Here is a 55678-nt window from a genome sequence, read left to right on the forward strand (position 1 = left end):
CCACGGCCGTACTTGGTACCGCTGCACTGCTGGGACCTACGCGGCCCGGCCCCGCTCAAGCGCCGCCATCGCACGCTCGGTCACTTCGGTGACCTTGCCGAGCGCGGAGATCGTGACCACCAGACCCTGGGCCCGGTAGTGGTCGATGATCGGCTCGGTCTGCGTGTGGTAGACCTCGAGCCGGGTCCGCACGGTCTCCTCGGAGTCGTCGTCCCGCTGGTACAGCTCGCCGCCGCAGATGTCACAGACACCCTCGGTCTTCGGCGGGCTGTACGTGACATGGAAGACATGCGCGCTGTCGTTGCGGCAGACCCGGCGGCCCGCGATGCGTGTGACGACCTCGTCCTCCGGGACCTCCAGGTCCAGCACCGCGTCCAGCTTCACGCCGTCCTGCGCGAGGGCCTCGTCCAGCGCCTTCGCCTGCGAGACATTGCGCGGGAAGCCGTCCAGCAGAAAGCCGTTGACGGCGTCCGGCTGGGCCATCCGCTCCTGTGCCATCGCGATGGTCACCTCGTCGGGCACCAGGTTCCCGGCGTCCATGTACGACTTCGCGAGCTTGCCGAGGGTGGTGCCCTGGCTGATGTTGGCTCGGAAGAGGTCGCCCGTGGAGATGTGCGGGACCTTCAGGTTCTTGGCGAGGTACGCGGCCTGCGTTCCCTTGCCGGCACCGGGCGGCCCGACGAGGACGATTCGCATCAGCGGAGGAACCCTTCGTAATTACGCTGCTGAAGCTGGCTCTCGATCTGCTTCACGGTTTCCAGACCCACACCCACGATGATGAGGATGCTCGTCCCGCCGAACGGGAAGTTCTGGTTCGCACCGCCGAAGCCTGCCAACGCCATCGTCGGGACGAGAGCAATCAGACCCAGGTACAGCGAGCCCGGCCAAGTGATCCTGTTGAGCACGTAGCTCAGATACTCGGCAGTAGGTCGACCTGCCCGGATACCCGGGATGAAGCCACCATACTTCTTCATGTTGTCGGCAACTTCTTCGGGGTTGAAGGAGATGGCCACGTAGAAGAAGGCGAAGAACACGATCAGCAGGAAGTACGTCGCGATGTAATACGGGTGGTCGCCCTTGACGAAGTGCGCCTCGATCCAGGTCTTCCACGCGGAGTTCCCACTGGAGAACTGCGCGACCAGCGCCGGGATGTAGAGCAGCGACGAGGCGAAGATGACAGGGATCACACCCGCCTGATTCACCTTCAGCGGGATGTACGTGGACGTACCGCCGTAGGACCTGCGGCCGATCATGCGCTTCGCGTACTGGACGGGGATCCGGCGCTGCGCCTGCTCGACGAAGACGACCAGGCCCACCATCACGAAGCCGATCAGAATGACCGTGCCGAACTCGATCCAGCCCTTGGCGAGCGTGCCGCTCTCCTTGATGGCCCACAGCGCGCCGGGGAAGCCGGCGGCGATCGAGATGAACATCAGGATGGACATGCCGTTGCCGATCCCGCGGTCGGTGATGAGCTCACCGAGCCACATGACGGCGGCGGTGCCCGCGGTCATGGTGATCACCATGGTGACGGTGACGAAGATCGACTGATCGGGCACGATCTCCGAGGCGACCGGACAGCCGCTGAAGAGCGCGCCGCTCCGGGCGGTGGCGACCAGGCCGGTGCCCTGCAGCACGGCGAGGGCGACCGTCAGATAGCGGGTGTACTGCGTGATCTTCGCCTGACCGGACTGGCCCTCCTTCTTGAGGGCCTCCAGCCTGGGGATGACCACGGTCAGCAGCTGCAGGATGATGCTCGCGGTGATGTACGGCATGATGCCGAGCGCGAAGATCGTGATCTGCAGCAGCGCCCCGCCGCTGAACATGTTCACCAGACCGAACAGGCTGTTGTTGCCCTTCTGGGCCGCGTCGACACAGGTCTGGACATTCTCGTAACTGACGCCCGGTACCGGGACATGCGCCCCGAGCCGGTACAGCACGATGATGCCGAGTGTGAAGAGCAGCTTCTTGCGCAGGTCGGGCGTCTTGAACGCCCGGGCGAACGCGGTGAGCACGGTGCCTCCTGCGACCCCCGCGCTACTGCGTCAGAGGTGACGGTATTGAGGATCGACGGATACGGAACAAGCGATACAGCAACAATGCACGCCACCTTACCGGCGACAGTGCCCCCCTTGGAACGACCAACCGGGGATGCCCCTTTTGAGAGGCATCCCCGGTCGGATGTTCAGGCCATCGAGTTGTCTCAGACGAGCTCGGTGACGGTGCCGCCGGCGGCGGCAATCTTCTCCTTGGCGGAGCCGGAGACGGCGTCCACCGACACCTGCAGCGCCACGGAGATCTCGCCCTGGCCCAGGACCTTGACGAGGCTGTTCTTGCGCACCGCGCCCTTGGTGACCAGATCGGCCACCGTGACCTCGCCGCCCTCGGGGTAGAGCGCGGCGAGCCTGTCCAGGTTCACGACCTGGTACTCGGTGCGGAACGGGTTCTTGAAGCCCTTGAGCTTCGGGAGACGCATGTGGAGGGGCATCTGCCCACCCTCGAAGCGCTCCGGAACCTGGTAACGGGCCTTGGTGCCCTTGGTACCACGACCTGCGGTCTTACCCTTGGACGCCTCACCACGACCCACACGGGTCTTGGCGGTCTTGGCGCCCGGGGCAGGACGGAGGTTGTGGACCTTCAGCGGGTTGCTCTCCGCCATGTCAGTCGACCTCCTCAACCGTCACGAGGTGGCGGACGGTGTGCACCATGCCGCGGAACTCGGGACGATCCTCCTTGACAACCGTGTCGCTGACCCGCTTGAGGCCGAGCGAACGCAGGGTGTCGCGGTGGTTCTGCTTGCTGCCGATGTACGACTTCGTCTGCGTGATCTTGAGACGGGCCATTACGCACCCGCTCCCGCACGCGCACGGAGCAGAGCCGCGGGGGCGACGTCCTCAAGGGGCAGACCGCGGCGGGCCGCGATCTCCTCGGGACGCTGCAGGCCCTGGAGGGCCGCCACGGTCGCGTGCACGATGTTGATCGCGTTGTCCGAGCCGAGCGACTTCGACAGGATGTCGTGCACGCCCGCGCACTCCAGCACGGCACGCACCGGGCCACCGGCGATCACGCCGGTACCGGGGGAAGCCGGCTTGAGCAGGACGACGCCCGCGGCCTTCTCGCCCTGGATCGGGTGCGGGATGGTGCCCTGGATACGGGGGACCTTGAAGAAGTGCTTCTTGGCCTCCTCAACACCCTTGGCGATGGCGGCCGGCACCTCCTTGGCCTTGCCGTAGCCGACACCCACGGTGCCGTCACCGTCGCCCACCACGACCAGCGCGGTGAAGCTGAAGCGACGACCACCCTTCACAACCTTGGCAACGCGGTTGATCGCGACAACGCGCTCAACGTAAGCGGTCTTCTCGGCGGCAGCGCCACCGTCGCGACCCTTCCGGTCCCGCCGCTCGCCGCCACCGGCACCGCTTCCGCGGCGCTGGGGTCCAGCCATTGGATTTACCTCTCTCTGTTACGTCCGTTGGTCCCGGAACCGGGAGCTAGAACTTCAGCCCGGCTTCGCGGGCGGCGTCAGCCAGAGCGGCAATGCGCCCGGCGTACCTGTTGCCACCACGGTCGAACACGACGGCCTCGACGCCTGCGGCCTTGGCACGCTCGGCCACCAGGGCACCGACCTTCTGTGCCTGGGCGCTCTTGTCGCCCTCGCCACCTCGGATCGAGGTGTCCAGGGTCGACGCCGAAGCGAGCGTGTGGCCCGCGATGTCGTCGATGACCTGCGCGACGATGTTGCGGTTGGAGCGCGTCACGACCAGGCGAGGACGCTCCGGCGTACCGGAGACATGCTTGCGGACGCGGATGTGGCGACGCTTGATGGCGGCGCGCTTGTACGCGTCACCCTTAGCAATCTTGACACCGTATGCCATGGCTTACTTACCCGCCTTTCCGACCTTGCGGCGGATGACCTCGCCCGCGTACTTGACGCCCTTGGCCTTGTACGGGTCGGGCTTCCGCAGCTTGCGGATGTTAGCGGCGACCTCGCCGACCTTCTGCTTGTCGATGCCCTCGACGGTGAACTTCGTGGGCGTCTCGACCTTGAAGGTGATGCCCTCGGGGGCCTCGATGAGGATCGGGTGGCTGTAGCCCAGGGCGAACTCCAGGTTGGAGCCCTTCGCCTGGACGCGGTAGCCGACTCCGCTGATTTCGAGCGCCTTGACGTATCCCTGGGTCACGCCGGTGATCATGTTCGCCACCAGCGTGCGGGACAGGCCGTGCAGGGCCTTGTTCTGACGCTCGTCGTTCGGGCGCAGCACCTGAAGGGTGCCGTCCTCGCCCTTGGTGACCTCGATCGGCGCGGCGACGGTGTGCGAGAGGGTGCCCTTGGGGCCCTTCACCGCGACCGTACGGCCATCGATGGTGACGTCCACACCGGCGGGAACCTGGATGGGGAGCTTGCCGATTCGCGACATGAGCTATTCCTCCGTTCCCGACTACCAGACGTAGGCGAGGACTTCCCCACCTACGCCCTTCTTGCTGGCCTGCTGGCCGGTCAGGAGACCGTGGGACGTGGAGATGATGGCCACGCCCAGGCCGCCGAGAACCTTCGGCAGATTGGTGGACTTCGCGTACACACGCAGACCCGGCTTGGAGATGCGCTTGATGCCGGCGATCGAACGCTCGCGGTTCGGGCCGAACTTCAGCTCCAGGACGAGGTTCTTGCCGACCTCGGCGTCCTCGACCTTCCAGCCGGTGATGAAGCCCTCCTGCTGGAGGATCTCCGCGATGTGCGACTTGATCTTGCTGTGCGGCATCACGACTTCGTCGTGGTACGCCGAGTTCGCGTTGCGCAGACGCGTGAGCATGTCTGCGATGGGATCAGTCATGGTCATGAATTGGCCTTCGGCCTCTCTCGCCGGGGTTTCCTGTATGCGCCATCCCTCTCCCCGATCAGAGTCGGGACGGGTGCGGTGCGGGGACCTACGGCGTAGTAAGTCTGATTTGGACGACGGGCGCCCAACCCCACAAGCCTACGGCATGTGAGGGAGGGCTCCCGCCAACCAATTGCTTACCGAGAGCTTCGGGTGGTCCTGGAAAACCAGGACTACCAGGAGCTCTTGGTGACGCCCGGCAGCTCGCCGCGGTGGGCCATCTCGCGAAGGCACACACGGCACAGGCCGAACTTGCGGTAGACGGAGTGGGGACGGCCGCAGCGCTGGCAGCGGGTGTAACCGCGCACACCGAACTTCGGCTTGCGGGCGGCCTTAGCGATCAGAGCCTTCTTCGCCACGGTCAGTTCTCCTTGAACGGGAAGCCGAGGTGACGAAGGAGGGCACGACCCTCGTCGTCGTTGGTCGCCGTGGTGACCACGGTGATGTCCATGCCCCGGACCCGGTCGATCTTGTCCTGGTCGATCTCGTGGAACATGACCTGCTCCGTGAGACCGAAGGTGTAGTTGCCACGGCCGTCGAACTGCTTCGGGGACAGACCGCGGAAGTCACGGATACGCGGCAGCGCGAGCGACAGCGTACGGTCCAGGAACTCCCACATGCGGTCACCGCGAAGGGTGACGTGGCAACCGATCGGCTGGCCCTCGCGCAGCTTGAACTGCGCGATGGACTTCCGGGCCTTGGTGACGGACGGCTTCTGGCCGGTGATCGTGGTGAGGTCCTTGATGGCGCCCTCGATCAGCTTGGAGTCGCGGGCGGCGTCGCCCACACCCATGTTGACCACGATCTTGACGAGACCGGGGATCTGCATGACGTTCTCGTACGAGAACTCCTCACGCAGCTTTCCGGCGATCTCCTCGCGGTAGCGCAGCTTCAGACGCGGCGCGGTAGTGGTGGCAGTCATCAGATGTCCTCACCGGTCCGCTTGGCAACGCGGATCTTGTTGCCCTCGTCGTCAAAGCGGTAGCCGACGCGGGTGACGACCTTCTTGCCGTCCTTCTCCACAACCAGCTGAACGTTGCTGACGTGGATGGGGGCTTCGGTGGTCACGATGCCGCCGGTCTGCGAACCGCGAGCCGTCTGGCCGGCCTTGGTGTGCTTCTTGACCCGGTTGACACCCTCGACGAGAACACGGTCCTGCGTGGGGTAGGCCACGATGACCTTGCCCTGCTTGCCCTTGTCCTTGCCGGTGATGACCTGAACCAGGTCGCCCTTCTTGATCTTCATGCTTACAGCACCTCCGGCGCGAGCGAGATGATCTTCATGAACTTCTTCTCGCGCAGCTCACGGCCCACCGGGCCGAAGATACGGGTGCCACGAGGGTCGCCGTCGTTCTTCAGAATGACGGCGGCGTTCTCGTCGAAGCGGATGTACGAGCCGTCCGGACGGCGGCGCTCCTTGACGGTGCGAACGATGACCGCCTTGACGACGTCACCCTTCTTCACGTTGCCACCGGGGATCGCGTCCTTGACGGTGGCGACGATGACGTCACCGATGCCCGCGTAGCGGCGACCCGAACCACCGAGAACACGGATGGTGAGAATTTCCTTCGCACCCGTGTTGTCGGCGACACGCAGTCGCGACTCCTGCTGGATCACGTCTATCTCCTGATCGTCTGCCGGTTCCCGGCGGGGCCGTCAAGCGTAGAACGTCTTACGCTTGACGGCCGCACCGAGCCTGGCGGAACTGTTCCGAGGGGAAACCCCCTCGGAGGGGGTTGTTACTTGGCCTTCTCGAGGATCTCGACGATGCGCCACCGCTTCGTGGCGGACAGCGGCCGGGTCTCCATCAGGAGGACGCGGTCGCCGATGCCGGCGGCGTTCTGCTCGTCGTGCGCCTTGAGCTTGTTCGTACGGCGGATGACCTTGCCGTACAGGGCGTGCTTGACACGGTCCTCGACAGCGACGACGACGGTCTTGTCCATCTTGTCGCTGACGACCAGACCCTCACGGGTCTTGCGGAAGCCGCGGTCGGTCGTGGCGTTGGTCTCGGTCACGTTGCTCTCAGTCATCAGGCGCTCTCCACCGTCTCGATGCCCAGCTCGCGCTCACGCATCAGGGTGTAGATCCGCGCGATGTCCTTGCGCACGAGCTTCAGCCGCCCGTGGTTTTCGAGCTGACCCGTCGCCGCCTGGAAGCGGAGATTGAACAGCTCTTCCTTGGCCTCGCGAAGCTTCGCGAGAAGCTCCTCGTCGCCCAGTTCGCGCAGTTCGGACGCCTTGGTCACGGCCGCCATCACGCCTCACCTGCCTCGCGCCGAACGATCCGGCACTTCATCGGAAGCTTGTGAGCAGCGCGGGTAAGCGCCTCACGCGCAATCTTCTCGTTCGGGTAGGACAGCTCGAACATCACCCGACCGGGCTTGACGTTCGCGATCCACCACTCGGGGGAACCCTTACCGGAACCCATGCGGGTCTCGGCAGGCTTCTTGGTGAGCGGACGGTCCGGGTAGATGTTGATCCAGACCTTGCCGCCACGCTTGATGTGACGGGTCATCGCGATACGAGCGGCCTCGATCTGACGGTTCGTCACGTACGCGGGGGTCAGCGCCTGGATGCCGTACTCGCCGAACGCAACCTGCGTCCCACCCTTGGACATTCCGCTGCGCTTCGGGTGGTGCTGCTTGCGGTGCTTGACCCTACGGGGGATCAGCATTTCGGTCAGGCCTCCGTTCCGCCGGTAGAAGAGGACGTCGCCTCAGCGGCCGGAGCAGCGGCGGCGTCGGCCTTGGGGGCCTCGGCTGCCGGGTTCTGCTGCGGCTTGCGGCCACGGCCGCCACGCTCGCCACCGCGGCCACCACGGCCGGCGGGACGGTCGTTGCCACCACCACGGGCCGGACGGTTGCCGGCGCGGGCCGCGGCGTTCTCGGCGCGCACCTCGGCGATGTTCTTGACGTCGCCCTTGTAGATCCAGACCTTCACACCGATACGGCCGAAGGTCGTCTTGGCCTCGAAGAAGCCGTAGTCGACGTTCGCACGGAGCGTGTGCAGGGGCACGCGGCCCTCGCGGTAGAACTCCGAGCGGGACATCTCGGCGCCGCCGAGACGGCCACCGCACTGGATCTTGATGCCCTTGGCGCCGGCCTTCATCGTCGACTGCATGCTCTTGCGCATGGCGCGACGGAAGGAGACACGCGAGGACAGCTGCTCGGCGACGGCCTGGGCCACCAGCTGAGCGTCCACCTCGGGGTTCTTGACCTCAAGGATGTTCAGCTGGACCTGCTTGCCGGTCAGCTTCTCCAGCTCGCCGCGGATACGGTCGGCCTCGGCGCCGCGGCGGCCGATGACGATGCCCGGACGTGCGGTGTGGATGTCAACGCGGACGCGGTCGCGGGTGCGCTCGATCTCCACCTTGGAGATGCCGGCCCGCTCCATGCCCTTCGTCATCATGCGACGAATGGCGACGTCTTCCTTGACGTAGTCCTTGTACAGCTTGTCGGCGTACCAACGGGACTTGAAGTCCGTGGTGATACCGAGTCGGAACCCATGCGGGTTAACCTTCTGGCCCATTACCGGGTTCCTTCCTTGCTGCTGACGACCACGGTGATGTGGCTGGTCCGCTTACGGATCCGGTAGGCACGGCCCTGGGCACGCGGACGGAACCGCTTCAGGGTCGGGCCCTCGTCCACGTACGCCTCGCTGATGACCAGCGAAGAGGCGTCGGTGTGGTCGTAGTTGTGCGCGGCGTTGGCAATGGCGCTGTCAAGCACCTTGCCGACCGGCACGCTCGCGGCCTGCGGGGCGAAGCGCAGGACCGCCTGAGCCTCCGTGGCATCCATGCCACGGATGAGGTCCACCACGCGGCGGGCCTTCATGGGCGTGACGCGGATGTACCGCGCCTGGGCCCTGGCTTCCATGGTTGTCCCTTCGGTGTAAGTCATAGTCAGTCACCCCGCGTTAGCGGCGCTTCGACTTCCGGTCGTCCTTGACGTGGCCGCGGAAGGTGCGAGTCGGCGAGAACTCGCCGAGCTTGTGGCCGACCATGGACTCGGTGACGAACACCGGGACATGGATCTTGCCGTTGTGCACCGCGATCGTGTGGCCCAGCATGGCCGGGACGATCATCGAGCGACGGGACCAGGTCTTGATGACGTTCTTGGTGCCTGCTTCGTTCTGGACGTCCACCTTCTTGATCAGGTGGTCGTCGACGAAGGGCCCCTTCTTGAGACTGCGCGGCATCTGAACCCGCTCCTAGCGCTTCTTGTTCGTCTTGCGGCGGCGGACGATGTACTTGCTGCTTGCCTTCTTCGGCGAGCGAGTACGACCCTCCTTCTGACCCCACGGGCTGACCGGGTGGCGTCCACCGGAGGTCTTGCCCTCACCACCACCGTGCGGGTGGTCAACCGGGTTCATCGCGACACCGCGGACGGTCGGGCGTACGCCCTTCCAGCGCATACGGCCGGCCTTGCCCCAGTTGATGTTCGACTGCTCGGCGTTGCCGACCTCGCCGATGGTGGCGCGGCAGCGGACGTCGACCAGCCGGATCTCACCGGACGGCATACGAAGGTGGGCCATGGAGCCCTCCTTCGCCAGCAGCTGCACGGAGGCACCCGCGGAGCGGGCGAACTTCGCGCCGCCGCCGGGCCGCAGCTCGATGGCGTGGATGGTCGTACCGACCGGGATGTTGCGCAGCGCCAGGTTGTTGCCGGGCTTGATGTCGGCGGCCGGACCGTTCTCGACACGCGCGCCCTGCGCGAGGCCACGCGGCGCGATGATGTAGCGCTTCTCGCCGTCCGCGTAGTGCAGCAGCGCGATGCGCGCGGTGCGGTTCGGGTCGTACTCGATGTGCGCGACCTTGGCCGGCACGCCGTCCTTGTCGTGACGACGGAAGTCGATCACTCGGTAGGCGCGCTTGTGTCCACCACCCTGGTGGCGAACGGTCACACGACCGGCGTTGTTACGGCCGCCCTTGCTGTGCAGCGGGCGGACCAGCGACTTCTCCGGCGTGGACCGCGTGATCTCGACAAAGTCGGCGACGCTGGAGCCACGACGGCCCGGGGTCGTCGGCTTGTACTTGCGGATACCCATTGTCTCTCAGTCCTCGGAAGAATTCCGGATCCTGGACGTCTCGACCTCCGTCAGGAGGTCGGGCCGCCGAAGATGTCGATACGGTCGCCCTCAGCGAGGGTCACGATGGCGCGCTTGGTGTTCGCGCGCTTGCCGAAACCGGTGCGGGTGCGCTTGCGCTTGCCCTGGCGGTTGATCGTGTTGACCCCGGCGACCTTGACCGAGAAGACCGCTTCCACGGCCTGCTTGATCTGGGTCTTGTTGGCCGTGGGCGCCACGATGAACGTGTACTTGTTCTCGTCGAGCAGCGCGTAGCTCTTCTCGGACACCACGGGCTTCACAAGAATGTCGCGGTGGTCGTGGAAGGTCTTGCTGGTGATCTCGGCCATCAGGCTTCACTCCCCTCGTTGTCGTCGGCCTTGGAAGGGCCAGACACGAAGGACTCGAAGGCGGCCTTGGTGAAGACCACGTCGTCGGAGACGATCACGTCGTACGTGTTCAGCTGGCCCGGCGCCAGGATGTGCACCTGGGGCAGGTTGCGGGCGGACAGCCACGCGGCCTCGTCGGACCTCTCGACGACCAGCAGCACGTTCTTGCGCTCGCTGATCTTGCCGATCAGGGTCCGGGCGGCCTTGGTGGACACCGCGTCCTCGACCAGGCCGGAGACGACGTGGATACGAGAGTGACGGGCCCGGTCGGTGAGGGCACCGCGCAGGGCGGCGGCCTTCATCTTCTTGGGGGTCCGCTGCGAGTAGTCACGCGGCACGGGGCCGTGGACGACGCCACCACCGGCGAACTGCGGAGCGCGGGTCGAACCCTGACGGGCGCGGCCGGTGCCCTTCTGGCGGTACGGCTTCTTGCCACCGCCACGGACTTCGCCGCGGGTCTTGGTCTTGTGCGTGCCCTGTCGGGCAGCGGCCAGCTGGGCGACAACGACCTGGTGGATCAGCGGAATGCTGACCTTCGCGTCGAAGATCTCCGAGGGGAGCTCGACGGTCCCGGCCTTGTCGCCTGCCGGCGAAAGGATGTCAACGGTGCTCATCAGTTACCTCAGGCCCCCTTGGCCGCGGTACGGACCAGGACGAGGCCGCCGTTCGGACCAGGAACCGCGCCCTTGATCAGGAGCAGGCCCTTCTCCGCGTCAACGGCGTGAACGGTCAGGTTCTGGGTGGTGACCCGCTCGTTGCCCATACGGCCCGCCATGCGGAGGCCCTTGAACACACGGCCCGGGGTGGCGCAGCCACCGATGGAACCGGGAGAGCGGTGCTTGCGCTGGGTGCCGTGACCGGCGCCGAGGCCCTTGAAGTTGTGACGCTTCATGACACCGGCGAAGCCCTTGCCCTTGCTCTTGCCCGTGACGTCGACCTTGACGCCGGACTCGAACGTGGCGGCGGTGATCTCCTGGCCGAGCGTGTACTCGCCGGCGTCGGAGGTGCGGAGCTCCACCAGGTGGCGGCGGGGGGTCACGTCGGCCTTGGCGAAGTGGCCCTTGAGGGGCTTGTTCACCTTGCGCGGGTCGATCTCGCCGAAGGCGATCTGGACCGACTCGTAGCCGTCGGAGTCATTCGTACGGACCTGGGTAACAACGCAGGGCCCGGCCTTGACGACGGTCACCGGGACGACACGGTTGTTCTCGTCCCAGACCTGGGTCATGCCGAGCTTCTCGCCCAGGACACCCTTGATCTGCTTTGCCATCTCTTCCGCGCCTCTCAGAGCTTGATCTCGATGTCAACGCCGGCCGGAAGGTCCAGGCGCATCAGCGAGTCAACGGTCTTGGGCGTCGGGTCGAGGATGTCGATCAGGCGCTTGTGCGTGCGCATCTCGAAGTGCTCGCGCGAGTCCTTGTACTTGTGCGGCGACTTGATGACGCAGTACACGTTCTTCTCAGTGGGCAGCGGCACCGGGCCCGCGACCGACGCACCAGTACGTGTCACCGTCTCGACGATCTTCTTCGCCGAGGAGTCGATGACCTCGTGGTCGTAGGCCTTGAGCCGGATGCGGATCTTCTGTCCCGCCATGGCTGCTTCGTAGTCCTGTCTCTCGTAACGCTCTGGAACCCGGTAGCTCCGCGCCCCGCTCCGACCCACGCGGTCGGGCGTGTCGCATCCTCGCCAATGAAAATTTCCCGAAGGATTTTCCCTGCCAAGGGGTACGGTCCTGACGACCGCGAGCCGGGGCCGGGCCGCGATATCGCGATTGGCCACCGGGCGCCTGGCCGGAGCCCCGCTGACGCTTCCCGGAAGATTCCCGTACGTCCGCCCCAGCGCTGCCCGGAAGGGCAGTTGGGACGACGAGTACTGTGGGACTCGCTTCCGGTCCTCCCGGCGGGAGGCGCGCAGCATCGGCACTCAACCGAGCAACCTGAACAGTGTGCCATAGGGGCCCCAGCCCTGGCCAATCGCGGCCGGAAAGGGTACCCCACGCTCGGATCGGTCAAGCATGCCGCGCCCGGGTCATGTGCCGGCACGACGGTCCGCGACGATCACGGCGCTCAGCGTGACACCGCCCCTGGGTTTCCCGGCCGCGGTCGGTACGCTCACGGGGGTCAAGTCGGCCTCGGCGCACGGGGAGTGGGGACTTCGGTGAAAGCTCTGGCGGTCGGCGACCCGCGACACGTGGGTCCGTACCGGATCACGGGCCGGCTGGGCGCGGGCGGGATGGGCGTGGTCTACCTCGGGTCCTCGCCCGGCGGGCGAGAGGTGGCCGTGAAGGTCATCCGGCCCGAGTTGGCGGACGAACCGGGATTCCGGGAACGGTTCGCACGCGAGGCCTCGGCGGCCCAGGCCGTCAGCGGGGCGTTCACCGCCGCCGTGGTCGGCGCGGACCCGCACGGAGAGGCGCCCTGGCTGGCCACGCTCTATGTGCGCGGGCTCTCGCTCGCCGAGGCGATCGCGCGGCACGGCACGCTGCCCGAGTGGTCGGTGTGCGGACTGGGTGCCGGACTGGCCGAGGCGCTCCAGGCCATCCACGCCGCGGGGCTGATCCACCGCGACCTGAAACCCTCGAACGTACTGCTGGCCGCCGACGGACCGCGCGTGATCGACTTCGGGATCGCCATGGAGGCGGGCGCCGAAGCGCTCACGAGCACCGGTCTCATCGTCGGCACGCCGGGGTTCATGGCACCCGAGCAGTTCATCCGCCGGCCGGTCGGAACGGCCGCCGATGTGTTCTGCCTGGGCGCGGTGCTGGCCTTCGCGGCCACCGGGGAGGGACCGTTCGGCACCGGCTCGTCGCACGCGATGGGCTATCGCGTCGTCCACGAGGAGCCGGATCTGACGGCGCTGCCCGCTCGCGTACGGGACGTGGTGGCGCGGTGCCTGGCGAAGGACCCCGCGGCCCGGCCCACGGTTCCCGAACTGCTGGATGAGCTGGCCGGGCTCGTGGCGTCGGGGCCGGGGCCGGATCCGGCCCCGCAGGAGCGGGATGCGACGAGCGGGCAGCCGCGTGGCGTGACTCTCCCCCTGCGGGGGGCTCTCTGGCTGCCCGTGCCGCTCGCGGACGCGGTGGACCGGGCGGACACGGAGACCGTCGAGCCGCCGCCCACCGCGGACCCGGTGCCCGACGCGGAGCCGGTGCCCGCCGAGCCTCCGTCCCCGATCGCCGACACGGCTGGCGCCGGTTCACCGGAGTCGCGGAATCACACCATCTCTCCGCGCCCGCCGGGCTCGGACCCGAGCTGGGTGCGCAGACACCGGACAAAGCTGCTGATCAGCTGTCTGCTTCTCGGCGCCATCGGCTTTCTCTCGCCCCGCGTCGGCGCGTGGATCACCGATGGCTCCGAATCGAAGGACATCTCCGGCTCGGGGGCGGGAGCCGGCGCCGGGTCGTCGCCCGGGCCCTCCGCCTCCGCGTCGAGGGCCTTCGAGTGCGCCGACAGGAGCGGGCCGCTCCTGGGCTCCGGTTCGTCCGCCCAGAAAAGCGCCGTGGACGCGTGGATCAAGGCGTACACGGCGACCTGTCCCGAGGCCCAGGTCAACTACAACCCCATCGGCTCGGGCGCCGGCATCACCGAATTCCTGGCAGGCACCACCGCCTTCACGGGCTCCGACGCCGCGCTCAAGCCCGCCGAGTCCGCCAGGTCCAAGACCGTCTGCGAGGGCGGCTCGGCGATCAATCTGCCGATGCTCGGCAGCCCGATCGCCATCGCCTACCACGTCCCCGGTGTGGATGACCTCGTCCTGGACGCCCCGGCCATCGCGAAGATCTTCGACTCGAAGATCACGAAGTGGAACGACGCCGCGATCAGGGAGCTGAACCCCGGCGTCAACCTGCCCGCCACGACGATCCAGGCGTTCCACCGCAGTGACCAGTCCGTCGTCAACCGGACGCTGAGCGACTACCTGAACGCCTCGGCCCCGGCCGAGTGGCCGTACGAGTCCGGAACGGGATGGCCCGGCTCCGGCGGTCTGTCCGCCAATGGCTCCTCCGGTGTCGCCGCCCAGGTGAAGCAGGTCGCCGGCTCGATCGGCTACTTCGATCTGTCCTACGCGAGCGCGAGCGGCGAGAACCTTCCTACCGTCAAGATCAGTACGGGCGCCGCGGGGCCCGTCGAGGCGACCACGGAGAACGCGTCCGAGGGCCTGGGCACCGCCGCGATCGTCGGTACGGGCAAGGACCTGGCCCTCGCGCTCGACTACACGACCAAGGCCGAGGGCGCCTACCCGCTTCTCTATGTGACCTACGAGATCGTCTGCGACAAGGGCACCTATCCCGGCGCGCTCGGTACGTTGAAGTCCTTCCTGAGCTACACCAGCAGCGAGGAGGGGCAGCGGACCATCAGCGGCATGGGGTACGCGCCACTGCCCTCCGCACTCACCGCCAAGGTCCGCGAGTCCGTCCGTACGATCACCTGAGCCCGAACCGTGTCCGTGCTCCCCGGACGGAAGGGCCCGGCGCTGTGGCCGGAAAGGTTCTGGGAAAGCGCTCTCCATCCGAGCAGTCTTGGCCCCGACCGAGCCGCCCACCGCTCGAAGGGTTGATCGCATGTCCCGCTCCACAGGCACTACCACGGACAGCCCCCGCACCCGTCCAGGCACCCGCACCACCGCCCTGCTGGCCGGGGCCTCGTCCATGCTCGCTCTCGGCGTCCTCGGCGCCACAGCGCCCCCGGCAACGGCCTCGCCGAGCGACGCGCAGGTCAACGGCCAGGCCACCTGGTACAACACCGGCCTCGGCGCCTGCGGTTGGTTCAACGACGACAGCCAGCTGGTCGTGGCCGTCTCGGCGGCCCTGTACGGGAACTACCCCAACCCCAACAACTCCCCCGTGTGCGGAAAGCAGTTACGGGTCAACGGCCCGCTCGGCTCCGTGACCGTGACGGTCGTGGACAGATGCTCCGGCTGCGCGACGAACGACGTGGACCTCAGCCCCGCCGCGTTCCGCCAGGTGGGCAACCCCGACGTGGGGCGGATCAACGTCAGCTGGGACTGGATCTGACCCGACCGGCACCCCGCACGCGAAAGGGCCCGTACGACCGAAGTCGTACGGGCCCTGCCGTTGGATGCTCCGAGGAGCTATCCGGTCAGATCAGACCTGATCAGCAATTACTTGTTGATCTTGGTGACCTGGCCGGCGCCGACGGTCCGGCCACCCTCACGGATGGCGAACTTGAGGCCCTCCTCCATGGCGACGGGCTGGATCAGCTCGACCGTCATGACGGTGTTGTCGCCCGGCATGACCATCTCGGTGCCCTCGGGGAGGGTCACCACGCCGGTCACGTCCGTGGTACGGAAGTAGAACTGCGGGCGGTAGTTGTTGAAGAACGGGGTGTGACGGCCACCCTCGTCCTTCGACAGGATGTAGGCCTGGGCCTCGAAGCTGGTGTGCGGCGTGACCGAACCCGGCTTGATGATGACCTGGCCGCGCTCGACGTCCTCGCGCTTGATGCCACGGAGGAGCAGACCGACGTTCTCACCGGCCTGGCCCTCGTCGAGCAGCTTGCGGAACATCTCGATGCCGGTGACCGTGGTGGTGGTCTTCTCGGTCTTGATACCGACGATGTCGACGGTCTCGTTGACCTTCAGGACACCACGCTCGATACGACCGGTGACGACGGTGCCACGACCGGTGATCGTGAAGACGTCCTCGATCGGCATCAGGAACGGCTTGTCGACGTCGCGCTCGGGCTGCGGGATGGACTCGTCAACGGCCTTCATCAGGTCGAGAACGGTCTTGCCCCACTCGGCGTCGCCCTCAAGAGCCTTGAGCGCCGAGACCTTGACGACCGGCAGGTCGTCGCCCGGGAACTCGTACTCGGAGAGCAGCTCGCGGACCTCGAGCTCGACGAGCTCAAGGATCTCCTCGTCGTCCACCATGTCGGCCTTGTTCAGGGCGACAACGATGTACGGAACGCCGACCTGGCGGGCCAGGAGCACGTGCTCCTTGGTCTGCGGCATCGGGCCGTCGGTGGCGGCGACCACGAGGATGGCGCCGTCCATCTGCGCCGCACCCGTGATCATGTTCTTGATGTAGTCCGCGTGACCCGGGCAGTCGACGTGCGCGTAGTGACGCGACTCCGTCTGGTACTCGACGTGCGCGATGGAGATGGTGATACCGCGCTGGCGCTCCTCGGGAGCCTTGTCGATCTGGTCGAAGGCCGAGGCCTCGTTCAGGTCCGGGTACGCGTCATGCAGCACCTTGGTAATGGCGGCCGTGAGGGTCGTCTTACCGTGGTCGATGTGACCGATGGTGCCGATGTTGACGTGCGGCTTAGTCCGCTCGAACTTCGCCTTCGCCACTGGGGTCCTCCTGGAGTGGTTCTGTACGCCTTACTCATCGGCGCCAGGTGATCTTTGCTGGGATGCCGGCCCCCGAGGCGGCCCCGCCATGATCCGGTGGATCCGGCGGAACCGCCCCAGGACTTGCCGGTGACAAGCCTAAAGCGTGGACTCGGAAGAGTTACTCGCCCTTGGCCTTCGCGATGATCTCCTCGGCGACGTTCCGGGGAACCTCGGCGTAGGAGTCGAACTGCATCGAGTAGCTTGCGCGACCCGAGGTCTTGCTGCGGAGGTCTCCGACGTAGCCGAACATCTCCGACAGCGGCACCAGGCCCTTGACGACCTTGGCGTTGGCCCGGTCCTCCATGGCCTGGATCTGGCCACGCCGGGAGTTGATGTCACCGATGACATCGCCCATGTAGTCCTCGGGCGTGGTCACCTCGACCGACATCATCGGCTCAAGGAGCACGGGAGACGCCTTGCGGGCGGCCTCCTTGAACGCCTGCGAACCGGCGATCTTGAAGGCCAGCTCCGAGGAGTCGACCTCGTGGTAGCCACCGTCGAGAAGCGTGATGCGCACACCGGTCATCTCGTAACCCGCGAGGATGCCGAACTGCATGGCCTCCTGCGCGCCGGCGTCCACCGAAGGGATGTACTCCTTCGGGATACGGCCACCGGTGACCTTGTTCACGAACTCGTACGAGGCGTCGCCGCCCTCGATGGGCTCGATCATGATCTGCACCTTGGCGAACTGCCCGGTGCCACCGGTCTGCTTCTTGTGGGTGTAGTCCACGCGCTCGACGGTCTTGCGGATCGTCTCACGGTAGGCGACCTGCGGCTTGCCGACGTTCGCCTCGACGCGGAACTCGCGCCGCATACGGTCGACCAGCACCTCAAGGTGAAGCTCGCCCATACCGCCGATGACGGTCTGGCCGGTCTCCTCGTTGGTGTGCACCTGGAAGGAGGGGTCCTCCTCCGCGAGACGCTGGATGGCGACACCCAGCTTCTCCTGGTCACCCTTGGACTTGGGCTCGATCGCGACCTCGATGACCGGCGCCGGGAAGTCCATGGACTCCAGGATCACCGGGTTCTTCTCGTCGCACAGCGTCTCACCGGTGGTGGTCTGCTTCAGGCCCATGACGGCGACGATGTCACCGGCGCCCACCGACTCGATCTCCTCACGCTTGTTCGCGTGCATACGGTAGATCTTGCCGATGCGCTCCTTGCGGCCCTTCACCGAGTTCAGCACCGCGGTGCCGGACTCCAGCCTGCCGGAGTACACACGGACGAAGGTGAGCTTGCCGAGGTGCGGGTCGCTCATGATCTTGAACGCCAGCGCGGACAGCGGCTCGTCGACGGAGGGCTTGCGGACGACCTCCAGCTCCGGGTCCTTGACGTCGTGGCCCACGATGCCCTCGACGTCCAGCGGAGTGGGCAGGTAGCGCACGACCGCGTCGAGCAGGGGCTGAACGCCCTTGTTCTTGAACGCGGTACCGCAGAACACCGGGGTGACGGTGATGCCGTCGGACTTGCCGGAGGCGATGGTGATACGGCGGATCGCCGCGTACAGCTGCTCCACGGTGGGCTCGGTGCCCTCCAGGTACAGCTCCATCAGCTCGTCGTCGTTCTCGGAGACGGTTTCGAGCAGCTTGCCGCGCCACTCCTCGGCCGCCTCGGTGTGCGTGGCCGGGATGTCGACGACGTCGTACATCTCGCCCTTCGCCGCCTCGGCGGACCAGACGAAGGCCTTCATCGTCACGAGGTCGACGACGCCCTTGAAGTCGGCCTCCGCACCGATCGGCAGCTGCATGACGATCGGAACCGCGCCGAGGCGGTCCGAGATCATGTCGACACAGCGGTGGAACTCCGCGCCGGTCCGGTCGAGCTTGTTGACGAAGCAGATACGGGGCACGCCGTAACGGTCGGCCTGCCGCCATACCGTCTCGGACTGCGGTTCCACACCGGCGACACCGTCGAACACGGTGACGGCACCGTCGAGGACACGGAGCGAACGCTCCACCTCGACCGTGAAGTCCACGTGACCCGGGGTGTCGATGATGTTGATGGTGTGGTCGACGTCGTCGAGCGGCCAGTGACAGGTCGTCGCGGCGGACGTGATCGTGATGCCGCGCTCCTGCTCCTGCTCCATCCAGTCCATCGTGGCAGCGCCGTCGTGGACCTCACCGATCTTGTAGCTCACACCGGTGTAGAACAGGATGCGCTCGGTGGTCGTCGTCTTGCCCGCGTCGATGTGGGCCATGATCCCGATGTTGCGGACCTTGGCCAGGTCAAGCGAAGTGGTGGCCATAAGGCTCAATCTTCTCTCGGTCTCGATGTGGGTAGCGACTACCAGCGGTAGTGCGCGAAGGCCTTGTTGGACTCGGCCATCTTGTGCGTGTCCTCACGCTTCTTGACCGAGGCGCCGAGACCGTTGGAGGCGTCGAGCAGCTCGTTCATGAGGCGTTCGGTCATGGTCTTCTCGCGACGGGCGCGGGAGTAACCCACGACCCAGCGCAGAGCGAGGGTGGCGGCGCGACCGGGCTTGACCTCGATCGGCACCTGGTAGGTGGCGCCACCGACACGGCGGGACTTGACCTCAAGCGTGGGCTTGACGTTCTCAAGCGCGCGCTTCAGCGTGATGACCGGGTCGTTGCCGGTCTTCTCGCGGAGGCCTTCCATGGCGCCGTACACGATCCGCTCGGCAGTGGAACGCTTGCCGTTGAGCAGAAGCTTGTTGATCAGCGACGTGACAAGAGGAGAACCGTAGACCGGGTCGATGATGACCGGGCGCTTCGGGGCGGGGCCCTTACGAGGCATTCTTACTTCTCCTTCTTGGCGCCGTAGCGGCTGCGGGCCTGCTTGCGGTTCTTGACGCCCTGGGTGTCAAGGGAGCCGCGGATGATCTTGTAGCGAACACCCGGCAGGTCCTTCACACGGCCACCACGCACGAGCACGATGGAGTGCTCCTGCAGGTTGTGTCCCTCGCCCGGAATGTAGGCCGTGACCTCGATACCGGAGGTCAGACGCACACGCGCGACCTTGCGGAGGGCCGAGTTCGGCTTCTTCGGGGTGGTCGTGAAGACACGCGTGCAGACGCCGCGGCGCTGAGGGGAACCCTCGAGTGCGGGCGTCTTGTTCTTCTCGACCTTGTCCTGCCGGCCCTTCCGGACCAGCTGCTGGATCGTAGGCACTACTTCTCCGGTTTCTGTGTGCCGTCAGTGAAACTAACCTGGAACACCTCCGACCCACGCGGTCGGGTGTGTCGAATACTGCATGGCCTCACCGGAGGCGAGGCGGGCGCAGATTGCGGTGGCCGGTGCTCAAGCTCGCGTGCGGTTGAGGACACGCACAGGAACCCAGGCACACCCCAGGCACAAGGTCTGAGCGTACCTACCTCATCGACTCCGGTCAAAACAAATGCCGGGCCCCCCGACACGCCGGACGTCCCCCTGGTGAACGGCGGGCGACGGGGGCGCGACAGGGAGCGGCCCGGCGGTAGGTGGGTCGGCACGCGGATCGGTACGTGGGTCGGCACGCGGGTCGGCCATGGGGGCCGGGTCGCCGCCGTCACGCACGCCCGGGCGGTCGCGGCGCCGGGCCCTCCCGCGCGTCCCTCTGGGGAGCCTCCCGAGGGCCCTCCTGGGCGCACGGGACGATCCGTCCACGGCTGTCGGTCCGAGGCGAGCGGGATCCGCTCCGGGACCCCGTTCGGCCCTCGGGCCGTTCGGGCATCCGCGGGGACGCCGAAGGGCGGCCACCCCGTACAGGATGGCCGCCCTCCGTTCGCTCACGCCTTACTGGTTGTACGGACCGTAGTCGTAGTCCTCCAGCGGAACGGCCTGGCCGGAGCCGGTGCCGAACGGCGAATAGTCGATGTCGTCGTAACCGACGGCCGAGTACATCGCGGCCTTGGCCTCCTCGGTCGGCTCGACCCGGATGTTGCGGTAGCGGGACAGGCCCGTACCGGCCGGGATGAGCTTACCGATGATGACGTTCTCCTTGAGGCCGATCAGGGAGTCCGACTTGGCGTTGATCGCCGCGTCGGTGAGGACCCTGGTCGTCTCCTGGAAGGACGCCGCCGACAGCCACGACTCGGTGGCCAGCGAGGCCTTGGTGATACCCATCAGCTGCGGACGGCCGGAGGCCGGGTGGCCGCCTTCCGTGACCACACGACGGTTCTCGGTCTCGAACTTCGAGCGCTCCACCAGCTCGCCCGGCAGCAGCTCCGCGTCGCCGGACTCGATGATCGTCACACGGCGCAGCATCTGCCGGATGATGATCTCGATGTGCTTGTCGTGGATGGACACACCCTGCGAGTTGTAGACCTTCTGGACCTCGCCGACCAGGTGGACCTGGACCGCGCGCTGACCGAGGATCCGCAGCACGTCGTGCGGGTTGGTGGCACCCACGGTGAGCTTCTGGCCCACCTCGACGTGGTCGCCCTCGCCCACGAGCAGACGGGCACGCTTCGAGATCGGGAACGGCGTCTCGTCGCTGCCGTCGTCCGGGGTGACGACGATCTTCTTGGTCTTCTCGGTCTCCTCGATACGGACGCGGCCGGCCGCCTCCGAGATCGGGGCGACACCCTTGGGCGTACGGGCTTCGAAGAGCTCGACGACTCGGGGCAGACCCTGGGTGATGTCGTCACCGGCCACACCACCGGTGTGGAAGGTACGCATCGTCAGCTGGGTACCGGGCTCACCGATGGACTGGGCGGCGATGATGCCGACCGCCTCACCGATGTCGACCAGCTTGCCGGTGGCCAGCGAACGGCCGTAGCAGAAGGCACAGGTACCGACCGCGGACTCGCAGGTCAGGACCGAGCGGGTCTTGACCTCCTCGACCCCGGCGGCCACGACGGCGTCGATCAGGACATCGCCCAGGTCGACATTTGCCGGCGCGATGACCTTGCCGTCGACGACGACGTCCTCGGCGAGCATCCGCGCGTACACGGACGTCTCGACGTCCTCCGCCTTGCGCAGCACACCGTCGGCGCCGCGCTCGGCGATCCGCAGCTTCAGACCGCGGTCGGTGCCACAGTCCTCCTCGCGGATGATCACGTCCTGCGAGACATCCACCAGACGACGGGTCAGGTAACCCGAGTCGGCGGTACGCAGGGCGGTGTCGGCCAGACCCTTTCGGGCACCGTGCGTGGAGATGAAGTACTCCAGCACGGACAGGCCCTCACGGAAGGACGCCTTGATGGGACGCGGGATCGTCTCGTTCTTGGCGTTGGACACCAGACCACGCATACCGGCGATCTGACGCATCTGCATCATGTTTCCGCGCGCACCCGAGTTGACCATCATGAAGATGGGGTTGGTCTTCGGGAAGTTCGCGTTCATCGCCTCGGCGACCTCGTTGGTCGCCTTGGTCCAGATCGCGATGAGCTCCTGCGTGCGCTCGTCCTTGGTGATCAGACCGCGCTCGTACTGCTTCTGGACCTTCTCGTCCTGCGCCTCGTAACCCTGGACGATGGCCTTCTTCGCCTCGGGCACGACGACATCGGAGATGGCGACGGTGACACCGGAACGGGTCGCCCAGAAGAAGCCGGCCGCCTTCAGGTTGTCGAGCGTCGCCGCCACGATGACCTTGGGGTAGCGCTCGGCGAGGTCGTTGACGATCTCGGAGAGCTGCTTCTTGCCCACCGAGTAGTCGACGAACGGGTAGTCCTCGGGCAGCAGCTCGTTGAAGAGGGCGCGGCCCAGGGTCGTACGCAGCCGGAAGGGGTCGCCCTGCTGCCACGGCACCGCGGTGCCGTCCGTGTCGGCCTCCTCGGCGGCGGGCGGGGTCCAGCCGCGCGGCGGGATCGTGCCCACCGGGAAGCGGATGTCGACCTTCGCCTGGAGCGAGAGCTCCCGGTTGTCGAACGCCATGGTCGCCTCGGCGGTGGAGCCGAAGGACCGGCCCTCGCCGATGACCTTGCGCTCTTCCTCGTCCGTCGTGAGGAAGAAGAGACCGAGCACCATGTCCTGGGTCGGCATGGTGACGGGACGACCGTCGGCCGGCTTCAGGATGTTGTTCGAGGACAGCATCAGGATGCGGGCCTCGGCCTGCGCCTCCGCGGAGAGCGGCAGGTGGACGGCCATCTGGTCACCGTCGAAGTCCGCGTTGAACGCGGTGCAGACGAGCGGGTGGATCTGGATGGCCTTGCCCTCGACCAGCTGCGGCTCGAAGGCCTGGATGCCCAGACGGTGCAGGGTCGGCGCACGGTTCAGCAGCACCGGGTGCTCGGCGATGACCTCTTCGAGCACGTCGTACACGACCGTACGGCCGCGCTCGACCATGCGCTTCGCCGACTTGATGTTCTGCGCGTGGTTCAGATCCACCAGGCGCTTCATCACGAACGGCTTGAAGAGCTCCAGCGCCATGGCCTTCGGCAGACCGCACTGGTGCAGCTTGAGCTGCGGACCGACGACGATCACGGAACGGGCCGAGTAGTCGACTCGCTTGCCGAGCAGGTTCTGACGGAACCGGCCCTGCTTGCCCTTGAGCATGTCGCTCAGGGACTTCAGCGGACGGTTACCGGGACCGGTCACCGGGCGACCGCGGCGGCCGTTGTCGAACAGCGCGTCGACGGCCTCCTGCAGCATCCGCTTCTCGTTGTTCACGATGATCTCGGGGGCACCGAGGTCAAGGAGACGCTTGAGGCGGTTGTTGCGGTTGATCACACGGCGGTACAGGTCGTTCAGGTCGGAGGTCGCGAAGCGGCCACCGTCCAGCTGCACCATCGGACGCAGGTCCGGCGGGATGACCGGTACGCAGTCCAGCACCATGCCCTTGGGGCTGTTGCTGGTCTGCAGGAACGCGGAGACGACCTTGAGGCGCTTGAGCGCCCGGGTCTTCTTCTGGCCCTTGCCGGTACGGATGATCTCGCGGAGGCGCTCGGCCTCCTCGTCCAGGTCGAAGGACTCCAGGCGCTTCTGCAGCGCCGCGGCACCCATCGAACCGTCGAAGTACGTGCCGAAGCGGTCACGCAGCTCGCGGTAGAGCAGCTCGTCGCCCTCCAGGTCCTGGACCTTGAGGTTCTTGAAGCGGTTCCACACCTCGTCGAGACGGTCGATCTCGCGCTGCGCGCGGTCGCGCAGCTGCTTCATCTCACGCTCGGCGCCCTCGCGCACCTTGCGGCGCACATCGGCCTTGGCGCCCTCGGCCTCCAGCTCGGCCAGGTCGGTCTCAAGCTTCTTGGCGCGGGCTTCGAGGTCGGCGTCGCGGCGGTTCTCGACCTGCTGGCGCTCGACGGAGACATGCGCCTCCAGCGACGGCAGGTCGCGCGTACGGCGCTCCTCGTCCACGAACGTGATCATGTACGCGGCGAAGTAGATGACCTTTTCGAGGTCCTTCGGCGCGAGGTCGAGCAGGTACCCGAGGCGTGACGGGACGCCCTTGAAGTACCAGATGTGGGTCACGGGCGCGGCCAGCTCAATGTGGCCCATCCGCTCACGGCGCACCTTGGCGCGCGTGACTTCCACGCCACAGCGCTCACAGATGATGCCCTTGAAGCGGACACGCTTGTACTTGCCGCAGTAGCACTCCCAGTCCCGGGTCGGACCGAAGATCTTCTCGCAGAAGAGTCCGTCCTTCTCGGGCTTGAGCGTGCGGTAGTTGATGGTCTCCGGCTTCTTCACTTCGCCGTGCGACCAGGTCCGGATGTCGTCCGCGGTGGCAAGGCCGATCCGCAGCTCGTCGAAGAAGTTGACGTCGAGCACTTGTCGTCAATCCCTCTTTCGGGGGTTCGAGCCCCTCGCGTCAGCGAGTAGATGGGGCACTTCAGCAATGGTCTGAACGGGTCCGGGGAGAGCCGGCCGGATACGGGATCCGGCCGGCGAACCCGTCAGACCTCTTCGACGCTGCTCGGCTCGCGCCGGGACAGGTCGATACCGAGCTCCTCCGCCGCGCGGAAGACGTCCTCGTCCGTGTCACGCATCTCGATGGACATACCGTCCGAGGACAGCACCTCCACGTTGAGGCAGAGCGACTGCATTTCCTTGATGAGCACCTTGAAGGACTCGGGAATGCCGGGCTCGGGGATGTTCTCGCCCTTGACGATGGCCTCGTAGACCTTCACGCGGCCGGTCACGTCGTCGGACTTGATCGTCAGCAGCTCCTGGAGGGCGTACGCGGCGCCATAAGCCTCCAGCGCCCACACCTCCATCTCACCGAAGCGCTGACCACCGAACTGGGCCTTACCACCCAGCGGCTGCTGGGTGATCATCGAGTACGGACCGGTCGAACGCGCGTGCAGCTTGTCGTCGACCAGGTGGTGGAGCTTGAGGATGTACATGTACCCGACCGAGATCGGGTCCGGGAACGGCTCACCGGAGCGGCCGTCGAACAGGTGCGCCTTGCCGGACGGCTGGACCATCCGGTTGCCGTCGCGGTTCGGGATCGTCGCCTCGAAGAGACCGGAGATCTCGTCCTCACGGGCACCGTCGAAGACCGGGGTGGCGACGTTGGTACCGGCGGCGACGTCGTCGGCGCCGATGGCCTTCAGCCGCTCCATCCACTCCTCGCTGCCCTCGACCTTCCAGCCCTGGCTGGCGAGCCAGCCGAGGTGGATCTCCAGGACCTGTCCCGGGTTCATTCGGGACGGGACACCCAGCGGGTTGAGGATGATGTCGACCGGGGTGCCGTCCTCCAGGAACGGCATGTCCTCGATCGGCAGGATCTTCGAGATGACGCCCTTGTTGCCGTGACGGCCGGCGAGCTTGTCACCGTCGGTGATCTTGCGCTTCTGCGCGACGTACACGCGAACCAGCTGGTTCACGCCCGGCGGCAGCTCGTCGCCCTCCTCGCGGTCGAAGACACGCACACCGATGACCTTGCCGGTCTCGCCGTGCGGCACCTTCAGCGAGGTGTCACGGACCTCACGGGCCTTCTCACCGAAGATCGCGCGGAGCAGTCGCTCCTCCGGGGTCAGCTCGGTCTCACCCTTGGGCGTGACCTTGCCGACCAGGATGTCTCCGGCGACGACCTCGGCACCGATCCGGATGATGCCGCGCTCGTCGAGGTCCGCGAGGACCTCCTCCGAGACGTTCGGGATGTCCCGGGTGATCTCCTCGGGGCCCAGCTTGGTGTCACGGGCGTCGACCTCGTGCTCCTCGATGTGGATCGAGGAGAGGACGTCGTCCTGGACCAGCCGCTGGCTGAGGATGATCGCGTCTTCGTAGTTGTGGCCCTCCCACGGCATGAACGCCACGAGGAGGTTCTTGCCGAGCGCCATCTCACCCTGCTGGGTGGCGGGACCATCGGCGAGGACCTGGCTCTCGACGACCCGGTCGCCCTCGTTGACGACAACCTTCTGGTTGACCGAGGTGCCCTGGTTGGAGCGGGAGAACTTGGCGATGCGGTACGTGGTGTACGTGCCGTCGTCGTTGGCGACGGTGATGTAGTCCGCGGAGACCTCCTGGACCACACCCTCCTTCTCCGCCTTGATGACGTCACCGGCGTCGACCGCGCAGCGGTACTCCATGCCGGTGCCGACCAGCGGCGCCTCGGACGTGATCAGGGGCACGGCCTGACGCATCATGTTCGCGCCCATGAGGGCACGGTTGGCGTCGTCGTGCTCCAGGAACGGGATCATGGCGGTCGCGACCGACACCATCTGGCGCGGCGAGACATCCATGTAGTCGACGTCCGTACCGGGCACGTAGTCGACCTCTCCACCACGGCGGCGGACCAGGACGCGGGGCTCGGTGAAGCGCAGCTCGTCAGAGAGCGTCGCGTTCGCCTGAGCGATGACGAACCTGTCCTCCTCGTCGGCGGTCAGGTAGTCCACCTCGTCGGTGACCTGGCCGTCGGTGACCTTGCGGTACGGGGTCTCGACGAAGCCGAACGCGTTGACCCGGCCGTACGAGGCGAGCGAGCCGATCAGACCGATGTTCGGGCCTTCAGGGGTCTCGATCGGACACATACGCCCGTAGTGCGACGGGTGCACGTCACGGACCTCGAAGCCGGCCCGCTCACGGGACAGACCACCCGGGCCCAGCGCCGACAGACGGCGCTTGTGGGTCAGACCCGACAGCGGGTTGTTCTGGTCCATGAACTGCGACAGCTGGCTGGTGCCGAAGAACTCCTTGATGGAGGCGACGACCGGCCGGATGTTGATCAGGGTCTGCGGCGTGATCGCCTCGACGTCCTGGGTCGTCATGCGCTCGCGCACGACGCGCTCCATCCTCGCCAGACCCGTACGGACCTGGTTCTGGATGAGCTCGCCGACGTTACGCAGACGACGGTTGCCGAAGTGGTCGATGTCGTCGGTCTCGACGACGATCTGGGTGCCGTTCTCGCCGACCGTCTCGGTCTCCCCGGCGTGCAGCTTGACCAGGTACTTGATGGTCGCGATGACATCGTCGGTGGTGAGCACGCCGGCGTCCAGCGGCTCGTCCGCGCCGAGCTTCTTGTTCACCTTGTAGCGGCCGACCTTCGCGAGGTCGTAGCGCTTCGGGTTGAAGTAGAGGTTCTCCAGCAGCGTCTGAGCCGCCTCGCGCGTCGGGGGCTCGCCCGGACGCAGCTTGCGGTAGATGTCGAGCAGCGCGTCGTCCTGGCCCTGGGTGTGGTCCTTCTCCAGGGTGGCGCGCATGGACTCGTACTCGCCGAACTCCTCCAGGATCTGCTCGGTGGTCCAGCCGAGAGCCTTGAGGAGGACGGTCACGGACTGCTTGCGCTTGCGGTCGATACGGACACCGACCATGTCGCGCTTGTCGATCTCCATCTCCAGCCAGGCACCCCGGGACGGGATGATCTTGGCGGAGAAGATGTCCTTGTCGGACGTCTTGTCGATCGACGAGTCGAAGTAGACACCCGGCGAGCGGACCAGCTGGGACACCACGACACGCTCGGTGCCGTTGATGACGAAGGTGCCCTTGTTGGTCATGAGCGGGAAATCGCCCATGAAGACCGTCTGGGACTTGATCTCACCGGTCTCGTTGTTGGTGAACTCGGCCGTGACGAAGAGCGGGGCGGCGAACGTGAAGTCGCGCTCCTTGCACTCGTCGATGGAGTTCTTGGACGGCTCGAAGCGGTGATCGCGGAAGGTCAGCGACATCGACCCGGAGAAGTCCTCGATCGGAGAGATCTCCTCGAAGATCTCCTCCAGACCTGACTTCCTGGGGACGTCCTGCCCACTCTCCAGAGCCGCCTCGACACGAGCCTTCCAAGCGGCGTTACCGAGCAGCCAGTCAAAGCTCTCGGTCTGCAGCGCCAGGAGGTTCGGAACCTCGAGGGGCTCCTTGATCTTTGCAAAGGAGATGCGCAGCGGGGCGGTGCTGGCACCGTTGTTCGTATTCGTGGTCGAGGCGTTGCGCGAGGCGGCCAAGAGGGGGTCCTTCCGAGGGCTCGGACTCACTACGCGCGTACCGGTCCCAAGCCGGGCGCGGAGAGGGAAAGCCCAGTTCAGGGCCGTTCACTCACCGATGCTCTTGCGAGGGGGTGCCCCTGGTGACGGGCAGGGAGCAGCTAACAGGCAGCGCAAAGGGTCAGTGTAGCCACTTGGCACACTGATGTCCAGAGCGGGTTTTTCGACACCCTCGTTTTTCTCAACACCCTTGTCTCAACTGCGGCAACTCAACTGCGGCAAGCCTCGCGCCGTAGGCGCACATCGATACTGCCCTCTTCACCGTCGATCCATGCCTCGGATGTGGATCGATTGTGGCGACGCGTCCTGAGAATTGCGCGCTGCGTGCGGTTCGTCAAGGCCCCCCACCCCACGCGGAAGGTCACGGGGCGTACGGAAGCGCGGCGATGATCACGATACTCGCCGCGCGCCGAAGAGCAAGGCAGCCCCTGCGGGGACGCGGAAGGGCGACCACCCGACTGGGTGATCGCCCTTCGCGTCAACATCGCGCCTCGCGGCGCCGAGACTGCCTCCGCGCGCCTACAGGCGCCCGGTGGCGGACTCGTACGGGGTCACTTGACCTCGACGGAGGCGCCGGCGCCCTTGAGGGACTCGGCGGCCTTGTCAGCGGCCTCCTTGGCGACCTTCTCCAGGACGGGCTTCGGGGCGCCGTCCACGAGGTCCTTGGCCTCCTTGAGGCCCAGGGAGGTCAGCTCACGCACGACCTTGATGACCTGGATCTTCTTCTCGCCGGCACCCGTGAGGATGACGTCGAACTCGTCCTGGACGTCCTCGGCCTCGGCCGGGGCACCGGGGACACCGGCGACCGGCGCGGCGACCGCGGCGGCGGCGGTGACGTCGAACTTCTCCTCGAACGCCTTCACGAACGCGGAGAGCTCGATGAGGGTCATGTCCTCGAACTGCGCGAGCAGGTCTTCCTGGCTGAGCTTCGCCATGATGGCGGTCCTTCCACTAATTCGGCTGGTGCCGTATGTACAGTTCCGCGGGCGTACCGGCCCGCTGCGGCCGAGCGAGCGTGATTACTCGGAGTCGGCCTCGACGGGAGCCGGCGTACCGGCACCGCCCTGCTCTTCCTTCTTGACGCGAAGCGCTTCCGCGGTGCGGACGAACTTCGACGGAAGCGCCTGGAAGAGCGAGGCAGCCTGCGACTGCTTGCCCTTCATGGCACCTGCCAGCTTGGAGAGCAGAACCTCGCGGGACTCAAGGTCCGCGAGCTTCTTGATCTCGTCAGCGCTCAGCGCCTTGCCATCGAGGACGCCGCCCTTGATGACGAGATTCGGGTTTTCCTTGGCGAAGTCACGAAGACCCTTCGCCGACTCCACCGGGTCACCGGTGACGAAGGCAACCGCCGTCGGACCCGCGAAGAGGTCGTCCAGCGTGTTGATCCCGGCCTCGTTGGCCGCGATCTTGGTCAGCGTGTTCTTCACCACGGCGTACTGGGCGTTCTCACCGAGAGAACGGCGCAGCTCCTTGAGCTGCGCCACGGTGAGACCCCGGTACTCGGTCAGCACGGCGGCATTCGAGCTGCGGAACTTGTCCGTCAGCTCGGCTACGTCGGCAGCCTTGTCGGGCCTTGCCATGAGCGTCGGCCTCCTTCCGGGTGATGAGGACCGCTCAGAAGGGGCTGGGCAAAACGAAACGCCCCGGCGCAGGCGCACGGGGCGTAGCTCGACCGAATGGAATCCGGGAGCTGTCCACAGTCACCTGCGCGGGTCGTCCGCAGCTAGCGGATCCTTCGGCCGCCGCACCCTCTTACGAGCGCGCGGCAACGACCAGCGGTCTTTGGCTTCTGGGGCAGCGTACGTGAGGAGGAGGCCGCAGGACAAATCAGCTTGCGGCCGCTCCCGCGCCATCGGCGCCCAGGCCGCCCAGCAGCCCGGCGAAGTCGAAGGTCTCACCGGCCGGCGGGGCCTGGACCTGCGCCTTCGCTCCGTAGTCGGAGTAGTGCATGGATATGTTGATGTCGCCCTGGGCGGTGTCCATGCCGACGTCCATCTTCACCGGATAGTCGTCCTCGTTGACCCAGACCTCCGTGTCGTACCCCTTCAGACCCGACTTCTTCATCGAGTCCAGGAGGTCCGCACGCTCCTTCGCGCTGAGCACGTCGAGCGATCCCTGGGACTTCACCAGCTCGTCGAGCGTGAGCGTGCCCTTGTAGTGCTCGGCCTGCACGCCGTCGACCTTCTCGCTGCCGAGGTGCTTCAGATTCGGCGAGTCGAGCAGCAGGGCGAGCTGCTGGGCCGGGTCCTGGTTCATGTTCTCCAGGCCGCCCGCCAGCTGCTTCTGGGCCGCCTCGTCACCGGAGGCCTCGGCCACGGCGCCCAGGTCGAGCTTCATCCAGCGCTTGCCGTCCATCTCCTTGGCGGCGTCGGCGCCCATGTCCATATACATGACGTTGTTGACCCAGACCATCCGGATCTTGTCCGGCGCCGAGGCATCGGCCGCCAGCGCCGATCCGTCCATGGTCATGTCCATCACCGTGGGGTCCCACCCCATGACGCCGTTCATTTCCATGTTGCCCGCCGCGCCCGTCCCGGCCGGCATCGACATCGTCATCCGGACCTTGGCCGACTTCGCCTCGGAGGTCTTCTTGAAGGCGGCGGTGATGACATCCGCGGCCCCCGACGTGGACTGTGCCGCACCGCCGTCGCTCTGGCCCTGACAGCCCGCGACAGCGGCGATGACGGCCACCGCCGCCAGCGAGACGCCCCCGCGCCTCCATACCGGCTTGCTCATTCCCCACCCCTTGGTTGTGTGTTCAACTCCCCTGCACGGTAACCCATGCCTATGACAGACGGACACGGAAAAAAGCCGGTTCCCGCACCTCCGGAGAGGTGCGGGAACCGGCTTTTCGTACGCGGGACCCGCGGCTGTCGTCAGTGTCAGACGGCGGCCGGGTCCTCCTCCACGAGGAGGTTGCGGGTGCGGTTGGCGTCCAGCGGGATGCCGGGGCCCATCGTCGTGGCCAGGGTGGCCTTCTTGATGTAACGGCCCTTGGCGGCGGACGGCTTGAGACGGAGGACTTCCTCCAGCGCCGCGGCGTAGTTCTCGACCAGCTTCGTCTCGTCGAAGGAGACCTTGCCGATGATGAAGTGCAGGTTCGAGTGCTTGTCGACGCGGAACTCGATCTTGCCGCCCTTGATGTCGTTCACAGCCTTGGCGACATCGGGGGTGACGGTGCCGGTCTTCGGGTTCGGCATCAGACCACGCGGGCCGAGGACGCGGCCGAGGCGGCCGACCTTGCCCATGAGGTCCGGGGTGGCGACGACGGCGTCGAAGTCCAGACGGCCCTTCGAGACCTCGTCGATGAGTTCGTCGGCGCCGACGATGTCGGCGCCCGCGGCACGCGCGGCCTCGGCACGGTCACCGGTCGCGAAGACCAGGACCCGGGCGGTCTTGCCGGTGCCGTGCGGAAGGTTCACGGTGCCACGGACCATCTGGTCGGCCTTGCGGGGGTCGACGCCCAGCCGCATGGCCACCTCGACGGTGCCGTCGAACTTGGTGGTGGTGGTGTCCTTGGCGATACGGACGGCCTCAAGCGGGGCGTACGTACGCTCCCGGTCGATCTTGGCGTCCGCGCCGCGGAGAGCCTTGCTGCGCTTCACTTCGTCTCCTGGTGGTTCATCAGGTGTGGAGGTCGTGGTCCGGGCCGCGCATGGCCCTGCCACTGGGGCTTGCCCGGCTGGGTCAGCCCTCGACCGTGACGCCCATGGAACGGGCGGTGCCGGCGATGATCTTCTCGGCGGCGTCCAGGTCGTTGGCGTTCAGGTCGGGCATCTTGGTGGTGGCGATCTCGCGCACCTGGTCGCGGGTGAGCTTCGCGACCTTCTTGACGTGCGGCTCGCCTGAGCCCTTGTCCACGCCCGCGGCCTTGAGGATCAGCTTGGCGGCCGGCGGCGTCTTGGTGATGAAGGTGAAGGAGCGGTCCTCGTAGACCGTGATCTCCACCGGCACGACCATGCCACGCTGCGACTCGGTCGCGGCGTTGTAGGCCTTGCAGAACTCCATGATGTTGACGCCGTGCTGGCCCAGCGCGGGGCCGACCGGCGGAGCCGGGTTGGCCGCGCCGGCGCTGATCTGGAGCTTGATAAGCCCCGTGACCTTCTTCTTCTTGGGAGGCATTGCTCTCTCCGGGTCCTAGTGAGAGTTTTCAGCCAGCCGTCCGGTCATCCGGATGGAGGCATACCGCACAACGATAACGGGTATAGGTGCACGGCCAAAAACCGACAGGTCAGACAGCTGTATGAGCCTGTCTGACCTGTCGGAAGCTGCTGTCGCGCGCGGGCACCGGCGCACACGCGCCGCCCGCCGGGCTCAGTTCTTCTGGATCTGGTCGAAGCTCAGCTCGACCGGGGTCTCGCGGCCGAAGATCTCGACCAGGCCCTTGACCTTCTTCGAGTCGGCGTTGATCTCGTTGATGGTCGCCTGGAGCGTGGCGAACGGGCCGTCGGTGACGGTGACCGAGTCGCCGACCTCGAAGTCCAGCACCTGGACCTCGACCTTGCGGGACGGAGCGGGCTTGCCCTCGGCCTCCGCGGCCTCACGGGCGGCCTTCTCCTCGGCCTCCGGCGCGAGCATCTTGACGATCTCGTCCAGGGTCAGCGGGTACGGGTCGTAGGCGTTGCCCACGAAGCCGGTGACACCGGGAGTGTTACGGACGACGCCCCAGGACTCGTTCGTCAGATCCATGCGCACCAGGACGTAGCCCGGGAGCTTGTTCTGGCGAACGTTCTTGCGCTCGCCGTTCTTGATCTGGACGATCTCTTCCTCGGGGACCTCGGCCTGGTAGATGAACTCCTCGACGTTCAGCGAGACGGCACGCTGCTCCAGGTTGGCCTTCACGCGCTTCTCGTAGCCCGCGTAGGTGTGGATCACGTACCACTCGCCGGGCAGCCCGCGAAGTTCCTCACGGAGCGCGGCGACCGGGTCGACGGGAGCCTCGGGCTCTTCGCCTGCGGACTCGTCGGCGTCGTCCTCCGCCGGGTCGTCCTCGTCGTCCTCGATGTGGAGCGCGGCCTTCTCGGCCGGCTCGCCCGCGGCGACGTCAGCGGCTTCGGCCTGGTCTGGCTCGACAGCGTCCGCCGCCTCGACGATGCCGGTCTCGTCCTCGCGGGACTCCACCGACTCGCCGGCGTCGTTCAGTTTCGGGTCAGACACGGTGGCTGCTTCTTCCTGGCTCATTGGGTGGAACGCGCGAAAGGGACGCCGCACCGGGCTCCCCTCCGCGGGATCAGCCGAAGACGTACTTGATTGCGTTCTGGAATCCATAGTCAATCACGGTCACCAAACCGATCATGACGACGACGAAGACAATCACCACGGTGGTGTACGTAGTCAGCTGGTTGCGAGTCGGCCAGACGACCTTGCGCAGCTCGGCGACGATCTGACGGTAGAAGAGCGCGAGCCGGCCCAGAGGGCCCTTCTTGCCACGCTTGCCGCCCTTGCGCGGCTTCTTCGACTCGGCGGACTCGTCGTCAGCATCAGGCTTGTCGATGGAGCCCACGGCGTCCGTCACGCTCTCTCACCTGATTCCGGGTCGTGGCCGTGCCGCGCCCGGGGGAGCCGCACGGCGATGCATTGAATGTACGTACATGCGCACACATCCTGGCGGAGATGTGTGTAGCAGGGCCGGAGGGACTTGAACCCCCAACCGCTGGTTTTGGAGACCAGTGCTCTACCAATTGAGCTACGACCCTTTGCGTTTTCCCCAACCTACCGCATCCGACCGGACGCACGGAGTGCGCGGTACGGACCGGGCGGCTGAGGGCCAACGACGAGTGAGTGTACGTGGTCGCGGCCCCCGCGTCGAACAGCTTCCCCCGCGACAGTCGTGGTCCGCCCCGCGCTCCGGACTTCCTTCTCTGTGTCCGCCCGGCGAAACCTGTGTGCCGACGAGGTTTCGGGTCTGGGACCATGGGCGCATGAGCGCTGCAATCCCTCCGACCGAGCGCCGGGTCTCCGCCCGTATCGGCGCGATCTCCGAGTCCGCGACCCTCGCCGTGGACGCCAAGGCCAAGGCCCTGAAGGCGGCCGGGCGTCCGGTGATCGGCTTCGGCGCCGGTGAGCCCGACTTCCCGACGCCCGGCTACATCGTCGATGCCGCCGTCGAGGCGTGCCGAGACCCCAAGTACCACCGCTACACGCCGGCCGGGGGGCTTCCCGAGCTCAAGGCCGCGATCGTCGCGAAGACGCTGCGCGACTCCGGCTACGAGATCGAGCCCTCGCAGATCCTGGTGACCAACGGTGGCAAGCAGGCGATCTACGAGGCGTTCGCGGCCATCCTGGACCCGGGCGACGAGGTCATCGTCCCGGCTCCGTACTGGACGACGTACCCCGAGTCGATCCGGCTGGCCGGCGGTGTCCCGGTAGAGGTCGTGGCCGACGAGACCACCGGCTACCGCGTCTCCGTCGAGCAGTTGGAGGCCGCGCGTACCGAGCGTACGAAGGTCGTCCTCTTCGTGTCGCCGTCCAACCCGACGGGCGCCGTCTACAGCCCCGCCGACACCGAGGCCATCGGCCGCTGGGCCGTCGAGCACGGGCTGTGGGTGATGACGGACGAGATCTACGAGCACCTCGTGTACGGCGACGCCGCCTTCACCTCGCTGCCGACCGTCGTCCCTGAGCTGCGCGACAAGTGCATCGTGGTCAACGGTGTGGCCAAGACCTATGCGATGACCGGCTGGCGTGTGGGGTGGATCGTCGGCCCCAAGGATGTCGTCAAGGCCGCGACGAACCTCCACTCGCACGCCACGTCCAATGTCGCCAACGTCTCGCAGGCCGCGGCGATCGCCGCCGTCTCCGGTGACCTCACCGCGGTCGCCGAGATGCGCGCCGCCTTCGACCGGCGCCGTCGGACCATCGTGCGGCTGCTGAACGAGATCGACGGCGTCGTCTGCCCGGAGCCGGAGGGCGCCTTCTACGCGTACCCGTCGGTGAAGGCGCTGCTGGGCAAGGAGATCCGCGGCAAGCGCCCCCGGACGTCGGTCGAGCTGGCCGCGCTGATCCTGGACGAGGCCGAGGTCGCGGTCGTCCCCGGGGAGGCGTTCGGTACGCCCGGCTATCTGCGGCTGTCGTACGCCCTCGGTGACGAGGATCTGGCGGAGGGCGTCGGCAGGATCCAGAAGCTGCTGGGCGAGGCCAAGGACTGAACGGGCTCGCGACGGGCTCCCGGCGATCGCCGGGAGCCCGTTTTTGCGTTCGGACAAGATCTCGATCGGGGAAAGTGGCTGCCGGTCGGCTCGCGCATGCGGCAGGATCTACGAATGGAGAGCACCACCCGCCCCCGCGATCTCAGCCTGTTGCCCAAGGCCCATCTGCATCTGCACTTCACCGGTTCGATGCGGCCCACGACGCTGCTCGAACTCGCCGACAAGTACGGCGTCCATCTCCCCGAAGCGCTGACCAGCGGCGAACCGCCCAAGCTGCGCGCGACCGACGAACGCGGCTGGTTCCGCTTCCAGCGGCTCTACGACATCGCGCGGTCCTGTCTGCGGACCCCCGAGGACATCCAGCGGCTGGTGCGCGAGGCGGCCGAGGAGGATGTACGGGACGGCTCGGGCTGGCTGGAGATCCAGGTCGACCCCACCTCGTACGCCCCCCATCTCGGCGGACTGATCCCGGCCCTGGAAATCATCCTGGACGCCGTGGACAGCGCGTCCCGGGAGACCGGTCTGGGGATGCGGGTGCTGGTGGCGGCGAACCGCGTGAAGCATCCGCTGGAGGCCAGGACGCTCGCCCGGCTCGCCGTGCGGTACGCGGACCGTGGTGTCGTCGGCTTCGGGCTCTCCAATGACGAGCGACGCGGGATGGCCAGGGACTTCGACCGGGCCTTCGCGATCGCCAGGGACGGCGGGCTGCTGGCCGCGCCGCACGGCGGTGAGCTGACCGGGCCCGCGTCCGTACGGGACTGTCTGGACGATCTGCGGGCCGCTCGTATCGGGCACGGCGTCCGCGCGGCGGAGGACCCGAAGCTGCTGCGCAAGCTCGCGGAGCGCGGGGTGACCTGCGAGGTCTGTCCGGCCTCGAATGTCGCGCTGGGCGTGTACGAGAAGCCGGAGGACGTCCCGCTGCGGACCCTGTTCGACGCCGGGGTCCCGATGGCGCTGGGCGCTGACGACCCGCTGCTCTTCGGCTCCCGGCTGGCGGCGCAGTACGAACTGGCCCGCCGGCACCAGAGCTTCAGCGACACCGAACTGGCCGAGCTGGCACGGCAGTCGGTGCGGGGCTCGGCGGCGCCGCGGGAGGTACGGGAGAAGCTGCTGACGGGCATCGACGGCTGGCTGGCCGACTGACGCTCTCCTGTCCGGCCGGACAGAACCTAGAGGCTGACGCCGACCGTCACCGGCTCGTTGACCAGCGTGATCCCGAACGCCTCCCGGACCCCCGCCACCACCTCGCGGGCGAGTACGAGCAGATCCTCGGTGGTCGCCGCGCCCCGGTTGGTGAGCGCGAGGGTGTGCTTGGTGGAGATCCGGGCCGGGCCCGTGCCGTACCCCTTGGTGAAACCGGCCCGGTCGATCAGCCAGGCCGCGGAGGTCTTCGTACGCCCCTCCCCGTCCGGGAATCCGGGCGGCGTCACCTCGTCGCCGAGGCGGGCCCGTACGCGCGTGACGAACTCGGCGTACTCCCGGTCGGTCAGGATCGGATTGGTGAAGAAGGAGCCGGCCGACCACGTGTCGTGGTCCTCGGGGTCGAGCACCATGCCCTTGCCCGCCCGCAGCTTGAGGACGGTGTCCCGCGCGGTCTCCGCCGGGACGCGGTCGCCGGGTTCGACACCGAGGACGCGCGCCGTCTCGGCGTACTTGAGCGGGGCGGAGAGCCCCCGCGCGTCCTCCAGAGCGAAGCGGACCCGCAGGACGACCCAGCGGTCGGGGTGGCGCTTGAACCGGCTGTGGCGGTACGAGAAGCCGCAGTCGGCGTTGGTGAGTGTGACCGTCCGCCCGGTGGAGCGGTCGTAGGCTACGACCTCGGTGAGGGTGCTCGACACCTCCTGGCCGTACGCGCCGACGTTCTGGATCGGCGTGGCGCCCGCCGAGCCGGGGATCCCCGCGAGGCATTCGATGCCGGCCAGGCCCGCTTCGACGGTACGGGCGACGGCGTCGGTCCAGATCTCTCCCGCGGCCAGTTCCAGCGTGGTGCCGTCGAGCGAGAAGCCCTTGGTCGCGATGCGCAGGGCGGTGCCGTCGAAGCCCTTGTCCCCGATGACCAGATTGCTGCCGCCGCCGATGATCAGCAGCGGCGTACCGGCGGCGTCCGCCTCGCGCACGGTGGCGATCACTTCGTCGTCGGTGACCGCCGTGACCAGGCGGGTCGCCGGGCCGCCGAGGCGGAAGGTGGTCAGTGGGGCGAGGGGCGCGTCGTGGAGTTCCTGCACGGGACAAGAGTACGGGCCACTGAAATCGCGGCCTGCGATTTCAGTGGCCCGGTATCAGACGGTGGCGGGCTCGCGCTCCGCCGCCTTCCCCTTGGTCATGTCCTCCCGCTTGGCGCCGCGCCCGGGTATGAGCAGCGCGGTCAGCGCGCCGAGCGCCACCAGCCCCGCGCCGATCCAGAGAGCCGGCACGGTGCCGTCCGTGAAGGTGTCGGGCGTACGGTAACCGCCCTGCGCGGCGAAGACCGCTCCGAGGACGGCCACACCGAGCGCTCCGCCGACCTCGCGCAGGGCGTTGTTCGTACCGGAGGCGATGCCCTGCTCCGCCGGGCGGACGGTGGACATGACCAGACTGGCGGCCGGCGCGAAGTACAGCCCCATCCCGACGCCGCTGATGATCAGCGCGGGCAGCTGCGCCGCGTACGACATGTCCGGCGCGAGGACCAGCGCGAACAGCCCCAGCCCGAGCGCTTGGAGTGCCAGGCCCACGGCCACGACGGGCCGGCCGCCGACGCGGTCGGAGAGCACCCCGGCGATCGGCGCGACGAGCAGCGGCATCGCGGTCCACGGGAGCATCCTCAGCCCCGCCTGGGTGGGCGAGTAGCCGAGAACCCCCTGGAGGAACTGGCTGAGCAGGAAGATCGAGCCGAACATACCGAGGAACATCAGGAGGCTGGCGGCGTTGACGCCGGCGAAGCCGCGGTTCTTGAACAGCCGCATGGGCAGCATCGCGCCCGGGTCGCGCAGTCCGTGCAGAACGAAGGCGATGAGCAGCGCGCCGCCGGCTGTCAGGCCCAGCAGGACGGGGAGGCTGGTCCAGCCGTCGGCGTTGGCCGTGACCAGGGCGTAGACGATGCCGAAGAGGCCGGTACTGACGAGGAGCGTGCCGGGGATGTCGAGGCGGGCGTTCGGCGCGTGCGACTCCTGGAGGCGCAGCCGGGCAAGGGGCAGCACAGCGAGGCCGATCGGTACGTTCAGCCAGAAGATCCACTGCCAGGAAAGGTGTTCGGTGAGGCTGCCGCCGACGAGCGGACCGCTGGCGACGGCGAGACCGGTGACGGCGCCGAAGATGCCGAGGGCGGCTCCTCGCCGTTCGGCGGGAACGGCGGCGGTGAGCAGGGTGAGCGTGAGCGGCATCATGATCGCCGCGCCGACGCCCTGGACGGCGCGTGCCGCGATGAGCGCGTCGATGCCTGGCGAGAGCGCGGCGGCGGCCGAGGCGCCGGTGAAGATCGCGAGACCGGCCAGGAAGAGCCGGCGGCGGCCGTACCGGTCTCCCAGGGCCGCTCCGAACATGAGGAGGACCGCGAACGTGAGGGTGTAGGCGTTGACGGTCCATTCCAGGTCCTCCAGCGCGCCGCCGAGATCTTCGCGGATGGAGGGCAGTGCGGTGGTGACGACGAGGTTGTCCAGGGCCGCCATGAAGCTGGCGAGACCGGTGATGACCAGGGTCCAGATGGCTCGGGACCCGCCGGCCGTCGGCTGACTCATTTTGTTCTCCCCCTGATGGGCCTGCACTTATTAGTTATGGATGACTAACTTCGCTGGACAGCTTTGGACAGCTTGGGACAGCTTTCATGGCGATACGGGGACGCCGCCTTGCCCAGAGGCTTACCCGAGACGCCACGCTCCTCTGTCGGACTTCAGCGTTCGGACGGCCGCTTCGACTCGACGAAGCCGGACCAGACGCGATGGTCGGACGGGAAGCCCAGCGCGACAAGGGTGTTGATCAGCATTCCGTACGCCAGAAACGTCGTGGTCCCGGCCACGTCCGCGCCGAGCGCCAGATGGACCGTCTCCCAGAGCTTCTGCCAGCCGGCCCGTACCGCGTCGCCGAACTCGTGGTCTCCCGCGGCCTCGGCGGTCGCCACCGCGACATACATCTGCATCTGCATCAGCAGCTTCTCCGGATCATGGGCGATCAGCTGCTGATAGGCGGCGGCCATGGCCTGCTGGGCCTCTTCGCCCTCCAGCCCTTCCGACGCCTCGATGAAGACGCGTGTGGTGTCCAGCAGACAGCGTTCCGCGGCGGCGAGGAATATGGCCTGCTTGTTCGGGAAGAGGCGGAAGAGATACGGCTGCGAGACGCCGACCCGGTGGGCGATCGTCTCCGTGGAGGTGCCGTGGTAGCCACCCCGCGCGAACTCCGAGACCGCCGCGCGGACCACGCTCTCGCGCCGCTCTTCTTTGCTCATCCTGACCACACAGGAAAGTTATTGGTCACTCACTACCCATGTCAAGTGTAAGGGGCGCCCGTCAATTGCGGGCACCCCTTACTCGTCGATCCCTCAGGTACTCGTCGATCGCTCAGGCGAGCCGGACGACGGCGCGGGACATCCCCAGCACCTTCTGCCCCGCGCTCATCGCCGTCAGATCCACCCGGACCTTGTTGTCGTCCAGCTTGGCCGCGACCTTCGCACTGACCTCGATCAGCGCGCCCTGGTCGTCATTGGGCACCACGACCGGCTTCGTGAAGCGGACGCCGTACTCGACGACCGCTCCCGGGTCGCCCACCCAGTCGGTCACCACCTGGATCGCCTCGGCCATGGTGAACATGCCGTGCGCGATGACGTCCGGGAGGCCGACCTCCTTGGCGAACTTCTCGTTCCAGTGGATCGGGTTGAAGTCCCCGGAGGCGCCCGCGTACCGCACCAGCGTCGCGCGTGTGAGGGGGAAGCCGCGCGACGGCAGCTCCGTACCGATCTCGACCTCGTCGTAACCGATCTTCGCGGTCACCGGCCTCACGCCCCCTCGGCGGCGCGCGCCACCAGCTTGGTCCACGCGGTCACGACATGCTCGCCGGCCTCGTCGCGCACTTCACCGCGGACATCGATGATGTCGTTCCCGGCCAGGGACTTGATCGCCTCGATGGTCGAGGTGACGCTCAGCCGGTCGCCCGCCCGCACAGGGCGGGTGTACGCGAACTTCTGGTCGCCGTGCACGACACGGCTGTAGTCCAGACCCAGCTGCGGATCGGCGATGACCTCACCCGCGGCCTTGAAGGTGATCGCGAACACGAAGGTCGGCGGAGCGATCACATCGCAGTGCCCGAGGGCCTTGGCGGCCTCCAGATCGGTGTACGCCGGGTTGGGATCGCCCACCGCCTCGGCGAACTCGCGGATCTTCTCCCGGCCGACCTCGTACGGCGCGGTGGGCGGATAGCTCCGCCCCACGAAGGACTGATCGAGCGCCACTGACTCGCTCCCTCCTGATGTAGATGACCACAAGCCTGACGCAGACCTGAAGACCTGACGCAGACGAGTCTGATGTAGACAAGAGAAACGACACGAGGCCGTCCCCAACCGGGGACGGCCTCGCAGACGAGCCTGATTCAGCGCGTTTCGCGGTGCGCGGTGTGCGAGTTGCAGCGCGGGCAGTGCTTCTTCATCTCAAGACGGTCCGGGTTGTTACGCCGGTTCTTCTTGGTGATGTAGTTCCGCTCCTTGCACTCCACGCAGGCCAGCGTGATCTTCGGGCGGACGTCGGTGGCAGCCACGTGAGTGCTCCTTGGACGGACAACGGATGAACGGATGAACGCAGAAAAGAGTAGCCGATCGAAGGACCGACCCCACAATCGGCTACTTTGTGTAGCGGTGACCGGACTTGAACCGGTGACACAGCGATTATGAGCCGCTTGCTCTACCGACTGAGCTACACCGCTTCGATGTTGGATCTCCTCGCCCGAAGGCGAGGATCACCGAACATCTGAGCCCCAATACGGAATCGAACCGTAGACCTTCTCCTTACCATGGAGACGCTCTACCGACTGAGCTATTGGGGCGAGCGATGAAGACATTACACGGTCGGTTGCCGATCGCCCAAATCCGTTTTCCCGCCCCACGCCCCACGCGTCCCATGGTGTCCCGTACGCCACTGGTGGGCTCGTCGGAACGACTGTCGCGCTCCTCCTCGAAGGCCGACCGAGGCGCCCCTAGGCTCGGCTCACGCTGCGTGATCCCGCGCGCCGGAGCCCGACCGGAAAGCCCTCACCAGGAGCGCGATGCCCGACAGCCAGCCGCAGCCGTCCGACGAAGCCCTGCCCGACACCACCGCGCTCGTCCTGTGCGGCGCCCGTCTCATCGATGGCCGCACCGTGGACGTACGGCTCAGCTCGGGCCGGATCGAGGCCGTGGGCACCGCGGGCAGTCTCGCCGCGCTCGGCACGCGGCTGGATCTGGCCGGCTATCTGCTGCTCCCCGCTCCGGCCGAGCCGCACGCCCACAGTGACACCGCCCTCACCGCGCTCACCCCCGACGGACCGGGCTCCTCCTCCCCCGAGGACGTCCAGCGCCGCGCCACCGAGGCCACCCTGCTGCAACTCGGGCACGGAGCGACCGCGCTGCGCTCGCACGTACGGATCGGGGGCACGCAGGAGCTGGGCCGGATGGAGGCGGTGCTCCAGGCCAGGCGTTCGCTGCGCGGTCTCGCCGATCTGACCGCCGTCGCCGTACCGAGGCTGCTGACCGGCCTCGCGGGCGCCGACGGGCTCGCCATGCTGCGGGACGCGGTGAAGATGGGCGCGGGTGTGGTGGGCGGCTGCCCCGACCTGGACCCGGATCCGGCCGGGTACGCGGAAGCGGTTCTGGGGATCGCGGCCGAGCACGGCTGCCCCGTCGATCTGCATACGGACGGTGACGATCCGGTCCGGCTCGCGCGGCTCGCCGCGATGGCGGGCGGTCTGCGGCCCGGGGTGGCGCTCGGGCCGTGCGCGGGGCTGGCCAGGCTGCCGGCCGAGACGGCGGCCCTCGCGGCGGACCAGCTGGCGGCGGCCGGCGTGACGGTGATCTGTCTGCCGCAGGGCGGCTGCGGGGGCGTGGAAGGCGCGGACATGGAACGCGTGGGCGCGGACAGGCGCGGCGGCGCGCGGGACCGGCGCGGTACGGAGGCGCCCGGCGCGGACTCCTGGGGGTACGGGCTGCCTGGCGCCGAGCGCGGCGTCGCCCCCGTACGGCTGCTGCGGGCGGCCGGTGTGCGGATCGCGGCGGGCAGTGGGGCGCTGCGGGACGTGTCGAATCCGGTGGGGCGCGGCGATCCGCTGGAGGCCGCGTATCTGCTGGCGTCGCGGGGCGGGATGCGGGCGGCGGACGCGTACGACGCGGTGAGCGGGGTGGCGCGGGCGGCGATGGGGCTGCCCGAGGTACGGATCGAGGCGGGCTTTCCGGCGGAGTTGCTGGCCGTACGAGGGGAGCGGATCGAGGGCGCGCTGTCCCTCGCGTACAGCAGGATCGTCATCCACCGCGGCCGGGTGGTGGCGCGGACGAGCGCCGTACGGGAGTACTGCGACTCGGCGGCGGCGGTCGCGCTCGAACTGCCCCGGCAGGGACGGTCCGTCCTGGGTAACCCCGGCCCCTGAGCGGGATGCCGGATCAGCGGTGAACGGTCCGCGGACGTACCGTCATAAGCATGCGAATCGTGATCGCCGGAGGACATGGTCAGATCGCGCTGCGGCTTGAGCGACTGCTCGCCGCGCGCGGACACGAGGTCGCGGGCATCATCCGCGCCCGGGGGCAGGCGGAGGATCTGCGCGAAGCCGGTGCCGAACCGGTCGTACTGGACCTGGAGTCGGCCTCGGTCGAGGAGGTGGCGGAGGTGCTGAAGGGCGCGGACGCGGCGGTCTTCGCCGCGGGCGCGGGCGGCGGGAGCGGAGCGGCCCGCAAGGAGACGGTGGACAAGGGCGCGGCGGTCCTCTTCGCGGACGCCGCCGAGCGCGCGGGCGTACGCCGTCACCTCGTCGTCTCGTCCGTGGGCGCGGACCCTGATCACCCGGGCGACGAGGTCTTCGACGCGTATCTGCGGGCCAAGGGCGCGGCGGACGCGTACGTACGGTCCCGGTCCGGGCTCGACTGGACGATCCTGCGGCCGGGGGCGCTGACGAACGACCCGGGGACGGGGCTCGTGCGGCTCACGGAGTCGAAGGTACGGGGGTCGGTTCCGCGTGACGACGTGGCGGCGGTGCTGGCCGCGCTGGTGGAGACCCCGGGGACCGCGGGTCTGACGCTGGGGCTGATCGGCGGGACGGTGCCGGTGGCGGAGGCGACGGAGGTCGCGGCGGGCGGACGATGAGTTCCGGGCCCGGCGACGGTCCTTGCTCTCATGAACGAGGACATGAGCGACGACGGTGTGAGCAAGGGCATGCAGAGGGGTGTTGGTGAAGGCGTGGGCGCGGAAAAGGACCGGAGCGGGTCCGTGAGCCTGCCGAAGATCGTCCGCCGGGGCGAGCAGCCCTATGTGGCCATCGGAAAATCTGTCCGGATGGACGAGTTCCCGACGATCGCCGACCGGCTGCCCGGGCTCATCGGCTGGGTGCTCGGCCAGGGGCTCGAACTGGCGGGGGCGCCGTTCTTCCGCTACCGCACCATCGACATGGACGCCGAGTCGGAGGTGGAGGCCGGCGTCCCGCTGGTGTCGGCGCCGGAGCCGGAGGGTGAGATCCGCGTCGGGACACTGCCCGCCGGCCATTACGCGACGATCACTCACCTCGGCCATCCCGACGGGCTGTTGGCGGTGACCAGCGGGCTGCGGGAGTGGGCGGAGCACGAGGGGCTGGAGTGGGACATGACCGTGGTCGACGGGGTGGAGCACTGGGGCTGCCGACTGGAGACGTACAAGACCGACCCACGGGTGGAACCGGACCCGGCCAACTGGGAGACGGAGCTGGCGTTCCGCCTCGCCGATCTGGCCCCGGGCCGGTAGCGGGGCGTTGTCCGGCCGGCCTGACCTGAGAAACGCCCGGACATGAGAAAGGCCCCTGATCCACGTCTCCGTGAATCAGGGGCCTTCTCTATCGCGTGGCGGCGCCAGGATTCGAACCTGGGTAGGCTAAGCCGACGGATTTACAGTCCGCTCCCATTGGCCACTCGGGCACACCGCCATGGGATGTCGCTGCCGGTTGGAGAGGCCGCTTTGGGGCGGTGCTCCGTGGCAACGACGTAAACGATACCCGATGCCCGGGGGTGCTCTGCCACCGGTTTGATCAGCACTCCGGGCGGGCGTGGGTGACTAGGCTTTACGGCAGCGGCCGGCGCTGTCCGGTCGCGCAGCGAGCATGCGATGAGCACCCGAACAGCACCGATACAAGGAGCCACAGGACATGGCCGACTCCAGTTTCGACATCGTCTCGAAGGTCGAGCGGCAGGAGATCGACAACGCTCTCAACCAGGCCTCGAAGGAGATCGCGCAGCGTTACGACTTCAAGAACGTCGGCGCCTCGATCGGCTGGTCCGGCGAGAAGATCCTCATGCAGGCGAACTCGGAGGAGCGGGTCAACGCGATCCTCGACGTCTTCCAGTCCAAGCTGATCAAGCGCGGGATCTCGCTCAAGGCGCTGGACGCGGGCGAGCCCCAGCTGTCCGGCAAGGAGTACAAGATCTTCGCTTCGATCGAGGAAGGCATCTCCCAGGACAACGCCAAGAAGGTCGCGAAGATCATCCGCGATGAGGGCCCCAAGGGCGTCAAGGCGCAGGTGCAGGGCGACGAGCTGCGGGTCAGCTCGAAGAGCCGTGACGATCTGCAGACCGTGATCTCCCTGCTGAAGGGGCAGGACTTCGACTTCGCGCTCCAGTTCGTGAACTACCGGTGACGCGGCACCGACCGGTGAGGTGGGCGGCGCGGGGCGGGAGCTCCGTGTCCGCCCCGGCCGTCACCGGTCGGGCGTGATGTCCGAATCCCGCCAGCTTCGACGGGCCGGGCGGCGGAGACTCGTTACTCGGAGCAGCTGAACGCGACCACGGAACGCGGCTCGTGGACAGCTGAACACTCCGCGAGGAGAGGAACGAGCGATGACCGGGACCATGTACACGACGATCGACAGCCCGCTGGGCGAACTGCTGCTCGTGGGCGAGAAGTCAGCCACCGCGAAGGGCGGCGTCGCGCTCGCCTCACTCTCCGTGCCGGGGCAGAAGGGCGCGGCCGTCGTCCAGGACGGATGGGTCCGGGCGCCGGAGGCGTTCGAGGAGATCGTCGGGCAGCTCAGGGCGTACTTCGCGGGGACGCTGACGCGGTTCGTGATCGAGTACGCGGACAGCGGTACGGACTTCCAGCGGCGGGTCTGGCAGGCGGTGGACACCATTCCGTACGGCGAGACCGCGACGTACGGGCAGATCGCCGGGCGGATCGGCTCCGCCGGGGCCGGGGTGCGGGCCGTGGGGACCGCGATCGGACGGAATCCGCTGCTTGTCGTACGGCCGTGTCATCGGGTGATCGGCGCGGACGGGGCGCTGCGCGGGTACGCGGGCGGTATGGACCGTAAGGAGCGCCTCCTCGGCCTGGAGGGCGCGCTGGTGCGATGAGCGGGGAACTGTTCCCGAGGCCGCGCGCCGTCGTCGCGCCCGGCGCCGTGCACGTTCCCTCCTGGCTGTCCGAGGAGCGGCAGCGGGAGCTGGTGGACGCCTGCCGGGGCTGGGCGCGGGGGCCGGTGCCGATCCGGCGCACGGTGCTGCCGAGCGGCGGTGTGATGTCCGTACAGACGGTCTGCGTGGGCTGGCACTGGCAGCCGTACGCGTATACCCGTACGGCCGGCGATGTGAATGGCGCGCGGGTCGCGGAGTTCCCGGACTGGCTTGTCGCGTTGGGCCGCGAGGCGCTGGTCGAGGCGTACGGCGATCCGGCGGCCGGCGCGGCGTACACCCCGGACACGGCGCTGATCAACTTCTACGAGGGCGGCGCGAAGATGGGGATGCACCAGGACAAGGACGAGAAGTCGGGGGCGCCGGTGGTGTCGCTGAGCATCGGCGACCGCTGTGTCTTCCGCTTCGGCAATACGGAGGGCCGGGGGCGGCCGTACACGGATGTCGAACTGTCCTCCGGGGACCTCTTCGTCTTCGGGGGGCCTTCGCGGTACGCGTACCACGGGGTGCCCAAGGTCTATCCGGATACGGCGGACCCGGCCACGGGCCTGGGCACCGGGCGGTTGAACATCACTCTGCGCGAGACCGGTCTCGTCTAGCCGGCCTTGCGTAGCCGGGCTCAGCGGGGCGGTGGCTCAGCGGGCGCGGGAGTGGCCGAAAATCAGCCGGTAGAGAACGAGCAGCACAAGAGCGCCGCCGATCGCCGATATCCAGGTCGCCCCGTCGTAGAACTCGTTACTGATGGGATGGTCGAGCCAACGGGCCGAGATCCAGCCGCCGATGAAGGCTCCCGCGATACCGATGAGGGTCGTACCGATCAGTCCGCCCGGGTCCCGGCCGGGGAGCAGAATCTTGGCGGCGGCTCCGGCGAGAAGTCCTAGAACGATCCAGCTGATGACACCCATGCCTTGAACCTGCCTTTCGTACGGTCTTGTCCTGGAAGACGCCGTACGGGCGGGTGGCGGTTGCACGGGAGGCGCGACCGCCGGAGGTTCACGCTCTGGGCGAAGGAAACGGTCAGCGGGCCGCGAACGGCTGGTCGGTGGGGACGATTTCCTTGCCGAGCGGTGCCAGCGAGATGGGAATCAGCTTGAAGTTGGCCAGGCCCAGCGGGATTCCGATGATCGTGACGCACAGGGCGATACCGGTGAGGATGTGGCCGAGGGTGAGCCACCAGCCCGCCAGAACCAGCCACAGCACATTGCCGACGCACGAGGGCGCCCCCGCGTCGCGGCGGTCGACCGCCATATAGCCGAAGGGCCACAGGGCGTAGAACCCGATACGGAACGCGGCCACCCCGAAGGGGATGCCGATGATCGTGATACAGAGCAGCGCGCCTGCCAGCAGATAGCCGAGGCACATCCAGAAGCCGCACAGAACGAGCCATATGACGTTCAGGATTGTTTTCATGGGCGACGACCTGCCATCTGTTCCAGTCGGGCGATGCGCTCCGCCATCGGCGGGTGCGTGGAGAACAGCTTCGAGACTCCGTCCCCGGGGCGGAAGGGGTTCGCGATCATCATGTGGCTCGCGGTCTCGATACGTGGCTCGGGAGGCAGCGGGAGCTGTTTCGTCCCCGCGTCCAGTTTACGCAGCGCACTCGCCAGAGCGAGGGGGTCGCCGGTGATCTGGGCGCCCGAGGCATCGGCTTCGTACTCCCGCGAGCGGCTCACCGCGAGCTGGATGACCGAGGCCGCCAGGGGGCCCAGAATCATGATCAGCAGCATGCCGAAGATCCCGGGGCCGTCATCGTCGTCGGACCGGCCGAAGGGGATCAGCCAGGCGAAGTTCACCAGGAACATCACCACGGAGGCGAGGGCTCCCGCGACGGAGGAGATCAGGATGTCCCGGTTGTAGACATGGCTCAGCTCATGGCCGAGGACTCCGCGCAGCTCGCGCTCGTCCAGGATCTGGAGGATGCCTTCCGTACAGCAGACGGCGGCATTGCGCGGGTTGCGGCCGGTGGCGAACGCGTTGGGGGCCTGGGTGGGCGAGATGTAGAGCCGTGGCATGGGCTGGCGGGCGGCGGTCGAGAGCTCACGGACGATGCGGTAGAGCTGAGGCGCCTCGAATTCGCTGACGGGGCGGGCGCGCATGGCGCGCAGGGACAGCTTGTCGCTGTTCCAGTAGGCGTACGCGTTCGTGCCGATCGCCACGACGAGCGCGACGATCAGGCCCGTACTGCCGAAGAAACTGCCGATCGCGATGATGAGTGCGGACAGTCCCCCGAGGAGTACGGCGGTCCTGAGCCCGTTGTGCCGGCGGTGCACGGTACGCCCTCCAAGTGGTGCGGCAGGGGAACCCTTTGCTGGTGCTGCTCCACTCTTCAGTGGACCCTTCCGTACTGGTCAACGCCAGGCGGGCGGCGCGGGTTCCCTTGTGCCGCCGGACAGGGGCGTACGCCGTCCGGGTGGCGGTGGTGCGGGCTTTTGGGTACGCGCGTGCTAGAAGAGGCTCGTACCGGCGAAGCGCAGTACGAGCTGGGGCGCCCCGGAGAGGGCGACACCGGCCGCTGCCGTGAGCGCGATGGCGGCGGTGACGGCCGCGGGGGGCCGGCCGATGGCCACCTCGTCGCCGACGGACTCCGGAACCGCGCTTCCGGCCTCCGGCTCCGGCGCGCGGAAGAGGAGCGCCGTCCACTGGAGGTAGTAGTACAGCCCGATCACCACATTGACGGCCATGACGACGGCCAGCCAGCCGAGGCCCGCGTCGACGGCCGCCGAGAAGACCGTGACCTTGGCGAACAGGCCGATGATGCCCGGCGGCAGTCCGGCCAGGCAGAGCAGGAAGAAGCCCATGGCGAGGGCGACGAGGGGCCGCCGCGCGTAGAGGCCCCGGTAGTCGGAGAGGCGGTTGAGCGGCTTCGTACGGGCCACCAGCACGACGACCGCGAACGCGCCCAGGTTCACGACGGCGTACATCAGGGCGTACGCGACGGTCGATCCGATCCGGTCGCCGCCCGCGTACGCCGCGGCGGCGATCGGCACCAGGAGATAGCCCGCCTGGGCCACGGACGACCAGGCCAGCAGCCGTACCGCGCTCCGCGCGCGGGTGGCCGACTGACGCAGCGCCGCGGCATTGCCGAGGGTCATGGTGAGCGCGGCGAGGACCGCGAGTACCGGGCCCCACACCTCGCGGTACGAGGGGAACGCGATGACGGTCACCAGAATGAGGCCGGAGAATCCGACCGCCTTGCCGACGACGGAGAGGTACGCGGCGATGGGCAGGGGCGCGCCCACATAGGTGTCGGGCACCCAGAAGTGGAACGGGGCGGCGGCCGTCTTGAAGGCGAAACCGACGAGGGTCAGGGCGACGCCCGCCTTGGCGAGGGTGTCCAACTGGCCGGGGACATGCCCCAGCTCCGCGGCGATCCGGGTGAGGTGGAGGGTGCCGGTCGCGGCGTACACGAAGCTGACGCCCAGCAGCATCACGGCGGTCGCGGTCACCGACGAGAGGAAGAACTTCAGCGCGGCCTCGGAGGAGAGCCGGTCGCCGCGCCGCAGTCCGACGAGCGCGAAGGCGGGCAGCGACGCCACTTCGAGTGCGACGACGAGAGTGGCGAGATCACGCGAGGCGGGCAGCAGGGCGGCGCCGGCCGCCGAGGCGAGCAGCAGGAACCAGTACTCCCCCACGGGGAGTTTCCTGCTGTCGTGGAGCGAGATCAGGGCGGTGAGCAGTGCCCCGCCGAGCACCAGCAGCTGGATGACAAGCGCGAAGTGGTCGGCGGTGTAGCTGCAGACATCGGCGTCGTTGGTGAGGCAGAACGTCGAGCGGTCGCCCGCGCGCAGCGGGAGAAGGGTGAGGAGCGCGGCGACCAGACCGGCGATCGCTATACCGCCGAGGAGCGGCTTGCGGTGCTCCGGTACGAAGAGATCGGCGACCAGCACGATCAGGGCGACGACCGCTGTGATGGTGGGGGGCGCGATCGCGAGCCAGTCGATCGACTGGACGAGGCTGGCGGCGCCGGCGGCGCTCTCGGCGGCCACGGTCACGACTTGCCTCCTGCGAGGAGCTTCTGCACGACGGGGTCGGTGAGGCCGAGCAGAACGGCGGGCCAGAGACCGGCGATGACGGTGAGGGCGACGAGCGGGGTCCAGGCGGCGAACTCGTAGGTCCGTACGTCGGTGAGGCGTGCTGTCGGCGCCGTCGGTCCTTCCGGCAGGGCTTCCGTCGGTCCTCCCGGCGGGGCTTCCTGCGGGCCTCCCTGGGGGCCTTCCTGCGGGCCTTCCTGGGCGTACGCCCCCATGCAGACGCGGCGTACGACGATCAGCAGATACGCGGCCGTGAGCAGCGTGCCGAAGCCCGCGATCACCATGAAGGTGAGGAAGGCGGGGCGGCTCAGCCCCTCCGCCGGGTTGAAGGCCCCGAACATCGCGAGCATCTCGCCCCAGAATCCGGCGAGGCCGGGCAGGCCGAGGGAGGCGACGGCCGCGAAGGCGAGCAGCCCGCCGAGGCGGGGGGCGCGGCCGTAGAGCGCGGCGCCGGTGGCTCCGGCGAGGGTGTCGAGGTCGGCGCTGCCGTACCGCTCCTTGACCGCTCCGACCAGGAAGAACAGCAGGCCGGTGATGAGGCCGTGGGCAATGTTGGCGAAGAGCGCGCCGTTGACGCCGGTGGGTGTCATGGTCGCGATGCCGAGCAGGACAAAGCCCATGTGGCCGACGGAGGAGTACGCGATCAGCCGTTTGAGGTCGCCCCCGGCGCCCTGTTTGGCCAGCGCGAGACAGGCCAGGGAGCCGTAGATGATGCCGACGACCGCGAAGGCCGCGAGATACGGCGCGAAGGTTCGCATGCCGTCGGGGGCGATGGGCAGGATGATCCGGACGAAGCCGTACGTACCCATCTTGAGCAGCACGCCGGCGAGGAGCACCGAGCCGACGGTCGGGGCGGCGGTGTGGGCGTCGGGCAGCCAGCTGTGCAGCGGCCACATCGGGGTCTTGACCGCGAGGCCGATGCCGATCGCCAGAACGGCGATGAGCTGCACGGATGTGCTGAGCCCGCGGCCGTTGTCAGTGGCGAGTGCCACCATGTCGAATGTGCCCGCGTTGAGCCCGATCAGCAGCAGGCCGAGCAGCATGACCACGGAGCCGAGCAGCGTGTAGAGGATGAACTTCCAGGCGGCGGCCTGCCTGCCGCCGGTAACGCCTTCCGAGCCGCCCCAGCGGGCGATGAGGAAGTACATCGGGATCAGCACCATCTCGAAGGCCAGGAAGAAGAGCACGAGGTCGAGAACGGCGAAGGTCGCGAGCGTGCCGGACTCCAGCACGAGCAGCAGGGCGACGAATCCCTTGGGCGAGGGGCCCTTGGGCGGCTGGTAGTAGCTGTAGAGCGCGCAGAGGAAGGTCAGCAGCGCGGTCAGGACCAGAAGGGGGAGGGAAATGCCGTCGATGCCGAGGTGGATCCGGACGTCCAGCGCCGCGATCCAGCTGATGTCCGTCGTGGCCTGCGTCTTTGACGGCTGGTCATGGTCGAAGCCGAGGGTCAGGACGATCACGGCGACGAGGATCGCGCCGGTCACGGTCACGCCGTGGCGCAGCACGGCCTGGTCGGGGCTCTTGCCCCGCAGTCCTGGCGGGGCCGGGAGGAGGGCCGCGACGGCCCCGATGAGCGGCCCGACGACGATCAACGCGAGAAGGAACTGCATCACGGATTCACTGATATCGATCACGGCTCACGCTCCGGCGGCGACGAGTACGGCGGCGATCGCCAGGACGACGGAGCCGGCCAGCAGGGCGCTGAGGTAGGTCTGCACGTTTCCGGTCTGGGCACGGCGTACGGCGGCGCCGAGCCAGCCGGTGCCGGTGGCCGCGCCGCGTACGTAGGTGTCGACGACCTCGCGGTCGAGGAAGCGGACGAGCTGGGCGGCCGCCAGGACGGGGCGTACGAACAGCCGGTGGTAGAGGGCGTCGAGATGGAAGCCGGCCGCCGCGTGGCGGTGGAGCGGCCCCAGCAGGAGGCGGGCGGGGTCCGCGGGGTCGGGGGCGCCCGCGATCGAGCCGTACACCCGCGTGTGGATCTCGATGGCTTCCCTCTCCGCGAGGGCGGGCTCCGTGTCGGGGTGGGGGACGACGGCCCCGATCGGGGTGCGGGCCGCCAGCGCGGTGGTGTGCCGCCAGCAGCCGTAGGTGATCAGACCACCGACGAGTGCGACGCCCGTGCCCAGGACGGAGGTGGTGAGGTTCGGGGCGAGGGTGTGGCCGTCGAACCAGCCCGGGAGAAGGCCGACGGCCAGGCCGAGACCGATGGTGGGGATGGCCAGCACCCACAGGACGGCGTTCATGGAGAGGGGCTGCTTGCCGTAGTCGGGGACCTCGGAGCCCCGGCCGCGGAAGGTCAGCAGCCAGAGGCGGGCCGCGTAGGCGGCGGTGAGGAGGGCGGTGAGCAGTCCGGCGAGCAGTACGGTCCAGCCGGCCGCTCCGGGGGCGGCGCCGCCGGATTCGCCGAAAGCCGTGTGCTCGGCGGCGACGAGGACGGATTCCTTGGAGAAGAAGCCGGCGAAGGGGGGGATCGCGGCGAGCGCGAGCAGGGCGACGGTCACCGTCCAGTAGGCGTCCGGGATGCGCTGGGAGAGGCCGCGCATCCGGGACATGGCGGCCAGTGAGTTGGTGCCGGCGGCATGGATGATCACGCCCGCACCGAGGAAGAGGAGCGCCTTGAACGCGCCGTGCGCGATGAGATGGAAGACGGCCGCGCCACGGTCGCCCACGGCCAGGGCGCCCGACATATAGCCGAGTTGGCCGATGGTCGAGTAGGCGAGGACGCGTTTGATGTCGTCCTGCGCGAGGGCGGCGAGCGCCGAGCCGACCATCGTGATCGCGGCCATCACGGCGAGCACCACCAGGGCGGCGGCCGAGGCGGCGAAGACAGGAAGGAGCCGGGCCACGAAGTAGATACCGGCGGCGACCATCGTCGCCGCGTGGATCAGCGCGGAGACGGGTGTGGGGCCCGCCATCGCGTCGGGCAGCCAGGTGTGCAGCGGGAACTGCGCGGACTTGCCGGCCACACCCGCGAGCAGCAGCAGCGCGATCAGGGTGGGGTGGTCGAGGCCACCGTCGGCGACGGTCTTCAGCACGCCGGTGATACGGAACGTCCCGGCGTCAGAGGCGAGCGCGAACAGCCCGATCAGGAAGGGGACATCACCGAGCTTGGTGACGAGGAAGGCCTTGAGGGAGGCCGCGCGCGCCTCCGGCGTCTCCCAGTAGTGGCCGACGAGGAAGTACGAGCAGATGCCCATGATCTCCCAGCCGACCAGCAGCACCATCAGATCGCCCGAGTAGACGACGAGGAGCATCGCGGAGGTGAAGAGCGAGACCAGAGCCGCGTACGAGGGGTAGCGCGCGTCGCCGCGCAGATATCCCGTCGAGTAGATCTGCACGCATGACGCGACGACGCCGACGAGGACGGCGACCAGAGCCGCGAAGCCGTCGATGTGCAGGGCGAGGTCGATGGGGACCGAGCCGGTGGGGGTGAGCTGGGTCGCGGCGTCCAGCGGCGGCGTCCCGTTGCCGTCGCCGCCGCCCTGGCGTACGGCCACGGCGATGGCGAAGCCCGCCGCGGCCAGGGTCGGCAGGATGGCCAGCGGTCGTACGAACCCGGGTGAGACACGGCCGAGCAACAGCCCGGCGACGGCGCCCAGGAAAGGCAGGAGGGGGACGAGAACGGCGAGGGTCGTGGTGGTCACGCGGTGGCCTCAGCCTTCTGCGCCGGGGCGGCGTCGGTCGCTTCCGGTCCGGTGCCCTCCGGGGCCTCGGGGCCCCCGGGGCCTTCCGCGGTGTCGCGGAGCCTGTCGATGTCCGAGGTGCCGCGGTTGCGGTAGACCATCAGGACGATCGCCAGACCGATGCCGATCTCCGCGGCGGCGATGGCGATGACGAAAAGAGTGAGCGCCTGGCCGGCGTGCAGGGTGTCGCGGAGCCAGACGTCGAAGGCGACCAGATTGAGGTTGACGGCGTTGAGCATCAGCTCGACGGACATCAGGACGAGGATCGCGTTGCGCCGCGCGAGCACTCCGTACAGCCCGGTGCAGAACAGCAGGGCCGCGAGCACGGCGGGATAGGCGAGATGCATCAGCGCTGCTCCTTACCGCTACGGCCGTTTTCGGTGCCGCTTCCGCCCCGGCTGTTCCTGGCGGCGGTCGCGCGCTTACGGGAGAGGACGATCGCGCCGACGAGTGCGGCCAGCAGGAGCACGGAGAGCGCCTCGAAGGGCAGCACCCAGTTGCGGAACAGGAAGTGTCCTGTCACCTCCGTGGAGCCCTGGGCCGGTCCGTCCAGGTCGATCCAGGTCGTACGGAACGCGTCGACGACCACCCAGACCAGGGACACGGCCGCGACGACGGCCACCGCGAGGGCGACGGGACGGTTGCCCGAATCGGCGTCCGGGGAGCGGCCGATGGGCGCCTTGGTGAGCATCAGTCCGAAGAGAAGGAGGACCACCACGGAACCGAGATAGATCAGGACCTGCACCCAGGCGATGAACTCCGCCGTGAGCAGCAGATATTCGACGGCAAGGCCGCCGAGAGTGACGACCAGCCAGAGAGCGGCGTGGACCAGCTGTCTGGTCGTGACGGTGACGAGGGCCGCGCCGATGGTGACCAGGCCGACGAGGAGGAAGGCGATCTCGACACCGCTGGGCGACAGGAAGCCGTGCGTTGCGGGGGTCACTCGCCCGCCTCCTGTTCCCGCTCCCGTTGCGCCGCCGTCGCGAGCTTCTCGGCGGTCTTGCGGGCGGCGCCGAGCTCCTTCGGCTCCTCGGCCGCGGGGTCGAGAGCGGGCGGCGCGGGCACCGTCCACATCCACTCGCGGAGCTTGTCCCGCTCGTGGGTGAGTTCGCGGATGTCCGTCTCCGAGTACTCGAACTCCGGTGACCAGAAGAGAGCGTCGAAAGGACAGACCTCGATGCAGATACCGCAGTACATGCAGAGCGCGAAGTCGATGGCGAACCGGTCGAGGACATTACGGCTGCGTTCGCGCCCTCCGGGGACGGCGGCCGGGACCGTCTCCTTGTGGGAGTCGATATAGATGCACCAGTCGGGGCACTCACGGGCGCAGAGCATGCAGACCGTGCAGTTCTCCTCGAACAGTCCGATCACGCCACGGGTGCGGGGCGGGAGTTCGGGCTGTGCTTCGGGGTACTGGTGGGTGACGGTCTTCCTGGTCATCGTCCGCAGGGTGACGGCCAGGCCCTTGGCCAGACCGGAGCCGGGAAACGAGGGGGCCACTAGTTGATCGCCACCTTCACGATGCCGGTGAGCGCGATCTGCGCGAGAGCGAGCGGGATGAGAACGGTCCAGGCGAGCTTCTGCAACTGGTCCTCACGCAGCCGCGGATAGCTCACCCGCAGCCAGATGATGACGAACGCGAGCACGGCCGTCTTGAGGAGCGTCCAGACCCAGCCGAGTCCGTCGTCCCCGAGCGGGCCGTGCCAGCCGCCGAGGAAGAGGACCGTGGTCAGTCCGCACAGGACGACGATGCCCGCGTACTCGGCGAGCAGGAAGAGCGCGAAGCGCAGGCCCGTGTATTCGGTGTAGGCGCCGAAGATGATCTCGGAGTCGGCGACCGGCATGTCGAAGGGCGGGCGCTGGAGTTCCGCGAGACCGGCGACGAAGAAGACCAGGGCGCCGACGATCTGCCAGGGCAGCCACCACCACTCGAAGGCGTTGAGGATGCCGGGGAGGGAGACGGTGCCGGCCGCCATCGCGACGGAGGCGGCGGCGAGCAGCATCGGCAGCTCGTAGGCGAGCAGTTGCGCGGCGGTACGCAGACCGCCGAGAAGGGAGAACTTGTTGGCCGAGGCCCAGCCCGCCATGAGCGAGCCGAGCACCCCGACGCCCATCACGGCGAGCACGAAGAAGATGCCCGCGTCGACGACCTGGCCGACCGCGCCCTCGCTCGGACCGATGGGGATCGCGACCAGCACGAGGAGGTACGGGAGAAGGGCGACGGCGGGAGCGAGTTGGAAGATACGGCGGTCGGCGTTGGCCGGGACCACATCC

General features: G+C 67.8%; 62 protein-coding genes and 4 tRNA genes (1 of these 66 cut by a window edge). 10 read left to right on the forward strand and 56 right to left on the reverse strand.

What is annotated here, in order from left to right:
• Positions 1 to 36: 36 nt before the first annotated feature.
• From M1203_RS05410 to rpsJ, 23 genes are all read right to left on the reverse strand, one after another.
• Positions 37 to 696, reverse strand: coding sequence for an adenylate kinase (locus M1203_RS05410; protein ID WP_249948326.1), 660 nt, complete (start codon positions 694 to 696; stop codon positions 37 to 39).
• Positions 696 to 2015, reverse strand: a complete 1320-nt coding sequence (secY, locus tag M1203_RS05415; protein ID WP_249948327.1) for a preprotein translocase subunit SecY — start codon at positions 2013 to 2015, stop codon at positions 696 to 698. The genes M1203_RS05410 and secY overlap by 1 nt, the downstream gene beginning before the upstream one ends.
• Positions 2016 to 2203: 188 nt before the next feature.
• Positions 2204 to 2659 (reverse strand): 50S ribosomal protein L15, encoded by a 456-nt coding sequence (rplO, locus tag M1203_RS05420; protein WP_249948328.1) that lies wholly within the window; start codon positions 2657 to 2659, stop codon positions 2204 to 2206.
• A gap of 1 nt (position 2660) precedes the next feature.
• Positions 2661 to 2843: a 50S ribosomal protein L30 gene (gene rpmD / locus M1203_RS05425; RefSeq protein WP_066943591.1), complete on the reverse strand. Its 183-nt coding sequence runs from the start codon at positions 2841 to 2843 to the stop codon at positions 2661 to 2663.
• Positions 2843 to 3445, reverse strand: coding sequence for a 30S ribosomal protein S5 (rpsE, locus tag M1203_RS05430; RefSeq protein WP_030351447.1), 603 nt, complete (start codon positions 3443 to 3445; stop codon positions 2843 to 2845). The genes rpmD and rpsE overlap by 1 nt, the downstream gene beginning before the upstream one ends.
• Positions 3446 to 3491: 46 nt before the next feature.
• Entirely contained in the window at positions 3492 to 3875 is a 384-nt protein-coding gene (rplR, locus tag M1203_RS05435; RefSeq protein WP_114659653.1) for a 50S ribosomal protein L18, read from the reverse strand.
• Positions 3876 to 3878: 3 nt separating this feature from the next.
• Positions 3879 to 4418, reverse strand: a complete 540-nt coding sequence (gene rplF / locus M1203_RS05440) for a 50S ribosomal protein L6 (protein ID WP_249948329.1) — start codon at positions 4416 to 4418, stop codon at positions 3879 to 3881.
• 21 nt (positions 4419 to 4439) lie between these two features.
• On the reverse strand, positions 4440 to 4838 hold the full coding sequence (gene rpsH, locus M1203_RS05445; RefSeq protein ID WP_046504649.1) for a 30S ribosomal protein S8: 399 nt from the start codon (positions 4836 to 4838) through the stop codon (positions 4440 to 4442).
• A gap of 212 nt (positions 4839 to 5050) precedes the next feature.
• Positions 5051 to 5236, reverse strand: a complete 186-nt coding sequence (locus tag M1203_RS05450; protein WP_003948630.1) for a type Z 30S ribosomal protein S14 — start codon at positions 5234 to 5236, stop codon at positions 5051 to 5053.
• Positions 5237 to 5238: 2 nt separating this feature from the next.
• On the reverse strand, positions 5239 to 5799 hold the full coding sequence (gene rplE / locus M1203_RS05455) for a 50S ribosomal protein L5 (protein WP_030351443.1): 561 nt from the start codon (positions 5797 to 5799) through the stop codon (positions 5239 to 5241).
• Positions 5799 to 6122, reverse strand: a complete 324-nt coding sequence (gene rplX, locus M1203_RS05460; protein ID WP_249948330.1) for a 50S ribosomal protein L24 — start codon at positions 6120 to 6122, stop codon at positions 5799 to 5801. The genes rplE and rplX overlap by 1 nt, the downstream gene beginning before the upstream one ends.
• Positions 6123 to 6124: 2 nt before the next feature.
• Positions 6125 to 6493, reverse strand: a complete 369-nt coding sequence (gene rplN / locus M1203_RS05465; protein ID WP_003974257.1) for a 50S ribosomal protein L14 — start codon at positions 6491 to 6493, stop codon at positions 6125 to 6127.
• Between the two features lie 122 nt (positions 6494 to 6615).
• On the reverse strand, positions 6616 to 6906 hold the full coding sequence (rpsQ, locus tag M1203_RS05470) for a 30S ribosomal protein S17 (protein WP_249948331.1): 291 nt from the start codon (positions 6904 to 6906) through the stop codon (positions 6616 to 6618).
• The gene (gene rpmC, locus M1203_RS05475) at positions 6906 to 7130 is read right to left on the reverse strand and encodes a 50S ribosomal protein L29 (protein WP_249948332.1); all 225 of its coding nucleotides are present in this window, start codon (positions 7128 to 7130) and stop codon (positions 6906 to 6908) included. Before rpmC ends, rpsQ begins: the two co-directional genes overlap by 1 nt.
• Positions 7130 to 7549: a 50S ribosomal protein L16 gene (rplP, locus tag M1203_RS05480; protein ID WP_072485538.1), complete on the reverse strand. Its 420-nt coding sequence runs from the start codon at positions 7547 to 7549 to the stop codon at positions 7130 to 7132. Before rplP ends, rpmC begins: the two co-directional genes overlap by 1 nt.
• 5 nt (positions 7550 to 7554) lie before the next feature.
• A complete protein-coding gene (gene rpsC, locus M1203_RS05485; RefSeq protein ID WP_030351439.1) occupies positions 7555 to 8403 on the reverse strand; it encodes a 30S ribosomal protein S3 in 849 nt (282 codons plus the stop codon).
• Positions 8403 to 8750, reverse strand: coding sequence for a 50S ribosomal protein L22 (gene rplV, locus M1203_RS05490; RefSeq protein ID WP_004571827.1), 348 nt, complete (start codon positions 8748 to 8750; stop codon positions 8403 to 8405). The genes rpsC and rplV overlap by 1 nt, the downstream gene beginning before the upstream one ends.
• Before the next feature lie 40 nt (positions 8751 to 8790).
• Entirely contained in the window at positions 8791 to 9072 is a 282-nt protein-coding gene (rpsS, locus tag M1203_RS05495; RefSeq protein ID WP_030351437.1) for a 30S ribosomal protein S19, read from the reverse strand.
• Positions 9073 to 9084: 12 nt separating this feature from the next.
• On the reverse strand, positions 9085 to 9921 hold the full coding sequence (gene rplB, locus M1203_RS05500; protein WP_129770859.1) for a 50S ribosomal protein L2: 837 nt from the start codon (positions 9919 to 9921) through the stop codon (positions 9085 to 9087).
• A 50-nt stretch (positions 9922 to 9971) separates the two neighbouring features.
• A complete protein-coding gene (gene rplW / locus M1203_RS05505; RefSeq protein ID WP_249948333.1) occupies positions 9972 to 10289 on the reverse strand; it encodes a 50S ribosomal protein L23 in 318 nt (105 codons plus the stop codon).
• Positions 10289 to 10942, reverse strand: coding sequence for a 50S ribosomal protein L4 (gene rplD, locus M1203_RS05510; protein WP_249948334.1), 654 nt, complete (start codon positions 10940 to 10942; stop codon positions 10289 to 10291). The genes rplW and rplD overlap by 1 nt, the downstream gene beginning before the upstream one ends.
• 8 nt (positions 10943 to 10950) lie before the next feature.
• On the reverse strand, positions 10951 to 11595 hold the full coding sequence (gene rplC / locus M1203_RS05515; protein ID WP_249948335.1) for a 50S ribosomal protein L3: 645 nt from the start codon (positions 11593 to 11595) through the stop codon (positions 10951 to 10953).
• A 14-nt stretch (positions 11596 to 11609) separates the two neighbouring features.
• On the reverse strand, positions 11610 to 11918 hold the full coding sequence (gene rpsJ, locus M1203_RS05520) for a 30S ribosomal protein S10 (RefSeq protein ID WP_003948644.1): 309 nt from the start codon (positions 11916 to 11918) through the stop codon (positions 11610 to 11612).
• Positions 11919 to 12482: 564 nt separating this feature from the next.
• On the opposite strand from rpsJ, the gene pstS reads away from it, so the two are divergent.
• Both pstS and M1203_RS05530 read left to right on the forward strand, forming a co-directional pair.
• Positions 12483 to 14753, forward strand: coding sequence for a phosphate ABC transporter substrate-binding protein PstS (pstS, locus tag M1203_RS05525; protein ID WP_249948336.1), 2271 nt, complete (start codon positions 12483 to 12485; stop codon positions 14751 to 14753).
• Positions 14754 to 14883: 130 nt separating this feature from the next.
• Positions 14884 to 15336 (forward strand): RlpA-like double-psi beta-barrel domain-containing protein, encoded by a 453-nt coding sequence (locus M1203_RS05530; protein WP_249948337.1) that lies wholly within the window; start codon positions 14884 to 14886, stop codon positions 15334 to 15336.
• Positions 15337 to 15443: 107 nt separating this feature from the next.
• Here the strand turns inward: M1203_RS05530 and tuf are convergent, their stop codons facing one another.
• The 14 genes from tuf to M1203_RS05600 all read right to left on the reverse strand — a co-directional run bounded on the left by tuf (position 15444) and on the right by M1203_RS05600 (position 33668).
• A complete protein-coding gene (gene tuf, locus M1203_RS05535; RefSeq protein WP_129770864.1) occupies positions 15444 to 16637 on the reverse strand; it encodes an elongation factor Tu in 1194 nt (397 codons plus the stop codon).
• 160 nt (positions 16638 to 16797) lie between these two features.
• Positions 16798 to 18924, reverse strand: coding sequence for an elongation factor G (fusA, locus tag M1203_RS05540; protein ID WP_249948338.1), 2127 nt, complete (start codon positions 18922 to 18924; stop codon positions 16798 to 16800).
• A gap of 38 nt (positions 18925 to 18962) precedes the next feature.
• Positions 18963 to 19433, reverse strand: a complete 471-nt coding sequence (gene rpsG / locus M1203_RS05545; RefSeq protein WP_030351427.1) for a 30S ribosomal protein S7 — start codon at positions 19431 to 19433, stop codon at positions 18963 to 18965.
• 2 nt (positions 19434 to 19435) lie between these two features.
• Positions 19436 to 19807 (reverse strand): 30S ribosomal protein S12, encoded by a 372-nt coding sequence (rpsL, locus tag M1203_RS05550; RefSeq protein WP_003948652.1) that lies wholly within the window; start codon positions 19805 to 19807, stop codon positions 19436 to 19438.
• Between the two features lie 603 nt (positions 19808 to 20410).
• Entirely contained in the window at positions 20411 to 24325 is a 3915-nt protein-coding gene (locus tag M1203_RS05555; RefSeq protein WP_249948339.1) for a DNA-directed RNA polymerase subunit beta', read from the reverse strand.
• A 125-nt stretch (positions 24326 to 24450) separates the two neighbouring features.
• A complete protein-coding gene (rpoB, locus tag M1203_RS05560) occupies positions 24451 to 27933 on the reverse strand; it encodes a DNA-directed RNA polymerase subunit beta (RefSeq protein ID WP_249948340.1) in 3483 nt (1160 codons plus the stop codon).
• Between the two features lie 590 nt (positions 27934 to 28523).
• Positions 28524 to 28907: a 50S ribosomal protein L7/L12 gene (gene rplL / locus M1203_RS05565; protein WP_249948341.1), complete on the reverse strand. Its 384-nt coding sequence runs from the start codon at positions 28905 to 28907 to the stop codon at positions 28524 to 28526.
• An 84-nt stretch (positions 28908 to 28991) separates the two neighbouring features.
• Positions 28992 to 29552: a 50S ribosomal protein L10 gene (rplJ, locus tag M1203_RS05570; RefSeq protein ID WP_249948342.1), complete on the reverse strand. Its 561-nt coding sequence runs from the start codon at positions 29550 to 29552 to the stop codon at positions 28992 to 28994.
• Positions 29553 to 29799: 247 nt separating this feature from the next.
• Positions 29800 to 30708 (reverse strand): hypothetical protein, encoded by a 909-nt coding sequence (locus M1203_RS05575; RefSeq protein WP_249948343.1) that lies wholly within the window; start codon positions 30706 to 30708, stop codon positions 29800 to 29802.
• Between the two features lie 146 nt (positions 30709 to 30854).
• Entirely contained in the window at positions 30855 to 31577 is a 723-nt protein-coding gene (gene rplA, locus M1203_RS05580) for a 50S ribosomal protein L1 (RefSeq protein WP_249948344.1), read from the reverse strand.
• Positions 31578 to 31659: 82 nt separating this feature from the next.
• Positions 31660 to 32094 carry a 50S ribosomal protein L11 gene (gene rplK, locus M1203_RS05585; protein ID WP_030351419.1) on the reverse strand — a complete coding sequence of 145 codons (435 nt, stop codon included), beginning with the start codon at positions 32092 to 32094 and terminating at the stop codon, positions 31660 to 31662.
• A 192-nt stretch (positions 32095 to 32286) separates the two neighbouring features.
• Complete coding sequence (gene nusG / locus M1203_RS05590) at positions 32287 to 33129, reverse strand: transcription termination/antitermination protein NusG (RefSeq protein WP_249948345.1); 843 nt, start codon at positions 33127 to 33129, stop codon at positions 32287 to 32289.
• A gap of 73 nt (positions 33130 to 33202) precedes the next feature.
• Complete coding sequence (gene secE, locus M1203_RS05595; protein WP_249948346.1) at positions 33203 to 33487, reverse strand: preprotein translocase subunit SecE; 285 nt, start codon at positions 33485 to 33487, stop codon at positions 33203 to 33205.
• Positions 33488 to 33595: 108 nt separating this feature from the next.
• Positions 33596 to 33668 (reverse strand) — tRNA-Trp (locus M1203_RS05600).
• Between the two features lie 225 nt (positions 33669 to 33893).
• Between M1203_RS05600 and M1203_RS05605 the strand changes: the two genes are divergently transcribed.
• Both M1203_RS05605 and M1203_RS05610 read left to right on the forward strand, forming a co-directional pair.
• The gene (locus M1203_RS05605) at positions 33894 to 35120 is read left to right on the forward strand and encodes a pyridoxal phosphate-dependent aminotransferase (RefSeq protein WP_249948347.1); all 1227 of its coding nucleotides are present in this window, start codon (positions 33894 to 33896) and stop codon (positions 35118 to 35120) included.
• A 96-nt stretch (positions 35121 to 35216) separates the two neighbouring features.
• The gene (locus M1203_RS05610) at positions 35217 to 36263 is read left to right on the forward strand and encodes an adenosine deaminase (RefSeq protein ID WP_249948348.1); all 1047 of its coding nucleotides are present in this window, start codon (positions 35217 to 35219) and stop codon (positions 36261 to 36263) included.
• A gap of 26 nt (positions 36264 to 36289) precedes the next feature.
• On the opposite strand, the gene M1203_RS05615 is transcribed toward M1203_RS05610, so the two are convergent.
• The 8 genes from M1203_RS05615 to M1203_RS05650 form a co-directional block, all read right to left on the reverse strand.
• Entirely contained in the window at positions 36290 to 37345 is a 1056-nt protein-coding gene (locus M1203_RS05615) for a UDP-N-acetylmuramate dehydrogenase (protein ID WP_249948349.1), read from the reverse strand.
• Positions 37346 to 37399: 54 nt separating this feature from the next.
• Positions 37400 to 38833, reverse strand: a complete 1434-nt coding sequence (locus M1203_RS05620; RefSeq protein WP_249948350.1) for a DHA2 family efflux MFS transporter permease subunit — start codon at positions 38831 to 38833, stop codon at positions 37400 to 37402.
• A 152-nt stretch (positions 38834 to 38985) separates the two neighbouring features.
• On the reverse strand, positions 38986 to 39546 hold the full coding sequence (locus M1203_RS05625) for a TetR/AcrR family transcriptional regulator (protein WP_249948351.1): 561 nt from the start codon (positions 39544 to 39546) through the stop codon (positions 38986 to 38988).
• Positions 39547 to 39649: 103 nt separating this feature from the next.
• On the reverse strand, positions 39650 to 40078 hold the full coding sequence (locus M1203_RS05630) for a MaoC family dehydratase (RefSeq protein ID WP_249948352.1): 429 nt from the start codon (positions 40076 to 40078) through the stop codon (positions 39650 to 39652).
• Positions 40079 to 40083: 5 nt separating this feature from the next.
• Positions 40084 to 40536 (reverse strand): MaoC family dehydratase N-terminal domain-containing protein, encoded by a 453-nt coding sequence (locus tag M1203_RS05635; protein WP_249948353.1) that lies wholly within the window; start codon positions 40534 to 40536, stop codon positions 40084 to 40086.
• Positions 40537 to 40673: 137 nt separating this feature from the next.
• Positions 40674 to 40838, reverse strand: coding sequence for a 50S ribosomal protein L33 (gene rpmG, locus M1203_RS05640; protein WP_003956487.1), 165 nt, complete (start codon positions 40836 to 40838; stop codon positions 40674 to 40676).
• A gap of 92 nt (positions 40839 to 40930) precedes the next feature.
• Positions 40931 to 41003 (reverse strand) — tRNA-Met (locus M1203_RS05645).
• Positions 41004 to 41050: 47 nt separating this feature from the next.
• Positions 41051 to 41123: transfer RNA gene (locus M1203_RS05650), tRNA-Thr, on the reverse strand.
• Positions 41124 to 41342: 219 nt separating this feature from the next.
• Between M1203_RS05650 and M1203_RS05655 the strand changes: the two genes are divergently transcribed.
• The 3 genes from M1203_RS05655 to M1203_RS05665 are packed head-to-tail and all read left to right on the forward strand — an operon-like array spanning position 41343 to position 44035.
• Entirely contained in the window at positions 41343 to 42695 is a 1353-nt protein-coding gene (locus M1203_RS05655) for an amidohydrolase family protein (RefSeq protein ID WP_249948354.1), read from the forward strand.
• 50 nt (positions 42696 to 42745) lie between these two features.
• Positions 42746 to 43405: an SDR family oxidoreductase gene (locus M1203_RS05660; RefSeq protein ID WP_249948355.1), complete on the forward strand. Its 660-nt coding sequence runs from the start codon at positions 42746 to 42748 to the stop codon at positions 43403 to 43405.
• Positions 43406 to 43447: 42 nt separating this feature from the next.
• Positions 43448 to 44035: a GyrI-like domain-containing protein gene (locus M1203_RS05665; protein WP_249948356.1), complete on the forward strand. Its 588-nt coding sequence runs from the start codon at positions 43448 to 43450 to the stop codon at positions 44033 to 44035.
• Between the two features lie 96 nt (positions 44036 to 44131).
• Here M1203_RS05665 and M1203_RS05670 read toward each other — a convergent pair.
• Positions 44132 to 44213: transfer RNA gene (locus M1203_RS05670), tRNA-Tyr, on the reverse strand.
• 219 nt (positions 44214 to 44432) lie between these two features.
• On the opposite strand from M1203_RS05670, the gene M1203_RS05675 reads away from it, so the two are divergent.
• The 3 genes from M1203_RS05675 (at position 44433) to M1203_RS05685 (ending at position 46286) form a co-directional block, all read left to right on the forward strand.
• A complete protein-coding gene (locus tag M1203_RS05675) occupies positions 44433 to 44921 on the forward strand; it encodes a YajQ family cyclic di-GMP-binding protein (RefSeq protein ID WP_249948357.1) in 489 nt (162 codons plus the stop codon).
• Between the two features lie 199 nt (positions 44922 to 45120).
• The gene (locus tag M1203_RS05680; RefSeq protein WP_249948358.1) at positions 45121 to 45630 is read left to right on the forward strand and encodes a methylated-DNA--[protein]-cysteine S-methyltransferase; all 510 of its coding nucleotides are present in this window, start codon (positions 45121 to 45123) and stop codon (positions 45628 to 45630) included.
• Positions 45627 to 46286 carry an alpha-ketoglutarate-dependent dioxygenase AlkB gene (locus M1203_RS05685; RefSeq protein ID WP_249948359.1) on the forward strand — a complete coding sequence of 220 codons (660 nt, stop codon included), beginning with the start codon at positions 45627 to 45629 and terminating at the stop codon, positions 46284 to 46286. The genes M1203_RS05680 and M1203_RS05685 overlap by 4 nt, the downstream gene beginning before the upstream one ends.
• A 36-nt stretch (positions 46287 to 46322) precedes the next feature.
• On the opposite strand, the gene M1203_RS05690 is transcribed toward M1203_RS05685, so the two are convergent.
• From M1203_RS05690 to M1203_RS05735, 10 genes are all read right to left on the reverse strand, one after another.
• Positions 46323 to 46592 carry a GlsB/YeaQ/YmgE family stress response membrane protein gene (locus tag M1203_RS05690; protein ID WP_249948360.1) on the reverse strand — a complete coding sequence of 90 codons (270 nt, stop codon included), beginning with the start codon at positions 46590 to 46592 and terminating at the stop codon, positions 46323 to 46325.
• 112 nt (positions 46593 to 46704) lie between these two features.
• Positions 46705 to 47097 carry a YccF domain-containing protein gene (locus M1203_RS05695; protein WP_249948361.1) on the reverse strand — a complete coding sequence of 131 codons (393 nt, stop codon included), beginning with the start codon at positions 47095 to 47097 and terminating at the stop codon, positions 46705 to 46707.
• Positions 47094 to 47957: a zinc metalloprotease HtpX gene (gene htpX / locus M1203_RS05700; RefSeq protein WP_030351401.1), complete on the reverse strand. Its 864-nt coding sequence runs from the start codon at positions 47955 to 47957 to the stop codon at positions 47094 to 47096. Before htpX ends, M1203_RS05695 begins: the two co-directional genes overlap by 4 nt.
• Before the next feature lie 174 nt (positions 47958 to 48131).
• On the reverse strand, positions 48132 to 49679 hold the full coding sequence (locus M1203_RS05705; protein ID WP_249948362.1) for an NADH-quinone oxidoreductase subunit N: 1548 nt from the start codon (positions 49677 to 49679) through the stop codon (positions 48132 to 48134).
• Entirely contained in the window at positions 49676 to 51328 is a 1653-nt protein-coding gene (locus tag M1203_RS05710; protein ID WP_249948532.1) for a NuoM family protein, read from the reverse strand. The genes M1203_RS05705 and M1203_RS05710 overlap by 4 nt, the downstream gene beginning before the upstream one ends.
• Before the next feature lie 27 nt (positions 51329 to 51355).
• Entirely contained in the window at positions 51356 to 53365 is a 2010-nt protein-coding gene (locus M1203_RS05715) for an NADH-quinone oxidoreductase subunit L (RefSeq protein WP_249948363.1), read from the reverse strand.
• A complete protein-coding gene (gene nuoK, locus M1203_RS05720; RefSeq protein WP_249948364.1) occupies positions 53362 to 53751 on the reverse strand; it encodes an NADH-quinone oxidoreductase subunit NuoK in 390 nt (129 codons plus the stop codon). The genes M1203_RS05715 and nuoK overlap by 4 nt, the downstream gene beginning before the upstream one ends.
• On the reverse strand, positions 53751 to 54347 hold the full coding sequence (locus M1203_RS05725; protein WP_249948365.1) for an NADH-quinone oxidoreductase subunit J: 597 nt from the start codon (positions 54345 to 54347) through the stop codon (positions 53751 to 53753). The genes nuoK and M1203_RS05725 overlap by 1 nt, the downstream gene beginning before the upstream one ends.
• The gene (locus M1203_RS05730) at positions 54344 to 54904 is read right to left on the reverse strand and encodes an NADH-quinone oxidoreductase subunit I (RefSeq protein ID WP_249948366.1); all 561 of its coding nucleotides are present in this window, start codon (positions 54902 to 54904) and stop codon (positions 54344 to 54346) included. Before M1203_RS05730 ends, M1203_RS05725 begins: the two co-directional genes overlap by 4 nt.
• A protein-coding gene (locus M1203_RS05735; RefSeq protein WP_249948367.1) for a complex I subunit 1 family protein crosses the window boundary here: on the reverse strand, positions 54904 to 55678 show its 3' portion. 194 nt of this gene lie beyond the right edge of the window; the window shows 775 of its 969 coding nt (coding positions 195–969); its start codon lies off the right edge, out of view; it ends in the stop codon at positions 54904 to 54906. Before M1203_RS05735 ends, M1203_RS05730 begins: the two co-directional genes overlap by 1 nt.

Source organism: Streptomyces sp. 35G-GA-8 (assembly GCF_023534745.1).
GTDB lineage: Bacteria > Actinomycetota > Actinomycetes > Streptomycetales > Streptomycetaceae > Streptomyces.

Coding starts and splice junctions, on each gene's coding strand:
- rplV (WP_004571827.1), bottom strand. CDS start 8,750: ATGGAAGCCAGGGCCCAGGCGCGGTACATCCGCGTCACGCCCATGAAG.
- M1203_RS05530 (WP_249948337.1), top strand. CDS start 14,884: ATGTCCCGCTCCACAGGCACTACCACGGACAGCCCCCGCACCCGTCCA.
- nuoK (WP_249948364.1), bottom strand. CDS start 53,751: ATGCATCTCGCCTATCCCGCCGTGCTCGCGGCCCTGCTGTTCTGCACC.
- rplP (WP_072485538.1), bottom strand. CDS start 7,549: ATGCTGATCCCCCGTAGGGTCAAGCACCGCAAGCAGCACCACCCGAAG.
- M1203_RS05680 (WP_249948358.1), top strand. CDS start 45,121: ATGACCGGGACCATGTACACGACGATCGACAGCCCGCTGGGCGAACTG.
- rplE (WP_030351443.1), bottom strand. CDS start 5,799: ATGACTGCCACCACTACCGCGCCGCGTCTGAAGCTGCGCTACCGCGAG.
- M1203_RS05410 (WP_249948326.1), bottom strand. CDS start 696: ATGCGAATCGTCCTCGTCGGGCCGCCCGGTGCCGGCAAGGGAACGCAG.
- rplB (WP_129770859.1), bottom strand. CDS start 9,921: ATGGGTATCCGCAAGTACAAGCCGACGACCCCGGGCCGTCGTGGCTCC.
- M1203_RS05575 (WP_249948343.1), bottom strand. CDS start 30,708: ATGAGCAAGCCGGTATGGAGGCGCGGGGGCGTCTCGCTGGCGGCGGTG.
- rplC (WP_249948335.1), bottom strand. CDS start 11,595: ATGGCAAAGCAGATCAAGGGTGTCCTGGGCGAGAAGCTCGGCATGACC.
- fusA (WP_249948338.1), bottom strand. CDS start 18,924: ATGGCCACCACTTCGCTTGACCTGGCCAAGGTCCGCAACATCGGGATC.
- M1203_RS05665 (WP_249948356.1), top strand. CDS start 43,448: ATGAGCGACGACGGTGTGAGCAAGGGCATGCAGAGGGGTGTTGGTGAA.
- rplK (WP_030351419.1), bottom strand. CDS start 32,094: ATGCCTCCCAAGAAGAAGAAGGTCACGGGGCTTATCAAGCTCCAGATC.
- M1203_RS05660 (WP_249948355.1), top strand. CDS start 42,746: ATGCGAATCGTGATCGCCGGAGGACATGGTCAGATCGCGCTGCGGCTT.
- rplD (WP_249948334.1), bottom strand. CDS start 10,942: ATGAGCACCGTTGACATCCTTTCGCCGGCAGGCGACAAGGCCGGGACC.
- M1203_RS05710 (WP_249948532.1), bottom strand. CDS start 51,328: ATGCAGTTCCTTCTCGCGTTGATCGTCGTCGGGCCGCTCATCGGGGCC.
- M1203_RS05675 (WP_249948357.1), top strand. CDS start 44,433: ATGGCCGACTCCAGTTTCGACATCGTCTCGAAGGTCGAGCGGCAGGAG.
- rplF (WP_249948329.1), bottom strand. CDS start 4,418: ATGTCGCGAATCGGCAAGCTCCCCATCCAGGTTCCCGCCGGTGTGGAC.
- M1203_RS05695 (WP_249948361.1), bottom strand. CDS start 47,097: ATGAAAACAATCCTGAACGTCATATGGCTCGTTCTGTGCGGCTTCTGG.
- M1203_RS05690 (WP_249948360.1), bottom strand. CDS start 46,592: ATGGGTGTCATCAGCTGGATCGTTCTAGGACTTCTCGCCGGAGCCGCC.
- rplW (WP_249948333.1), bottom strand. CDS start 10,289: ATGGCCGAGATCACCAGCAAGACCTTCCACGACCACCGCGACATTCTT.
- M1203_RS05610 (WP_249948348.1), top strand. CDS start 35,217: ATGCGGCAGGATCTACGAATGGAGAGCACCACCCGCCCCCGCGATCTC.
- rpsS (WP_030351437.1), bottom strand. CDS start 9,072: ATGCCGCGCAGTCTCAAGAAGGGGCCCTTCGTCGACGACCACCTGATC.
- M1203_RS05655 (WP_249948354.1), top strand. CDS start 41,343: ATGCCCGACAGCCAGCCGCAGCCGTCCGACGAAGCCCTGCCCGACACC.
- rplL (WP_249948341.1), bottom strand. CDS start 28,907: ATGGCGAAGCTCAGCCAGGAAGACCTGCTCGCGCAGTTCGAGGACATG.
- rpmD (WP_066943591.1), bottom strand. CDS start 2,843: ATGGCCCGTCTCAAGATCACGCAGACGAAGTCGTACATCGGCAGCAAG.
- rpmC (WP_249948332.1), bottom strand. CDS start 7,130: ATGGCGGCCGTGACCAAGGCGTCCGAACTGCGCGAACTGGGCGACGAG.
- M1203_RS05620 (WP_249948350.1), bottom strand. CDS start 38,833: ATGAGTCAGCCGACGGCCGGCGGGTCCCGAGCCATCTGGACCCTGGTC.
- rpsE (WP_030351447.1), bottom strand. CDS start 3,445: ATGGCTGGACCCCAGCGCCGCGGAAGCGGTGCCGGTGGCGGCGAGCGG.
- rpsG (WP_030351427.1), bottom strand. CDS start 19,433: ATGCCTCGTAAGGGCCCCGCCCCGAAGCGCCCGGTCATCATCGACCCG.
- rplO (WP_249948328.1), bottom strand. CDS start 2,659: ATGGCGGAGAGCAACCCGCTGAAGGTCCACAACCTCCGTCCTGCCCCG.
- rpsC (WP_030351439.1), bottom strand. CDS start 8,403: ATGGGCCAGAAGGTTAACCCGCATGGGTTCCGACTCGGTATCACCACG.
- rplJ (WP_249948342.1), bottom strand. CDS start 29,552: ATGGCAAGGCCCGACAAGGCTGCCGACGTAGCCGAGCTGACGGACAAG.
- rpsJ (WP_003948644.1), bottom strand. CDS start 11,918: ATGGCGGGACAGAAGATCCGCATCCGGCTCAAGGCCTACGACCACGAG.
- rpsQ (WP_249948331.1), bottom strand. CDS start 6,906: ATGACTGAGAGCAACGTGACCGAGACCAACGCCACGACCGACCGCGGC.
- M1203_RS05605 (WP_249948347.1), top strand. CDS start 33,894: ATGAGCGCTGCAATCCCTCCGACCGAGCGCCGGGTCTCCGCCCGTATC.
- M1203_RS05685 (WP_249948359.1), top strand. CDS start 45,627: ATGAGCGGGGAACTGTTCCCGAGGCCGCGCGCCGTCGTCGCGCCCGGC.
- rpsH (WP_046504649.1), bottom strand. CDS start 4,838: ATGACCATGACTGATCCCATCGCAGACATGCTCACGCGTCTGCGCAAC.
- rplR (WP_114659653.1), bottom strand. CDS start 3,875: ATGGCATACGGTGTCAAGATTGCTAAGGGTGACGCGTACAAGCGCGCC.
- rplX (WP_249948330.1), bottom strand. CDS start 6,122: ATGAAGATCAAGAAGGGCGACCTGGTTCAGGTCATCACCGGCAAGGAC.